General features: G+C 69.9%; 33 protein-coding genes. 24 read left to right on the forward strand and 9 right to left on the reverse strand.

The genetic code is table 11. From position 1 onward, the window contains the following. Nucleotides 1–169 precede the first annotated feature (169 nt). The 4 genes from Q664_RS49400 (at nucleotide 170) to Q664_RS49415 (ending at nucleotide 4228) form a co-directional block, all read left to right on the forward strand. Entirely contained in the window at nucleotides 170–1768 is a 1599-nt protein-coding gene (locus Q664_RS49400; protein WP_043413954.1) for a M28 family metallopeptidase, read from the forward strand. A 127-nt stretch (nucleotides 1769–1895) separates the two neighbouring features. Continuing rightward, nucleotides 1896–3053 carry a Kelch repeat-containing protein gene (locus tag Q664_RS49405; RefSeq protein WP_052519681.1) on the forward strand — a complete coding sequence of 386 codons (1158 nt, stop codon included), beginning with the start codon at nucleotides 1896–1898 and terminating at the stop codon, nucleotides 3051–3053. Nucleotides 3054–3140: 87 nt separating this feature from the next. Further along, complete coding sequence (rpiA, locus tag Q664_RS49410; RefSeq protein ID WP_043413960.1) at nucleotides 3141–3848, forward strand: ribose-5-phosphate isomerase RpiA; 708 nt, start codon at nucleotides 3141–3143, stop codon at nucleotides 3846–3848. A gap of 110 nt (nucleotides 3849–3958) precedes the next feature. Continuing rightward, a complete protein-coding gene (locus tag Q664_RS49415; RefSeq protein ID WP_043413900.1) occupies nucleotides 3959–4228 on the forward strand; it encodes a GlsB/YeaQ/YmgE family stress response membrane protein in 270 nt (89 codons plus the stop codon). 70 nt (nucleotides 4229–4298) lie between these two features. Here the strand turns inward: Q664_RS49415 and Q664_RS58700 are convergent, their stop codons facing one another. Further along, a complete protein-coding gene (locus Q664_RS58700; protein WP_052519682.1) occupies nucleotides 4299–5090 on the reverse strand; it encodes a pentapeptide repeat-containing protein in 792 nt (263 codons plus the stop codon). Nucleotides 5091–5199: 109 nt separating this feature from the next. Between Q664_RS58700 and Q664_RS49425 the strand changes: the two genes are divergently transcribed. Continuing rightward, complete coding sequence (locus tag Q664_RS49425) at nucleotides 5200–6249, forward strand: AraC family transcriptional regulator (RefSeq protein WP_043413902.1); 1050 nt, start codon at nucleotides 5200–5202, stop codon at nucleotides 6247–6249. Here the strand turns inward: Q664_RS49425 and Q664_RS53845 are convergent. Together Q664_RS53845 and Q664_RS49435 are read right to left on the reverse strand one after the other, a co-directional pair. Then, the gene (locus Q664_RS53845) at nucleotides 6239–9019 is read right to left on the reverse strand and encodes a hybrid sensor histidine kinase/response regulator (RefSeq protein ID WP_052519683.1); all 2781 of its coding nucleotides are present in this window, start codon (nucleotides 9017–9019) and stop codon (nucleotides 6239–6241) included. The two genes, Q664_RS49425 and Q664_RS53845, sit on opposite strands and share 11 nt — an antisense overlap. A gap of 189 nt (nucleotides 9020–9208) precedes the next feature. Then, nucleotides 9209–12082 carry a PAS domain S-box protein gene (locus Q664_RS49435; protein ID WP_052519684.1) on the reverse strand — a complete coding sequence of 958 codons (2874 nt, stop codon included), beginning with the start codon at nucleotides 12080–12082 and terminating at the stop codon, nucleotides 9209–9211. A gap of 240 nt (nucleotides 12083–12322) precedes the next feature. Here Q664_RS49435 and Q664_RS49440 point away from each other — a divergent pair, with 240 nt between their 5' ends. Continuing rightward, entirely contained in the window at nucleotides 12323–17224 is a 4902-nt protein-coding gene (locus Q664_RS49440; RefSeq protein WP_043413904.1) for a pilus assembly protein, read from the forward strand. Between the two features lie 18 nt (nucleotides 17225–17242). On the opposite strand, the gene Q664_RS49445 is transcribed toward Q664_RS49440, so the two are convergent. After that, a complete protein-coding gene (locus Q664_RS49445; RefSeq protein WP_043413907.1) occupies nucleotides 17243–18796 on the reverse strand; it encodes a sensor histidine kinase in 1554 nt (517 codons plus the stop codon). A 141-nt stretch (nucleotides 18797–18937) separates the two neighbouring features. On the opposite strand from Q664_RS49445, the gene Q664_RS49450 reads away from it, so the two are divergent. Then, nucleotides 18938–20464, forward strand: a complete 1527-nt coding sequence (locus Q664_RS49450; protein WP_043413908.1) for a sensor histidine kinase — start codon at nucleotides 18938–18940, stop codon at nucleotides 20462–20464. Between the two features lie 230 nt (nucleotides 20465–20694). Next, complete coding sequence (gene hpf / locus Q664_RS49455) at nucleotides 20695–21348, forward strand: ribosome hibernation-promoting factor, HPF/YfiA family (protein ID WP_043413912.1); 654 nt, start codon at nucleotides 20695–20697, stop codon at nucleotides 21346–21348. A 3-nt stretch (nucleotides 21349–21351) separates the two neighbouring features. Here the strand turns inward: hpf and Q664_RS49460 are convergent, their stop codons facing one another. Beyond that, complete coding sequence (locus tag Q664_RS49460) at nucleotides 21352–23130, reverse strand: glycoside hydrolase family 3 protein (RefSeq protein ID WP_052519685.1); 1779 nt, start codon at nucleotides 23128–23130, stop codon at nucleotides 21352–21354. 446 nt (nucleotides 23131–23576) lie between these two features. On the opposite strand from Q664_RS49460, the gene Q664_RS53850 reads away from it, so the two are divergent. Beyond that, nucleotides 23577–24956 (forward strand): Tox-REase-5 domain-containing protein, encoded by a 1380-nt coding sequence (locus Q664_RS53850; RefSeq protein ID WP_052519686.1) that lies wholly within the window; start codon nucleotides 23577–23579, stop codon nucleotides 24954–24956. Nucleotides 24957–24968: 12 nt separating this feature from the next. Further along, nucleotides 24969–25709, forward strand: a complete 741-nt coding sequence (locus Q664_RS54310) for an Imm52 family immunity protein (protein WP_043413914.1) — start codon at nucleotides 24969–24971, stop codon at nucleotides 25707–25709. Between the two features lie 50 nt (nucleotides 25710–25759). Here Q664_RS54310 and Q664_RS49475 read toward each other — a convergent pair whose 3' ends face one another. After that, a complete protein-coding gene (locus Q664_RS49475) occupies nucleotides 25760–26674 on the reverse strand; it encodes a DUF2381 family protein (protein WP_084610989.1) in 915 nt (304 codons plus the stop codon). 45 nt (nucleotides 26675–26719) lie between these two features. Next, entirely contained in the window at nucleotides 26720–28603 is a 1884-nt protein-coding gene (locus tag Q664_RS49480) for a serine/threonine protein kinase (protein ID WP_160174675.1), read from the reverse strand. Between the two features lie 217 nt (nucleotides 28604–28820). Here Q664_RS49480 and Q664_RS49485 point away from each other — a divergent pair, with 217 nt between their 5' ends. Continuing rightward, nucleotides 28821–29282 carry a PTS sugar transporter subunit IIA gene (locus Q664_RS49485; protein WP_043413920.1) on the forward strand — a complete coding sequence of 154 codons (462 nt, stop codon included), beginning with the start codon at nucleotides 28821–28823 and terminating at the stop codon, nucleotides 29280–29282. 19 nt (nucleotides 29283–29301) lie between these two features. Here Q664_RS49485 and dtd read toward each other — a convergent pair whose 3' ends face one another. Beyond that, entirely contained in the window at nucleotides 29302–29769 is a 468-nt protein-coding gene (gene dtd / locus Q664_RS49490) for a D-aminoacyl-tRNA deacylase (protein ID WP_043413923.1), read from the reverse strand. Nucleotides 29770–30025: 256 nt separating this feature from the next. On the opposite strand from dtd, the gene Q664_RS49495 reads away from it, so the two are divergent. From Q664_RS49495 to Q664_RS49530, 8 genes are all read left to right on the forward strand, one after another. Beyond that, nucleotides 30026–31927 carry a serine/threonine-protein kinase gene (locus Q664_RS49495; protein ID WP_052519688.1) on the forward strand — a complete coding sequence of 634 codons (1902 nt, stop codon included), beginning with the start codon at nucleotides 30026–30028 and terminating at the stop codon, nucleotides 31925–31927. Between the two features lie 41 nt (nucleotides 31928–31968). Continuing rightward, nucleotides 31969–32928 carry a tetratricopeptide repeat protein gene (locus Q664_RS59830; RefSeq protein WP_043413925.1) on the forward strand — a complete coding sequence of 320 codons (960 nt, stop codon included), beginning with the start codon at nucleotides 31969–31971 and terminating at the stop codon, nucleotides 32926–32928. Between the two features lie 135 nt (nucleotides 32929–33063). Continuing rightward, nucleotides 33064–35400, forward strand: coding sequence for a DUF7948 domain-containing protein (locus Q664_RS49505; protein WP_152622819.1), 2337 nt, complete (start codon nucleotides 33064–33066; stop codon nucleotides 35398–35400). Nucleotides 35401–35487: 87 nt separating this feature from the next. After that, nucleotides 35488–37863 carry a DUF7948 domain-containing protein gene (locus Q664_RS49510; RefSeq protein ID WP_152622820.1) on the forward strand — a complete coding sequence of 792 codons (2376 nt, stop codon included), beginning with the start codon at nucleotides 35488–35490 and terminating at the stop codon, nucleotides 37861–37863. Between the two features lie 71 nt (nucleotides 37864–37934). Further along, nucleotides 37935–40268 (forward strand): DUF7948 domain-containing protein, encoded by a 2334-nt coding sequence (locus tag Q664_RS49515; RefSeq protein WP_152622821.1) that lies wholly within the window; start codon nucleotides 37935–37937, stop codon nucleotides 40266–40268. A 129-nt stretch (nucleotides 40269–40397) separates the two neighbouring features. Further along, nucleotides 40398–41189, forward strand: coding sequence for an SDR family oxidoreductase (locus tag Q664_RS49520; RefSeq protein WP_043413934.1), 792 nt, complete (start codon nucleotides 40398–40400; stop codon nucleotides 41187–41189). 288 nt (nucleotides 41190–41477) lie between these two features. Continuing rightward, nucleotides 41478–43718, forward strand: a complete 2241-nt coding sequence (gene dacB / locus Q664_RS49525; RefSeq protein ID WP_043413936.1) for a D-alanyl-D-alanine carboxypeptidase/D-alanyl-D-alanine endopeptidase — start codon at nucleotides 41478–41480, stop codon at nucleotides 43716–43718. A gap of 185 nt (nucleotides 43719–43903) precedes the next feature. Beyond that, on the forward strand, nucleotides 43904–44422 hold the full coding sequence (locus tag Q664_RS49530) for a single-stranded DNA-binding protein (RefSeq protein ID WP_043413941.1): 519 nt from the start codon (nucleotides 43904–43906) through the stop codon (nucleotides 44420–44422). 118 nt (nucleotides 44423–44540) lie between these two features. Here Q664_RS49530 and Q664_RS49535 read toward each other — a convergent pair whose 3' ends face one another. Then, entirely contained in the window at nucleotides 44541–45260 is a 720-nt protein-coding gene (locus tag Q664_RS49535) for a succinate dehydrogenase/fumarate reductase transmembrane subunit (RefSeq protein WP_043413943.1), read from the reverse strand. 257 nt (nucleotides 45261–45517) lie between these two features. On the opposite strand from Q664_RS49535, the gene hslO reads away from it, so the two are divergent. From hslO to Q664_RS49560, 5 genes are all read left to right on the forward strand, one after another. Next, a complete protein-coding gene (gene hslO / locus Q664_RS49540) occupies nucleotides 45518–46417 on the forward strand; it encodes an Hsp33 family molecular chaperone HslO (protein ID WP_043413946.1) in 900 nt (299 codons plus the stop codon). A 97-nt stretch (nucleotides 46418–46514) separates the two neighbouring features. Next, complete coding sequence (locus Q664_RS49545; protein WP_043413983.1) at nucleotides 46515–47162, forward strand: phosphoribosyltransferase; 648 nt, start codon at nucleotides 46515–46517, stop codon at nucleotides 47160–47162. A gap of 24 nt (nucleotides 47163–47186) precedes the next feature. Next, nucleotides 47187–49103 (forward strand): selenocysteine-specific translation elongation factor, encoded by a 1917-nt coding sequence (selB, locus tag Q664_RS49550; RefSeq protein ID WP_043413949.1) that lies wholly within the window; start codon nucleotides 47187–47189, stop codon nucleotides 49101–49103. Further along, complete coding sequence (locus Q664_RS49555; RefSeq protein ID WP_043413951.1) at nucleotides 49100–51610, forward strand: ATP-binding protein; 2511 nt, start codon at nucleotides 49100–49102, stop codon at nucleotides 51608–51610. The genes selB and Q664_RS49555 overlap by 4 nt, the downstream gene beginning before the upstream one ends. A gap of 41 nt (nucleotides 51611–51651) precedes the next feature. Further along, nucleotides 51652–53040, forward strand: a complete 1389-nt coding sequence (locus Q664_RS49560) for a sigma-54-dependent transcriptional regulator (RefSeq protein ID WP_043413985.1) — start codon at nucleotides 51652–51654, stop codon at nucleotides 53038–53040. Nucleotides 53041–53645: the final 605 nt, after the last annotated feature.

Below are 53645 nucleotides of genomic sequence, written 5' to 3' on the forward strand. Positions count from 1 at the left end.
CGTCCCCAGTGCGTAGACCCTCACCCTGACCCTCTCCCAGAGGGAGAGGGGACGTCCACGGGACCTCGGACAACTTCACCCACTCGCCGGAAATGATCCTCGCCGCCGGGTGTTGGGGGCCGCGCTGTTTTTCCGCGCCCGGCTCCTCCGGGCCGAAAGCGAGCCCACCATGCGCCGTTCTCCTCGTACCCCGCTCCTCGCCGCGCTCGCCCTCCTGAGCGCCTCCGCCGCCCGTGCCGAAGCACCCGCTCCGAATGGGGCGAGCTGGTGGAAGCACGTGGAGTTCCTCGCCAGCGATGCGCTGCAAGGCCGGGACACGGGCAGCGAGGGCTACCGCAAGGCCGCGGCCTATGTCACCGAGCAGCTCTCGGCCGCCGGTGTGAAGCCCGGGGCCGGTGACAGCTACCTCCAGGAGGTGGAGCTGGTGTCGCGCCGGTTGGTGGAAGAGCGCTCGCGTCTGTCCCTGGTGCGCGAGGGCAAGGAGACGCGGCTGACGCTCGGCAAGGAGGCCATCATCTCCTCCCGCGCGGGGGAGGCGGGCTCCGTCGACGCCCCCCTGGTGTTCATCGGCTACGGCCTCTCCATCCCCGAGGCCGGCCACGACGACTTCGCGGGCGTGGACCTCCAGGGGAAGATCGCCGTCGTCCTCATGGGAGGCCCCGAGAAGGTCTCGGGCGCGCTGCGTGCCCACCACGGCTCCTCCAGCGAGCGCGCGAAGGCACTGAAGCAGGCGGGAGCGGTGGGGCTCGTCATGCTGCAGAACCCCAAGCTCGTGGAGGTCCCCTGGGAGCGGGCCGCGGGGGCGCGCAAGAAGCCCTCGATGATGTTCGCCGACGCGGCCCTCAATGATGACCAGGGGATGAAGCTGAGCGTCGTCTTCAACCACGCCCACGCGCGGAAGCTGTTCGCGGGCGCGCCGCACACCTTCGAGTCGCTGGTCGCGCTGGCCAACGCGGACAAGCCGATGCCGAAATTCGAATTGCCCTCGCGCCTGAAGGCCCAGGTCGCCTTCGAGACCGCTCCGCTCGAGGCGGCCAACGTGGTGGGCGTGCTGCCCGGGAGCGACCCGAAGCTCGCGGGAGAGTACGTGGTCATCTCCGCGCACCTGGACCACGTGGGCGTGGGCGAGCCGGTGAAGGGAGACCGCATCTACAATGGCGCCATGGACAACGCCTCGGGCGTGGCGGCGGTGCTCGAGGTGGCGCGGACGCTCCAGGCCTCGGCGGAGAAGCCCAAGCGCTCGGTGCTCTTCGCGCTGGTGATGGGCGAGGAGAAGGGCCTGCTGGGCGCGAAGTACTTCGCGGCCCGGCCCACCGTGCCGGCGGCGGGGCTGCTGGCGGACTTCAACATGGACATGTTCCTGCCGCTCGTCCCCTTCACCCACGTGGTGGCCTACGGCCAGGAGGAGTCCACGCTCGGCGCCTCACTCGAGCAGGTGGCGGCGGCCCACGGCGTGAAGGTGCAGCCGGATCCGCAGCCCAACCGCATGGGCTTCGTTCGCAGCGACCAGTACGCCTTCATCCGCCAGGGCGTGCCGGCGCTGGCCTTCAAGTTCGGCGCCGAGCCGGGCTCCAAGGAGGAGCAGACGCTGCGCGGCTGGTACCTCGAGCGCTACCACGCCCCGTCGGATGACCTGGCCCAGCCGGTGAACAAGGAGGGCGCGGCGAAGTTCGTCCGGATGCTCGCCGACCTCGCCCGCACCGTGGCGAACGCCCCCGAGCGCCCCCGCTGGAACGACACCAGCTTCTTTCGCCGTTTCGCGAAATAACCCACTACCCCGCCAAACCCCCCAAGAACGGATTTCCGAAATGCTTGGAACTATCCGTTGAGTGTGCAATATGCGCGCGCCTCCAGTCGGCCGGGCTGGAGCGGGGTTCATCTGGGGACGGGGTTCCATGTTCAAGACGATTCGGCTGTCGGTGGTGTTGGCGGGAGTGGCGGTGGGGGTGGTGGGGGGCTGCGGGAGCGCGGAGGCGCCGGAGGAGGGGGTGGCGCGCACCATCGACGGAAGGGCGCTCACCTCCTCGCGGTGGAGCACGAGCGCGTTCATGAAGACCGAGCGCGGCCTGCACACGGCGACGCTGCTGGACTCGGGGCTGGTGCTGGTGGCGGGTGGCACGACGGGCGGCGGAACGATTGGCCTCACGCGGAGCGCGGAGCTGTACAACCCGTACTCGGACACGTGGAGCAGCACGGGCTCGCTGAACGTGCCGCACCAGAACTTCGCGGGCGTCCGGCTCGAGTCGGGCAAGGTGCTGGTTGCGGGGGGACAGGACGGCAGTGGCTCGCCCTACTCCAGCATCGCGGAGCTGTATGACCCGGCCACGGGCGCGTGGAGCCTCACGGGGGCCATGGTGGTGCCGCGCGCCTTCTTCACCCTGACGCGGCTCGAGTCGGGCAAGGTGCTGGCCTCGGGCGGCATGACGCCCGCGGGCAGCCTGTCCACCAGCGCGGAGCTGTATGACCCGGCCACGGGCACGTGGAGCCTCGTGGGCTCCCTGTCCACCGCCCGCTTCTCCCATACCGCGACGCCGCTCTACTCGGGCGAGGTGCTGGTGCTGGGCGGGCTGAGCGCGGTGACGAACAAGGCGGAGCTGTTCAGCCCGGCCACGAACACGTGGCGGCAGGTGCGGCCCATGCCGGTGACGCGCGCGGGCCACACCGCGACGCGGCTCTACTCGGGCTACGTGTTGGTCGCGGGCGGCTTCGATCCGAGCACCAGCGGCAATCCCGTGCTGGGCTCGGTGGACGTGTATGACCCGTACAACGACCGGTGGTTCTCCGCGCCGCCGATGAACCGGCCGCGCCGGGACCACACCGCCGTCCTGCTCTACTCGGGCGCGCTGCTGGTGACGGGTGGCACCAACGGCACCTCGCTGGAGACCAGCACCGAGGTGTATGACCCGCAGTCCAACCGGTGGTTCACGATCGACTACATGCCCGTGCCGCGCACCGGCCACACCGCCACGCTGCTGGACACGGGCGCGGTGCAGGTCATCGGTGGCGCGTCGGGGAGCGTGACGCTGCCGTCCTCCGTGCGCTTCACTCCGTGAGCCGTCGAATGCTCGTGGAGGAGGAAGGCGGGCCCGGGACTGTGCACGAGGGCCCGGGTGTGCACCTTCCACGAGGGAGAGCCCGTCATGTCCACAACCGGTGAGGGGGACGTCGCCCGCTTCAAGCGCCAGGCCGCCGAGCGCGCGGTGGAGGCCATCCAACCGGGAATGGTGGTGGGGCTCGGCTCGGGCAGCACCGCGGCCTTCGTGGTGCACCGGCTGGCCGCCCTGCGCGCCGAGGGGAAGCTGACGGACGTGGTGGGCGTGCCCACGTCGGTAGGGACGGAGGCGCTGGCGCGCGCGTCGGGGGTGCCCCTCACCACGCTGGAGGAGCACCCGGTGGTGGACCTCACCCTCGACGGGGCGGACGAGGTGGACCCCGCGCTGCGGCTCATCAAGGGTGGGGGAGGGGCACTGCTGCGCGAGAAGATCGTCGCCCAGGCGAGCCGGCGGGTGCTCATCGTGGTGGACGAGGGCAAGCTGTCACCCCGGTTGGGGACGCGCTGGCCGGTGCCGGTGGAGGTGCTGCCCTTCGGCTGGCGCTCGCAGGCGCTCTTCCTGGTGGAGCTCGGCGCGCGCATCACCCCGCGACGGGGGCCCGACGGGGCGCTGTACCGGACGGACCAGGGCAACTTCATCCTCGACTGCGCGTTCGGTCCCATCGAGCGGCCGGAGCAACTGGCCACGCGGTTGGAGGCCCGGGCCGGCATCGTGGCGCATGGCCTGTTCATCGGCCTGACCTCCGAGCTGGTGGTGGCCGGCCCCTCGGGAGTGGAGCTCCGCCGCCCCTCATGACACGGCCGGGGGCTGGCGGGCGGCACGGCGCTCTCCTGCCTGCCTGTTCCCTCGGCTCCGCGTGCTCGGGTGCTTACCTGATGGGGGAATCACACTCGAGGGGACTTCTCATGACCATTGAAACACTCGTCATCTGGCTCGTCGTCGGCCTCATCGCGGGCTGGTTGGCCTCGGCGGTAGTGGGCGGCGGTTACGGCATCGTGGGAGACATCGTCGTCGGCATCGTCGGCGCGTTCATCGGCGGCTGGCTCTTCCGGGCACTTGGTATCGGCGCACCGGGAAGCGGCATCGTGTCCACCATCATCGTCGCCTTCGTGGGAGCGTGTGTCCTGCTCCTGCTGCTAAGGGCGCTCCACCGCACGCGATACCGCGCCACCTGATTCGCGTCCTTCAGGAGAAGGGGGCCCGCCGTGGGTGGGCTCCCTCTCTCGTTTCACGGTGGCACCGGGTTCAGGTGGGCTCGGGCTCGGGCGGGATGAAGCCCTTCACCCGCTCGAGGTTCGCGTCGTGGAAGGTGGCGCCGGTGAGGGTCGCGGCCGAGAAACTGGCGCGCTCCAGGTTGGAGCTGTCGAAGCAGGCATTCGTCAGGTTGGCCCGGTCGAACTGCACCCTCTCGAGGTTGGCCTCGCGGAAGTTGGCGCCCTCGAGGCGGCTGTCGCGCAGGTCGGCTCTCTCGAGGTTGACCGAGCGCAGGTCCGCGCGTGTCAGGTTCGCCCCATCGAGGTCCACGCCCTCCAGGTTGGAGCGCCGCAGGTTCACGCGGGTGAGGTTGGCCTCGCTCAACCGGGCATCCTCCAGGTTGCAGCCCTCCAGGTTGGAGCCCTCCAGGTTCGCCCGGGCCAGGTCCGCTCTCTCCAGGTTGGAGCCCTGCGCGTTGATGCCGACGAGGTTGGCGCCGGCGAGCCGCGCGCCCTCCAGGTTGCAGCCCTCCATGTTGCAGCCCGCGAGGACGACCTCCCGCATGTCGGCGCGCTCCAGGTCCGCCCCGCGCAGCCGGGCCTCGTGGAGGTTGGCACCGGCGAGGTTGACGTTCACCAGGCTGGAGCCCCGCAGGTTCGCCCCGCGCAGGCTCACCTGCCGCAGGTTCATGTCCTCCAGGTCCATCCCGGACAGGTCCGCTCCGTCGAGCACGGCCTTGGTCAGGTCGACGCGCGCCGCGGCCGCCGCTTCCAGGGCCTCGCGCAGATCTCCCTCGTGGCTGAAGAGCTCCGTCCCTTCCTTGTTCTTGAGCTGCGTCGGCATCGCTCGTCCTCGCGTGAAGTGATGCACGCCAATGTATGGGGCGGTCCCCGGCACCGGTATGACCCGGGATGCCGGAAAGCATGACCGGGCGTGCCATAATCCCCGGCCCGTGGCGCGCGCGCGAAAAGAGACTCCCTTCCGCTCCGGGCTGGTGCCGGCGCTCGTCCGCTTCGTGCGCGCGCATGGAGGGGACGCGGAACTGCTCGTGCGCCGCTTCCGCCTGCCCTCGGGGGTGGAGGCGCACACGGACGCGCCCATCACCGCCGAGGACTTCAGCCTGCTGCTGGAGGCGGCGGCGGGCGAGCTGGATGACCCGGCGCTCTGCTTGCGGCTCCCCGCGGAGCTGGAGCCGAGCGGCTACGGGCTGGGCGAGCTGGCGGTGCGCGCGAGCCCCACGGTGCGCGAGGCGCTGCGGCGGATGGTGCGGTATGCCCCGTTGGAGAACGACCGGCTCGTGCTCGGGCTGGAGGAGCGGGGGGACGCGGTGGCCTTCACCTGCCATGTGGCCGGACACCCCCGGGGCCTCGGCCGGCACATGCACGAGTACGTGCTCGCCTCGGTGCTCACGCACGTGCGCGGGCTGACGGGCCTGTCCGTGGTGCCGCGCTCGGTGTGGTTCCTCCACGCGCGGCCGAAGCGCCTGGACGCCGCGCACCGCTTCTTCGGGACGCGGGAGCTCGACTTCGGCCGTGCCGACAACGGCCTGCTGTTCGACGCGGCGTGCATGGAGGCCCGGTTGACCACCGCGGACCCGCGCCTGCTGGTGACGGCCGAACAGCTCGCGGACGCGGCGCTCCGGGCGCGAGGCCCCACGGAGGACTTCACCGCCACGGTGGCCGCGCGCATCGAGGAGGCCCTCGACGAGGCGCCTGGCACCGGTGTGGGCGCGGAGGACATCGCCGCGCGGTTGCACATGAGCAAGCGCACACTCCAGCGCCGGCTGGAGGAGGGGGGCCTGTCCTTCCAGGAGCTGGTGGACCGGGTTCGCGCGGAGAAGGCGCGGGCGCTCGTGTGTGAAGCGCACCTGGCGCTGGCGGAGGTGGCCTTCCGCCTGGGCTTCTCGGACGTGAGCAGCTTCAGCCGCTCGTTCCGGCGTTGGACGGGGGTGTCCCCCGGACGCTACCGGTTGTTGAAACATCCCCCCCAGCTCACGCCCTGATGCTCGGGCGGCGCGAGGCCGCGCCCGGCTCCGCTCCTCCGAGCTTCAGCGGGTTGACGTGGGCGAACACCGGCAGCTCGACGAAGAACGTCGCGCCCCGGCCCGGGCCCTCGCTCTCCACCCAGATGCGGCCGCCGTGGGCCTCCACGATCTGCCGGCTGATGAAGAGTCCCAGGCCCAGCCCCGAGATGTCGCTCGCGGAGATGGCCCGCTCGAAGCGGTTGAAGATGCGCTCCTGGCTCTCCTTCGCGATGCCGAGCCCGTGGTCCTCCACGCTCAGCAGGATGCGCCCTTCGTGTGACCGCAGCTTCACGGTCACCGGCTTGTGGTCGCCATAGCGCATGGCGTTGGTGAGCAGGTTGGTCACCACCTGCTCGATGCGGAAACGATCCCACTCGGCTTCGAGCCGCTCCGGGGCCTCCAGCGTGGTGGGAGTGCGTGCCTCGGCCAGATGGGAGCTCAAGCGCTCCAGCACCTCGCGGATGAGCTCGACGGCGTCCACCGGGCCCGGCTCGAGGCCGAGGCGTCCCGTCCGGATGCGCGAGATGTCGAGCATGTCACCGACCAGCCGCGAGAGCCGCGCGAGCTGCTGGTTCGACTGGGCCACGAGCCTGCCCACCCGCTCCGGCTCGAAGGCGGCGGGCTCTCCCCGCTCGAGGCGGCGCTGCATCATCTGCATCTGCAGCTTGAGCGACGTGAGGGGTGTTTTCAGCTCATGGCTCGCGATGGAGAGGAACTCGTCGCGTGAGCGCAGGGCCTCCTTGAGCTGCTCCTCGGCCTCGAGCTGCTCGGTGATGTCCGTGTTCGTGCCGAACCAGCGGCGCACCCGGCCCGAGCTGTCACGGATGGGATGGGCGCGCGAGAGGAACCAGCGGTACTCCCCCGTCCTGCCGCGCAACGGGAAGGTGTCTTCCCATACCTCTCCGGAGGCGATGTGCCGCGCGAAGCGCTCGGTGACGCGCTGCACGTGGTCCGGGTGGTGGACCTTCTGCCAGCCCCAGCCCTTCATCTCGTCGAGCGTCGTGCCCGTGTAGTCGAACCAGCGCTGGTTGTACCAGAAGATGAAGCCCGTCTCGTCCGTCATCCAGACGAACTGGGAGATGTTCTCGGCGAGCGCCTCGAAGCGCTCCTTGCTCTCACGCAGGGCGGCTTCGGCGCGGTGGCGCTCGGTCAGGTCCAGCATCGAGCCGATCATGCGGACGGCCTTGCCGGAGGCGTCGCGGCCGATGTGTCCGCGATCCAGGAAGGTGGCGTAGGAGCCGTCGCTCCTGCGGAAGCGGTACTCGTCGGTCCAGGACTCCTGGCCGCCGTCGATGGCCGCGTGGATGCCGGAGACCACCCGGTCGCGGTCCTCGGGATGGATGCGGCTGTACCAGCCCTCGGCGGTGGTGCCGAGCTCCTCCTGAGTGCAGCCGAAATGCTCCCGCACCGCCTCGTTCCACTCGACACTGCCCGTCGTGAGATCCCAGTCCCAGATGACGTCGTTGGTGGCGCGGCTGACGAGCCGGTGCCGCTCCGCGCTCCTCCGGACGGCCTGCTCGGCGAGCTTCCGCTCGGTGATGTTCTTGAAGACGACCGCCACCTGCCGGTCCTCCGGCTCGCCCGTGCGGGTGGCGAACACCTCGAACCAGCGGTTCATCGCCGGGGCGTGGTTCTCGAAGCGGACGGTCTCGCCGGTGAGCGCCACGTGGCCGTAGCGCCTGAACCAGAACTCGTCGAGCTCCGGAACGAGCTCACGGGCCGTCCTGCCGACGGCGTTCTCGAGGCCCGTCTGAAGCGCGAAGGCGGCGTTCGTCTCGAGGAACCGGTAGTCGATGGGCTGGTCGTGCTCGTCGAAGATCATCTGCACGATGCAGAACCCCTCGTCGATGGACTCGAAGAGCGTGTGGTAGCGCCGTTGCGAGGCACTCAGGGCGTGCTCGGCCCGGACGTGGTCCGTGAGGTCGCGGGTGACGACGATGGCGAACACCTGCCGCCCCGTCTCGTCTCGAACGGGGGTGCCGCTGAAGTGGATGTGCCACTCCCGGTCGATATCCCGTCTGCGGGTCCGGAGCTGCCAGTGGGGGATGCTCTCTCCTCGCAGCACCCGCGAGACCGGCCACTCCTCGATGGGGATGAGCCGTCCATCCTCGGAGCTGAGCTCGTAGAGTCGCGCGAAGAAGGGGAGGTCGTGCTTCATCTCCTCGGCATTCGCGAAGCCGTTGATGCGGGCCTGCGCGTCGTTGAGGAGGACCACGTTCCCGTCCATGTCGAAGACGGCGACTCCGTCGGCCATCGCGTTGAGCACGGCCTCGAGCTGCGCCGTGCTGTTCCCGGCGGTGCCCGTGCGTCCAGTGGTGCTCTGAACCGTCCGCCAGGGCGTGAAGCGATCGATCGCGTTCTCGATGGCTCGGGTCAGGGTTTGCGTGTTCAGCGCGCTCCGCTCGAGGAACTCCATGGCGCCGGACCGCAGCGCGGCGCGTCGCGTCTCGTCTTCATCCACCGGGCCGGCCGGGATGAGGACGACGGGGCAGGACGGAACAGGACGCTCCGCCCGGAGCGCGGTCAGCACCTCCAGCGCATCCAGCGCTGGTGGCTCATGCGCGAGGAGCAGGCAGTCGGGCGCCACCTCTCCCGTGCTCAGTGCGTGCACGGCGGCCGTGCCGCTCTCGAACTCGACGGCTTCGTACCGGCCAGCGGCGTCATGCCCCAGCATCTGCCGAAGCCCGGCGCGAAGCCCGGCGTGACGGGCGATGACCAGGAGCTTCCGGACCTGCCCGCTCATCTTCATCCCCACGTGTCTCCATCCGGCGGCCTGCCCGATAGCGCTCATGAAACCTGGAGGGCCCGCTTCGAGGCCCTGCATATGAAACCCCAGAGCGTGCGGTGAACAGTCGCCGTCCGGTCATGGATGCAACCGTTTCGTGCCTGACGCCGTTCGCTCCCCTGCCAGCCGCGGGAGGGGGCGCTACCCGTCCCTTCAGGAACGCTTCAGCAGCGTGGCCAGCACCCACAGCAGCTCCGCGGGCTCGAGCGGCTTGGCCACGTGCGAGTCGAAGCCCGCCCGCAGCGCGGCGGCCTGGTCCTCCTGACGGGCATACGCGGTGAGCGCCACGGCCGGCACCCGTCCACCCTGCTCGGGAGCCCGCGTGCGTATCTCCTGGATGAGCGCGTAGCCATCCATCCCCGGCATGCCGATGTCCGAGATGAGCAGCTCCGGCGGCTCCCGGTTCATCAGCTCGAGCGCCTGGGCCGCGCTCTCCGCGATGGAGACCCGGACCTTTCCTTCCTGGAGCAGCGTGGCCACCAGCTCGCGCGTGTCCTTCTCGTCATCGACCACCAGGATGTGGCGGCCGTGGAGCGCCTTCGGGTAGTCGGCGGGGAGCTGGGGCGGGTGCTGGGGAAGTGCACGGGCCGGCTCGGCCGCGTCCGCGCGGGGGGCCACCAGTGGCAGCAGGACGGTGAAGGTGGCGCCCTGTCCCTTGCCCGGGCTCTGCGCCTCGACCGTGCCGCCGTGCAGCTCCACCAGGTGGCGCACGATGGCCAGTCCCAGCCCCAGTCCGCCATGGCGGCGCGTGGAGGAGGCATCCGCCTGGGTGAAGCGCTCGAAGAGGTGGGGCAGGAAGCCCGGGGCGATTCCATCCCCGGTGTCGCGCACATGGATCTCCACGTGCGCGGGGCGCCACGAGAGCGACACCGTCACGCTTCCTTCCTGGGGCGTGAACTTCACCGCGTTGGACAGCAGGTTCCACACCACCTGCTGCAACCGGTCCGGGTCTCCCTGCACGGCAACCGTCTGCGGCTCCAGCGCCACCTGGAGCTGGATGCCTCGCGCCTCGGCGGCCGGGCGCACCACGTCCACCGCGCTCTCGATGACCTTCTCCAGGTTCGTGGGGCGCACGTCCAGCCGCAGCCGGCCGCTGACGATCCGGTTGACGTCCAGCAGATCCTCCACGAGCTGCGTCTGCGCCCGCGCGTTGCGCTCGATGGTCTCCAGGGCGCGCTCGCGCTTGTCCTGCGGCAGCTCCCGCGTGCGGAGGATCTGCACCCAGCCGAGGATGGCCGTCAGCGGCGTGCGCAGCTCGTGCGAGAGCACCCCGAGGAACTCGTCCTTGAGGCGGCTGGCCTGCTCGGCGCGCTGACGCTCCGACTCGGCCGCCTCGTACAGGCGCGCGCGCTCCAGGGCCTGGCCACACTGCTGCGCCAGCATCTGCAGGAACTGGAGCTCCTCGGGGACGCAGATGCGCGGGTCGGGGTAGCTCAACACGAGCGCGCCCACGGACTGTCCATGCACCCACATGGGGAACACCGCCACCGCGTGGTCCCGCTCCGAGGCACGCAGGGTGACGATCTCCGGGTACCTCGCCTGCATGTCCGAGGTGGAGCGCAGCCAGATCTCCCGGCCCGTGCGCACCGCGTCGACGACGGGGTTGTGAGCGAAGGGCGTCAGGTCCCGCACATGGCGGACGAAGCGCTCCGGGTACCCCACGTCATGGAGGCTCTCGAGCGAGCCGTCCGCGCGCTGGCGGTAGACGGCCCCCGCCTCGGCGCCCATGCCGCCCACCGCCACGGACAGCACCGTCCGGGCCACGTCGGCCTGGGTGAGGGCCTGGGACAGGGCGGAGGTGACCACCTGCAGGCGCGCGGCGTGCTCCTCGGCCTGCCGGGCCTCGGTGATGTTGTCGAAGACCATCACCGCGGCGATCGTCCGGCTGCGCTCGTCGCGGATGGGGGCGCAGTTGACCTTGATGAAGCGGTTGTCCTTGTCCGGCCGGCGCAGCCACAGCACCTCGCCGCGCACCACCTCGCCATGCAGCACGCTGCGCGCCAGCGGCAGCTCCTCGGCCGGGTACGGGGTGCCATCCAGGCGGTGCTGGTGATAGGCCGTGTAGCCATTCACGTCCGACGCCTGGATGAGCTCATGGCCCCAGATGGCCTCCGCCTGGGCGTTGGCGTACGTCAGCTCTCCCTGGGGCCCCGCCAGCAGGAAGCCCGAGGGCATCTGCTCGAGGATGGCCGACAACAGCCGCTCATTGGTCTCCAGCTCCGCCAGGAGCCGGTCGCGCTCGGCCTCGGCGTTCTTCCGCTCGGAGATGTCCGTGTTGGTGCCCACCCACTCGCGCACGCCGCCATCCAGGTTGAACACGGGCACGGCGCGCGACACGACCCAGCGCCAGCTCCCGTTGGCGTGCTTCAGGCGGTACTCGTGGGCGAACGGCGTCTTCGTGGTGACGGCGTTCTTCCAGGCCTCGCGGGCCGCCGGTGAATCCTCGGGGTGGATGGCCTCCAGCCAGGAGGTTCCATCCAGCCATTGCTCGAGCGTGAGGCCCGTGAAGGCCCGCCAGGTGGGGGCGTCCTCCACGGGCAGGCCCTGGGCGTTGGTGGTCCAGATGGCCGATGCCGAGGTCTGCACCAGCGAGCGGAACCGCTCCTCGCTCTCGTTCAGCGCCTCCGCGGTGTGTCCGGCACTGGCGCACCCGGTGACATCCTCGCCGAGGAAGAGCCACTCCACGAGCCGCCCCGTCTCGTCCTTCACCGGCATCGCCCGTGCCTGGATGTCGCGCCAGACGTCGTCCTCCCGGCGCACGCGGAAGGTGAGCTCCCCGCCGCCAGGCTGGCCGGCTCCGAGCAGCTCGCCCTCTGGATCCAACGGGCCGCGATCCTCGGGGTGGATGGCGTGCTGCCAGTGCCAGCCCATCATCTGTCCGGGGGCCTGGCCGGTGAAGGCCGCCCACGAGGGCGAGGGTTCCTGCATCCGTCCCGCCTCGTCCACCACCCAGACGAGCCGGTGCGTATCCGCCAGGAGTGCACGGACGCGCAGGGTGTCACGTGTGGGGAGCGCCAGAGCGAGCATGAACGAATCTCCTGAAGGGCCCGGTTGCCCACGTCAATCCCCCGGGTTGAGGAAAGTCCTCACCGAGCCGGGCTCATTATGACCTCAAGTCGTGGCGATTTGATGCCACGGCATATTTCCCCTGGGGGTGCGTGCGGGGTGTCAGGGCTCCGGACTCTGCTGGAGGGTGCGGTCCACTCTGTCCGGGTGCGAGGGCGAAGGGAGTCGGTGGGGGGTGGGCCGGCTTCAGGGAGCCTGGATATGCGCATCGATTTCGACGCAGTGGGACGTGCGGGAAAGCGGTGGTTCAACCGCCGCGTGGGACTGGCGGCGGGGCTGTTGGCCGCTGGAGCCGCGGGGCTGCTGGCCCTGCCGGGCCGCACGGGCAGTGTACCGGTGCCCGGGAAGGCCGCGTGCTGCACGGGCGCGGCCGCGCTGGGTGACACGATGATTCACGCCTCGGGTGGAGGCGACAAGGAGTTCTTCGAGGTGCCCTCGAGCCCGCCGGGAGCCATCTTCCTGCTGGGCAACAACGCGTCCATGCAGGAGTACGCGCAGTACCTGCCCGAGGTGGGTGACACCTCGAAGCCGGGCTGCTCGGACCCGGCGCTGGTGGACGCGATGAAGTGGTTCGACCGTGGGAGCGCGGATCCAGCGCTCAACGGCGCCATTCCGTTCGACGCGGACCCGGACTTCTCCACGACGGAGACGCACTTCTTCGAGCCGGACAAGTACTACCACTCGCGCGGGCGGCGCCTGGCGTGGCAGGTGGAGGAGGGCCCGTACTCCCTGCCGGTGGACATGCGGAGCACGCTGGGCTTCACGGACCTGATGCAGGTGTGCGGCAACGCCATGGACTGGAGCGAGCCGTGGGGCTCGCCCGTGTACACGGAGTGCCAGAAGTGCCTGACGGACAAGGGCTGGTGGAGGGGTCCGCTGGCGAGCACGCCCACGGCCCCCGCGGGCGAGACGCTGCCGGTGGAGGCGCGGCGCAAGTGGGTGCTGAGCGGCCGCGTGCTCAACGTGCGCCCGCCGAAGTTCGTGGTGGCGCGCAAGGTGCTCAAGGACGTGGTCTCCACGGCGGTGGATCTGCGCATGGGCGTGGCCACGTTCGGCCCGGATCATGGCTGGTTCGATCCGCCGGTGCTGCTGCGGCCGCTGAAGCCCTCGTGTGACAAGTCGCTTCCTGTGCTGGACGAGACGGCGCTCGGGCGGGCGGAGCTGCGCGAGGCCATCAACTCCATCTCCTTCCGCAACGACGAGCGCTCCATTGGCGAGGCGCTCTTCGGATTGGGTGGGTACTTCTCCTCGCAGAAGGTGGATGGGCGGTGGGCCAACTGGTTCACCAACCCCATCAGCCCGGGCTGGGGCTGGCCGGGGTGCTGCAACGGCGGCACGGTGGATGATGTGCTCACGGGCAAGGACGGCGAGCCGTGGGGCGCGCAGTCTCCGGACGAGTGGCTCAAGGACACGCAGCCGTGGGAGGGCATGGGCGCGGACCGCTCCGTGTGCTCGGCCTGCCAGGCCAGCTCCATCATCGTGCTGGCGGATGGCGCGCCCCGGTACGACAACACGGTGCCCATCACGAAGATGATGGAGGTGCTGAAGGCGCGGGGCGCGAAGCACGCGGACGGTACGCCGCTCACGTTCGACCCGAGCAGCCCGGAGACGAACCCGGCGCCGGGTGGGGTGAACTACTGCGACGAGTTCGGCGCGACGAAGGAGGACTGCGACTACGCCAACTGGCCCACGGGTCTGGCGAAGACGAACAAGAACTTCATGGACGACGTGGCCTTCTTCCTGGCCAACGCGGACCTGCGCGATGACCTCGCGGGGGACCAGTCCGTGCGCACGTACACCATCGGCTACGGCGACAACAGCCCGATGCTCCAGAGCATCGCGAAGGCGGGCAAGGGCCGGTTCTTCCGCGCCAACAACGCGGGAGAGCTGCGCGATGCGCTCATGGCCGCGCTCGGGGATGTGAAGGAGGTCTCCACGGCGTTCTCGTCCGCGAGTGTCGCGAGTGTGCAGTCGGGAGGCTCGCAGTCCTCCTACGTGCCGCGCTTCACGCCGCGCCGGGGCCGGCCCTACGAGGGCCACCTCTACCGCTTCTTCTTCTTCAGCGAGTTCTCGCAGGGCTGCCAGCTGGCCCGGGCCCGGAGCCCGCTGGGAGACCCGCGCGACCTCAATGGAGACAAGGACTGCGACGACTCCTTCTTCCTCGACAAGCCGGCGGGCTTCACGACGGCGCCGGGCGCGGTGCCGGACCCCTCCAGCTTCACGCGCGCCAACATCGTCCAGGAGAACACCGAGGGCGTCTGGGTGAAGGTGCAGACGGCCACCCTCTCCAGCGATGGCCGTCTGGTGGGCGGCACGCCGGCCCAGCCTTTCTGGGACCTGGCGGAGACGCTCGGCCAGCGCAGCGCGAGCGCGCCGTGCAACCCGGCGGATCCGCTCGACCCCACGGGAGGCCGCTGCCTCTTCACGCTCGTGGACCGTGACAAGGATGGCCGCTTCACGCAGGCGGACAACCCGCCCATGCCCTTCGACGTGGCCCACCGCGCCGAGCTGGAGGAGTACCTGCTGGCGGCCGGGGATGGCTTCTGCGCCGTGGCCTTCGCGAAGCTGAAGAAGGCCTGGACGGGCACGCCCGCGCAGCGGGCCGAGTGCGTGGACACGCTCATCCGCTTCGTGCGCGGCGTGGACGTGTTCGACTACGACGGAGACCTGCTCACGGACGAGGACCGGCCGTGCTCGGGCAATCCGTCGCGCTCGTGCAAGCTCGCGGACATCTTCCACTCCACGCCGGTGACGGTGGAGCCGCCCATCGAGCCCTTCCTGTGTACGTTGGGGCTGAGTGGCCAGTGCCTGTCCACGCTCTACGACGACTTCACCGCCTCGGTGTCGTCCGAGACGTCGTGCGCCACGCCGTCCGCGGGCAAGCCCTGCTACGCGGCCACGCCGATGGATCCGCCGCGCGGCTCCAGCGCGAACCGGTTCGGTTCCTATGACGTGTTCCGCGAGGCGAACGCGAAGCGCGAGCGCATCGTGCTGGTGGGCTCCAACGGCGGCATGCTGCACGCGGTGCACGCGGGCACGGCCCTCGCGCGGGACAAGACGAGCGCCGTCGACGACGTGCACGACCTGGGCACGGGCCAGGAGCTGTGGGGCTTCATCCCGCCGGACCTGCTGCCCAAGCTGGGCCTGATGCTGAACGGCCACGAGTACTTCGTGGACGGCACGGCCATGGTGCGTGACGTCTGGGCGGACGGCTCCGCGAGCGGCACGAGCACGGGCAACGGCGTGAAGGAGGCGGGCGAGTTCCACTCGCTGGCGATCCTCACCGAGCGCTCGGGTGGCCAGCGTTTCGCCGCGTTGGACGTGACGAACCCGCGCGAGATGTTGAAGCCGGACGGCAAGCCCTTCCGCTGGATGTTCCCCAACGCGTGTGAGCCGGAGTCGGCCATGGTGGGCCAGTCGTGGGCGAACTTCGCGCCCAAGCCGCCGCCCATCGGCCCGGTGCGGCTCGCGACGAGCAATGCGCGCGGTTGGGAGGAGCGCTGGGTGGCGGTGCTCAACGGCGGGTACAGCGCGGACCTGTCGCGTGGCCGCGGTGTGTACATGCTGGATGCGTGGACGGGTGACACGTTGTGGTCCGCGGAGGCGCGGCCCGGTGTGGCCTCGCCGGATGCGTACACGACGGTGCTCAACCGGATGCTGCCCATCGCGGCGGCGCCGGCGCTGGTGGACATTGGCGACGCGGAGAGCGTGCGGATGGACCTGGATGGCTTCTTCGACACGCTCGTCGTCGGTGACCTGGGCGGCCAGGTGTGGACGTTCCGCTTCCACACGCCGGGCGTGCTCGGGAGCGATGGCCGGGTGAACAACTGGTTCGGCGCGCGCTCGCTGGAGATGGCGCGTGGCAAGGACTTCGAGAAGCAGCCCTTCTTCCACCTCGCCTCCACCGTGCGTCAGCCGGAGACGGGCTGGCTGCGCGCCTTCCTGGGCACGGGAGACCGGCAGCATCTGCGCTCCAAGGAGGGAACGAACTGCGGCCCGGATGATCTGCTGGCGTGCGTGCGGATGAAGTGCGACGTGGAGGCGGAGCTCACCGCCGACATCAACGGTCTGCTGCGCACGTCCGTCATCGAGTACGACAACGGCGTGCTGGTGAAGAACACGGGCGCGCTCTCGGGCTCGGTGGCGCCGGTGTGCTCGTCCGCGCGCATGGAGCTCACGGGCCTGCGCATCCGGTGTGACAACAGCACGGCGCTGGGCAGTGGCTCCTACTACTTCCCCGCGGCGGGGGCGCCGGAGCCCGCCAGCTCGGATGCCGAGTGCGCCAAGGCGGGTGGTGAGTGGTCGTGCACGCTGGCCACGCTTCCCACGGACTCGCACGGGGACCTGAACCTGGGCGCGGACGCGGCCAGGGTGCCGCACAACCGCTACTTCGGCTTCCACGCGTATGGCGGTTGGCAGCGTCACTTCGAGAGCGCCACCGAGGCCCTCGCGTTCGACGACAAGCGTGTGACGGACACCGCCTTCGCTTGCGGCGCGGGAGTCGACTGCTCGCTGGTGGATGTCACGATTCCGGACAGCGCCTACGCGACGTACGTGCACCCGGAGTTGGGCCCTCGGCGCTACGTCCCCACCAGCACGCTCGTGTCGCTCCCGCGGGGCACGATGGAGGGGCCGGGCTGGTTCCTCCGGTATGGCGGCCTGCAGGAGAAGACGGCGGCGGGCTCGGCCGTGTTGGGCGGCATCGTGTTCTGGCCGAGCTTCTCGCCTCCCGCGGCGGCCACCGTCTCCGCCTGCAAGCTGTCGGGTGGAGGGGACCTCAGCCGCTCGTGGCAGGCGGACGTCATCACCGGCATGCCGGACCAGGCGGAGGGCTTCCGGGTGACGGACGCGGAGGGCAAGCTGCTCGGGTACATGCCCGCCAAGACGCTGGATGCGTGGGCGCCGCCTCCGGAGCCGGCGGCGGTCGTCTCCGTGTCCTCGACGGGCGGCATCCGCTACGAGGTGGTGATGCCGGGCGTGGGCCAGGCTCCCGTCAGCGAGACGCTGCGTGAGCGCAAGAACACCACGCCGGACATCTCCTGGCTGGAGGTGCCGCGCAACCTGCACGCGTGCCGGCACGCGGACACCCGCTTCTGTCCGTGAGGCGTGGGGACGGCCGGGTCACTCCCTCGAGGACCCGGCGTTCCGCGCGTCGCGAGGGAGGCGCACCCGGAAGGTGGTGCCTTCCTCGCGGTTGGAGCGCACCTGGATGTCGCCGTGATGGGCGCGCACCACGTGCTTCACGATGAACAGTCCCAGGCCGATGCTGCGCTGGGCGTTGTCCGTCCTGTTCGCCCCGCGCCGCATGGGCTCGAAGATGTGCCGCTGGTCCTCGGGCGAGATGGGCGTCCCCAGGTTGTGCACGCGCAATTGCAGCATGCCGTCCTCGCTCGTGCTGCTCACGGTCACGGGCGTATCGGGCGGGCTGTACTGGAGGGCGTTGGTCAGCAGGTTCGTCAGCACCTGCGCGATGCGGTCCGCGTCCAGTGTTCCCTCGCCAGCGCCCGTGCACTCCAGCCGGAGCGTGCGCCCGGGGTAGGCGAACTGCACTTCCTCCACCACCTGCCGCGCCAGCTCGTGCAGGTCCACCGGCTGCGGTTGGATGATGATGCCGCTGCCCATGCTGGCCTGGGTGAAGTCCAGCAGCTCCCTCACCATGCGCGTCATCCGCTCGGCGCTGCTGCGGATGCGGGTGAGCAGGCGCACCTGGGCGGCCTCGTCCCGGCCCTGCTTGCGCAGGCCCGACTCCGCCGCCAGGGTGATGGCGGTGAGCGGGTTGCGCAGATCATGGCTGACGATGCCCATGAGCTGTTGCGACAGCTCCGCCCGGCGCAGGGCCTCGGCGCGCAGCTCGCGCAGCTCGGTGACGTCCCGGCCCACCCCGATGAAGCCGGAGAGCTCTCCCCCGGCCGAGCGGATGGGAACGGTGCGGATGCCGACCCACACCTCGCTCCCGTCCTTGCGCCTTCCCAGCCACTCGCCCTTGCGCTCGCCGGTGGTGAGGATGCGGGCGAGGCCCGCCGCGAGCTCCTCGGCGGATTGGCTCGGGTAGAGCCTCGCCACCGACTGGCCCATCATCTCCCCGGCGCTGTAGCCGAAGAGCTGGGTGGCCCCCTCGTTCCAGTAGGTGATGAGGCCGGACAGGTCCGACACGATGATGCTGTCCTGCACGTTCGCGAGGATGTGCACCTGCGTGCGCAATTGGGCGTTGACGGCCTCCAGCTCGGTACGGGCGGCGCGCTCGGACTCCAGCAGCTGCGCGCGCTCCCGGGCCACCTCGTGGGTGCGCAGCACGGTGCGCAGCGTGGCCACCAGCTCCTCGGGCTCCACCGGGGCCACGAGGTAGCCGTCCGCGCCTCCGAGCAGCCCCTGGGTCTTGTCCTGGGTGGTGGTGAAGTTGGCGGACATCTGGATGATGGGGAGGGCGGCCGTGGCCGGGTCCGCCTTCAACCTGCGGCTCACCTCGAAACCCGTCAGGTCTGGCAGGCGCACGTCCAGCAGCAGGACATCCGGCCCCTCCCGGGCGAGCTGGAAGGCCTCACCCGCGGTGGCGGCCTGCCACGTCCTGAAGCCCGCCAGCTCCAGCGTCCGCGCGAGCAGGTACCGCCTGGCGTCATCGTCCTCGACGATGAGCACGACGGGCGAGGGTGGCTGGGAGGAGGGGGTCTTTTCCATTCGGCGGGCCAGTCCCGGGGGGGGCCGGGAGCCCTCATACAATAGCGTCATGCGGACGTCCCCTTCCTCCTGGCGTCCATTCCGCTTCACTCCGGGTGCTGTGTTCTTGACGGGGCGGCCCGTGCCAGCGACCGTGGCGGCGTGAGCGCGCCCTCCGTTCCGAGCGCGCCCGGTTCCGGCCAGGCGCCTTCTTCCAACTCCGACAGCTCCGGGTTGCCGGCCGATGATCGCCTGAGGCTGTTGCTCGAGCACATGTCCGAGGCCTTCCTGTCGTTGGATGGACGGGGGCGGGTGCTCGATTGCAACACGCGGGCGGTGGCCCTGTTCGGAGTGGCCGCCGAGCGGCTGCTCGGCCAGGAGCCGTGGGGGGCGGTGCCCGCGCTGGCGGGCAGGACGTTGCACGGGCGGTTGTTGACGGCGCTCGAGACGCGCCAGCCCGCGCGTTTCCTCGCCTCGCTGCCGCCGCGCTCCTGGGTGGAGGTGTCCGTCGTCCCCGTGCGCGACGAGCTGTGGGTGCTCGCCTCGGACATCACCCAGCGCGAGGAGGCCCAGGCCCTGGTGGAGGAGACGGAGAAGCGCTTCCGGCTGTTGGGCGAGCGTTTCCAGGTGGCGCTCGACTCCGCGCAGATGGCCGTCTGGGAGACGAACCTCGCCACCGGCCAGGTGTTCCGCTCGGAGGGGCATGACCGGCTCTACGGTTACCCCGAGCCGCTCAAGGAGTGGACCCACGAGAAGTTCCTCGCCTCGCTCCACCCGGAGGACCGGCCGGAGGTGGAGGCCCAGGTCACCGGCATCTTCCACAACGACGTGAAGTCCTATACGTCCACCTTCCGCACCCGCTGGCCGGATGGCACCTGGCACTGGCTCACCAGCCGCGCCACCGTGATGCGGGACACCCAGGGCCGGCCCATGGTGGTGCGCGGCGCCATGCTCGACATCACCACCCTGAAGCAGACGGAATTGGCGCTGCAGGAGGCGGTGCGCGTGCGCGAGGACTTCCTGTCGCTCGCCAGTCACGAGCTCAAGACGCCGCTCACCGGCCTGTTGCTGCAGATGCAGATGTTGCGGCGGCTGGAAACGGAGGCGGGCTCCACGCCGCTGGACTCCCAGAAGGTGCGGACGCGGCTGGAGGCCATCGACCGGCTGCTGCGGCGCTCGAGCCTGCTGGTGGACAACCTGCTGGACGTGGGACGCATGCGCCACGGCAAGCTGGACTTCCTCTTCTCCACGGGGGACCTGTCGGCGCTGGTGTCCGAGCTGGTGGAGCGCACCCGCGAGGAGGCCCGGCTGGCGGGCGTGTCCCTCACCGCGGACATCACCCCGGCGCTGGTGGGGCGCTTCGATCGGCTGCGGCTCGAGCAGGTGGTGCTCAACCTGCTGGCCAACGCCCTGCGCCACGGCGGGGGGCAGCCCATGGACGTGCGGCTGGAGCGGACCCCGGAGGGCGCGCGGCTGGTGGTGCGGGACGAGGGGCCCGGCATCCCCGAGGCCGATCGCGAGCGCATCTTCTCGCGCTTCGAGCAGGTGCGCGGCGTGGCGCGCGCCGGCGGCCTGGGACTCGGCCTCTTCATCGTGCGGCAGATCGTCGAGGGCCACCGCGGCCACGTGCACGTGGAGGCGGGGCCCGGCGGACGCGGCGCGGCCTTCGTGGTCGAACTCCCTCTGTAACAACTGCAACCCGGCTTCTCGTCCAGGGATTCCCCGTCGCTCCGCCGCTCGCACTGGGTGTGTCAGGAGTCCAGTCGAGCTGGAAAGTCAAGACGACACTGCCTGTTGAGTGGAGTGCGATCAGCCGTCCTTTCGAGTGGGCGGGTTGCTTTCGGCCCTTCAGAGCGTTTCTGATCTGTACCGGAGCTCCGGTCGTCTCACTCCAAGCCCCCAACGGAGGCAATCAACGCATGCAGCTCAACATCACCTTCCGCCAGTTCGGCTCGTCCGATGCCCTCAAGGAGTACGCGAAGGAGAAGGTCGAGCGGGTGAACAAGTACCTGGACAGGGCCGGTGAGGCCCACGTGGTGCTGTCGCTCGAGCGGCACCTGCACCACGCGGAGATCACCATCCACTCCGGCTCCTGGGTGCTGCGCGGCAGGGAGAAGAGCGAGGACATGTACGCGTCCATCGATCTCGCGATGGACAAGATCGAAGCGCAGCTGCGCAAGTACAAGGAGAAGATCAAGAACCACCACGGGCGCGAGCGCGTGCACCACCGCCAGGAGCTGGTGAACCAGCTCAAGGTGCGCCACAAGGTGTTCGAGCTGCCCGAGGAGTTCCAGGAGGAGGCCGTGCCGCCCGCTCCCGTGGCGCAGCCCGCTCCGAGCGCGCCGGCCACCGGGCAGCTCGCGCAGTCCACCACGCGCATCGTGCGCACCGCGGAGATCACCGTGAAGCCCATGGCGGTGGACGAGGCGGTGATGCAGATGAACCTGATGAACCAGGACTTCTACGTCTTCCAGCACGCCACCACGCACGAGGTCTGCGTGGTGTACCGGCGCAAGGAGGACGGGCAGTACGGCCTCATCGGCGTGCACGGCTCCGCGCCCACCGCGGGCTGAGTCCTAGCGTTTGCCGCGCTCCGAGCGGGCCGCCCGCCCGGGGCGCGGTGCGTCCAGTCCGTGACCGAAGGCGAGCCGGCTCAGTCCCACGGGGAGCCGGCCCGGTGTGCCGATCTCCCCGAAGAGGGCGGCGGCGGCGGCCTCGGTGGCGGCGGGCTGGTACGAGTAGATGGCCAGCACGGCCCGGGCCTCGTCGGCGTGCTCGGCGAGGTAGGGCAGGCCCATGGACACCACCAGCACCGGGCGACCCGTGGCGGCGGCCATGGTGACGAGCTCGAGCTGGCGGGAGTTGATGATTCCCACCACCACCACGTCCGAGCCGAGCGCCAGACGGCGGGCCTGCTGCCTCAGCACGGCCCGGCGTGCGGGAGAGGGCCACGTGGGGACGTGGAGCACCTGGGCGCCAGGGACGCGCTCGAGGATGGCCTCGCCCAGCGAGTGCTCCGGGGTGATGAGGCCCAGGCGCGTGCCGGGGGAGAGCGGGAAGTGCTTGCCGTCGGTGCGCAGCAGGGTGACGGCGGCGCGGGCGATGCGGTGGGCCACCTCGGCGTTCTCCGGAGCGGGTGGGGTGGCCAGGCGCTCCTCCAGCAGGGGCGGCGGCTCGAAGAGGCCGCGGCGCAGCTTGGAGGTGAGGATGCGGCGCACGGCGGCGTCCAGGCGGGCCCGGGGAAGCTCGCCGCTCCAGGCCGCCGTCATGAGGGCCTCGTACACCTCCGTCTTCTTCTCCGCGCGCCAGGGGACGAGCACCATGTCCGCGCCGGCCTTCACCGCCATCACCGCGGCGCGGCCCACGCCATAGCGCCGGGCGATGGCGTCCATCTCCAGCTCGTCGGTGAGCACCAGCCCGTCGAAGCCGAGCCGCTGGCGCAGCAGCCCGTCCAGCACCTGGGGGTGCACGGTGGCCGGCATGTCGTCGCCGGTGAGGCCGGGCACGGCCACGTGGGCCGTCATCAACCCGTCCAGCCCGTCCTGGATGACGGCGCGGAAGGGCTCCATCTGGGCGAGTACCTCCTCGCGGGTTTCGCGCATGATGGGCAGGGCGGTGTGGCTGTCCGCGTCGGTGGAGCCGTGGCCGGGGAAGTGCTTGGCCACGGTGACGAGTCCCGCGTCCTGCTGGCCGCGGACGAAGGCCCGCCCCAGCTCGGAGACGAGCGGCACCGAGTCGCCATAGGAGCGGATGCCGATGACGGGGTTGCGCGGGTTGAGGTTGACGTCCAGCACGGGCGCCAGGTTCATGTTGAAGCCCAGGCGCTTGAGGTCCTCGCCCTGGGCGAGCCCCGCGGCGTAGGCCAGCTCCGCCGAGCGGGTGGCTCCGAGCGCCATGTTGCCCGGCAGCACCACCACGTCGTCCTTCACCCGCACCACGTTGCCCCCCTCCTGGTCCAGCGCGAGGAAGGGGGGAATGCCGTCGGCCAGCAGCCGGAGTAGACCGTCGTTGAGGCGGGCCACCTGCTCGCCGCTGGCGATGTTGCGCCGGAAGAGGCACACCCCGCCCACCCGGCGGCCGCGCACCAGCGCCTCCACGGACTCGTCCACGGTGGTGCCACCAAAGCCCACCATCATCAACTGGCCCACCTTGTCCTCGAGGGACAGGCCCGCCAGGAGGTGCTCGGCGCGGGCCCGGCGCAGCTCGTCCGCCGAGGGTGGAGTGGGTGGAGGGGCCTGCTCGGCCTGGACGGGGGCCAGGGGCGCGGCGGCTTCGGGCAGGCTGGCGGTGGTGGCACAGGCCCCGAAGCAGAGGACGAGCGGGAGGAGGAGCGCGCGGAGGGGCCGGGGGAACACGGTGGGCCCGGAGCCTAGACGAGCCCTTCGCGCCCTCCATTTTCTGGCCAGAGAAGTCGCAGATACCCGTCGCGAGCGCTCCGTCCGGTGGGGCGGTGGTGCCCACGCGGTGGGTAGATGTCCATCAGTCGTGTGGGTGTGGGTGGGGTGTGACGGGGAGGCGTCGACCACTGCTCATCCAGCGAAGGGGGGCAAGATGGGTTCCCTGAAGTCCGGGAGGCCTGTTGTCCAGTCCATGCGGCGGAAGGCGGTGCGACTTGTCCACGCGTGTTGTCGGCGAGCTCTCCGCGGGGGCGCGGCTGCTTCTGGCCCTGGCGCTGGCCGTTCTCGTCGGCGGGTGCGCCACGGGCCCTCCTCGCGCGAGCCTGACGAGCGGCTTCGGTCTTCACTCGCGGCCCACTGCGTTCCGTGACGGTGCCGGATCCCGGTGGCCCGCTGTCCCTGGTGTGCCGGAAGAGACAGAGGGGTCCGCGGGCGGCTTTCCCGATCAGACGGAGGACTCCTTCCAGGTGGTGCAGGAGGCCAGTGGCCTCGGGGAGGAGGCCCGGCACCCTTCGGGCGCGGCGCTCTACGTGGAGCAGGCGCGCCAACTGCTGGGCCACCTGGCGAAGACGCCCGTGACGCAGCGGAGCCTTGCTCCGCGCCGGGCGCTGTCCTGGTTGCTGCGCGAGGTGCTCGCGGGCGGCGAGCGCGTGGACTACGCCGACTTGAAGTGGCGGGCCGAACGCTTCGGATTGCTGGTGCTGGTGCGTCCGGACGGCTACCTGGTGGCCGCGCTCGACGGCACGCCGCTTCAACGCCGGGGCCCTCTGAAGCTGGTGGAGGGGGAGTGGAGGGTGGGCCGCCTCGTGGTGGGCGCCTTCTACTTCTCGCACGGTGGTGTTTTCTATCCGGCCACCGAGGCCTTGCGGCGCGCGGACAGCTCACCCCTGGCGGAGCTGGGCCTGGGGAGGGACCCGCTCAACGCCGCGCTCGACGGAGCCCAGGACGCGCTGGCGGAGATGACGCTGGCGCTGGCGCACTCCGTGCTCCACCCCATCCGAACGCTGGAGGACCTGGGGCAACTGCCCGTCACGCTGGCGTACCTGATTGCCACCTCACCCGAGTACTTCGCGCGCTACGGGGCCATGTCGCGGGAGGACCAGATACGCGAGGCGGCGCGCTTGTCCACCCACCTGCTCATGTTGCTCGGAGGCGCGCGGGCCACGGTGGGACGCCTGGGCGGGCTGGGGGCGGAGCTGCCGGTGCTATCCGTCACAGCGGAGGGCGAGCTGGTGCTGGGCGGAGCCGTGGTGGCTGCGGGGACGACGGTCACGATGGGCCTGGACCTGAGCGCCTCCTCCATCCTCCACATGGCGGGCAGAAGCCGGGGAGCAAGCGGTGGCACGAGCGACAAAACGGAGAAGGACTCCAAGACAGCTCCGGAGCGGGAACCTGGTAGGTGGACGTACAAGAAGCCCACGACCGAGTCCAAGCGCTCCCTGGACTACCAGGAGCAGGTGACGGGGCGGCCCGCCTGGTGGGTGTACATGATGGGTGACCTGGAGTTCGACGGCATCAAGCTGGGGGAACTGCTGGAGGCCAAGGGTCCCGGCTACTGCTCCTTCTTCGAGACGGACGGCACACCCAAGCCCTGGTTCCATGCGTCTGGTGGGTTCACTCAGCTGATGGAGCAGGCCGAGAATCAGTCGAAGATGGCCCAAAGGTTGGGGAGGCCGCTGAGCTGGCATGTCGCCGATGCCAAGGTGGCGGAGTACCTCCGCGAACTCTTCAAGGGGAGAGGCTGGAAGAACATCAACGTCCAACATACGCGGCCCGTGCAGTAGAAAGGAGCACGCATGCAGGACAAGTACTACGTGGGTGCGTACTGGGGAGCGCGCCAGGAAACGGCGCTGGAGTGCGCGCGGCGCTTCGAGCTCCTCCTCCACATGTTGGCGCGGTGTGACCCGGCATTTGGCCAATGGTACCGGGCGGGTCGTGGCTTCCCCCGCGAGCTACCGGGCTGGCCCGTTCGCCCGGAGATGAAGGAGTTGGAGTCTCTCCTTCTCAAGGGCAAGCACCGCACGGACGCTGGCAGGAAGGTCATCGAGGAGATGGGCTTCAGCCAGATGGTGTGGAATGCCAAGAAGGAGGCCCTCATGATCCACTTCTCCTGTGGAGGATACTCGTGGGGAGGGCCCAATTCGTGCGTGCTCTCTCCTATCGGGAAGAGCGCGGTCTGGGAGCGATTGGTGCGCTCCCCCGTGCTGACCGAGGTGCTCACCAGCATGGCCACGGCGTGGGACCCCGACTTCGCCATGGCCAGTTCCTCGGACATGGTGGACCTCATGGAGAAGGGTGAGCTCGAGGTGCGGGTGGGCTGGCTGACGTATCTGTCGCGCCGTCTGGGCAGGCTGCCGCCGCTGCCCGCTCCGGTGCGCATCGAGCCGGTGGGGACGTTGGGCTGGCTCCTGGTCCTCTCCCCCGAGCCCATGACGGCGAGCAACCCCGAGCACGTGGCGCTCACCGCCCGAGTGCGCGAGCTGCTCGACCGGGCCGGTCTCATCCAGCGTCCCCAACCCAAGCCCGCTAGTGAGTGACACGGGCCCGGAGCCACACGGACGGTCATGCCTGTCGCTCCGGAGCGGCCCTACGGGAAGGTCACGTTGCCGAGCGTGATGAAACGCCCGTCGGTTCCCCAGAGTGTGAGCGTGCACGAGCCCTTGGCGCTCTCGGTCTTCGCATCCATCTCCACCATGATGCGGACGTTCATCTGCCCTGGGGAGATGGTGTCTGGCCGTAACATGGGAAGTGGTCTCAACTCTTCACCCTTCTCACACCTCAGCAATGCGTCCTTGAACGTCCAGGGCCTGGTGCCCTGATTGTGCAGCGCCATTTCCACGGCGATGCGGTGGTGGGCGCGGTAGGCCCAGATGCTCGAGGTGTGCAGCGCGTTACCAGGCTTTCGGTGGATGGCGGTGCTGATGTCATGAACCTTGACTCCCTGGTTCTGGTCCATCAGGCCCGAGAAGCGCAGTCCCCGGAGCCCTCCGGGCCCATCGAGCTCGGCCCGCAGTTGCGTTTTCTCCTCCTCGCACTGCTGAGCCGTGGCCTGTGCTTTTCGTTCCGCCAACTCGTAGAGCGCCACCGGGCGTGTGTGGCGGAGGACGTCTACCTGTCGTGCGGCGAGAGCCGGATGGACCATCACGAGGAAGCTGGCGCTCGCGGGGCCCGCTCCGTCAGCGAAGTAGACCGTCAAGCGCAGTGGCTTCTCGCCGAGCATGGCTTCGGAGGGCACGAAGGTGAGCCCTTGCGTGTCTTCCATGACGCGGTGGAATCGCTCACGTCCCTCCAGCTCCATCCGGAGCAATGTCGTATCGAACAGCAGCGTGGTGGTCAGCCCTGGAGTGGTGCACAAGACGGGAGTCTCGCTGGGCGGGGCCGCTGTCAATTCGATGCGCAGGTCTCCCATCTCGCAAGAGGCAGGCGGGGTGTTTTCAGCGGCACCGGCGTTTCCTGCGACGAGCGCCAGGAGCAGCAAGCCAGTACGGGACGTGGTTGGCACGGGAGTCGGGTTCCGGGGAGATGTGGGGGATGCGAACCGGAGGACTCAGTCGTCCTGCCTCACGCCGAATTCGATGAAGGTCCTCACCGTCGGGCGGGGCCCGACTTTGAATGTGTCGGTCCCGGCACCCGAGATGAGTTTCATTCCGGGGTTACCCTCCTGATAGAACTCGATGCAAACAGGAAAGCTCTCACCGTCCGCGCGATGGGCCTGGGTGAAGCGGCCGTAGAGCCGTTTCTCTCCGAAGAGCAGCCTTCCCGTCAGGATGGTGCCGACGGGCAGTTTCCCCAACGGCTCTTCCATTCGAACCTGGGTGGGACCCTCGTGCACGGTGACGGGCTCGTCGTATTCGTACCCGGGAAATTGGGTGACCACTCCATCCCCGACACTGATGCTCAGTGTCTTCCTCATGGTCTCGACGGAGCCGGGGGGGCACTTGTCGGGCTTGGGCGTGGGCCGCACCACCTGCTGTACGGGTGCTCCCGGGCACCCGGCGAGCATGACGGTACAGACACCGGCCAGGCACACCTCCTTGAGGTCGGGAACGCAGCGCCGCGTCTTGCGCTGCGGGCGGAGGGAGGAAGTGGCGTCGGGCTTCAGCTGGGACTGCTGCGTGGGGCTCATGGTGTTGGCGGATTCGGGCGCGGGGAGAGAGGACAAGGACGGGGCCGCGCCCACCACTGAAGATTCGGCAGACTTCCCGCCCGCCGCCACTGCCTGGAAAACACCGGCATGAGGGGTTGGGTCTCCTATCTCGGACCTGGAGGGTGGAGCGGACTCGGGGGTGTGCCTGCGTGTGGCGATGAGCCACGTCCCCACGGCGACCAACAGCATCAGCACCAGGACAGGCACCGCCCGCCGCAGCACCTCCAGCGCGAGGGTCCGCACGGGCACCACTCCCACCCCCGTGGGCAACAGGTGTGACAGCACACGCCGCCACACGTTCCGCTTCGCCATGGGGGCGGGCGGTGGCGTCGGGACGGCGGGGGGCGAGGGGGGCTCGGGCTGCGGCCGGGGTGCTGTCTTCACCAGGGGCACGTCCCAGCGCGAATCCCCCTCGGCTCCGGCGAGGACCGCCTCCAGCGCCGCGCCCACGGCCTCCATGTCCGCGAGGCGTGCTCCCGGGTCCTTCTCCAACAGGCGCATGCACACCCCGCTCAGCGCCGCCGGCACCTGGCCGTTGCGCTCGTGCGGCGCCACGGTCATCCCGTCGCGGATCTCCCTGATCATGTTCGGGTTGGTGAAGCGCGAGCCGAAGGGCAGCGCGCCCGTCAGCATCCAGTACAGCGAGACGCCCAGCGCCCACACCTCATCGGATACGTCTGCCCGGTAGAGCACTCCATCGCCGTAGTGCTCCCAGATGAACTCGCACGCCTCCGGGCTGAAGAACTCCCGTGTCCCCACCATCTGCCCTCGCCCTTCCACCGAGCTCAACCCCTCCAGGTGCGCCACGCCGAAGTCCACCAGGATGGGCTCTTCGTCCAACCCGCGCATGAGGATGTTGTCGGGCTTCACGTCCCGGTGTCTCACTCCGGCCGCGTGCACCGCCCCGAGCGCGCGTGCCACCTTCACGGTGTGCGTGGCGGCCCGCCGCGCCGACAGTCCATGCACCTGGGCATGGTCCTCCAGCGTCAGCCCTTCCACCCACTCCATGACGAGGTAGAGGAAGCCCTGCTCCGGGTCCGGCCAGCGGCCGTAACCCAGGATGCGCACCACGTTGGGGTGCTCCAGCCGCCGCAGGACATCGAGCTCGTGCTCGCCCCAGCAGGGGGCGGCCGGGCGGACCTGGAAGAACTTCAAGGCGAACCAACGTCCGGCGCATTCGGCCTTGAAGACATGGCCCTGGCCGCCCAGGCCCACCTGCTCCAGCACGAGGTAGGGGCCAACGCGATCACCGGGGACTGGGAGTCTGTTGAGGGGTGTTTGCACAGGGAGACTCGACCTCCGGGGTTCGGAGGCTAGCATGACCTGTCGCATCCCCTTCGCCATTCGGACGCGGGAGGACAGGGTCCCCGCCTGATTCGCCTACCGGGCAGATGGCGCGGGAATCCACCTGGATGAGGACAAGGCAGGCAGGCGACCCTTGCGCGAATCGAGGCTCAGGAGTAATTGCCCGCGTAGGCAGCGCCACCGCGGGAGCGCAAGCTTGCGAATCTCCGAGTTCCTCAGCCCAGAAGCCCTGATCGCGGACCTCCAGGCCCGCGACAAGCAGGCGGTGCTGCGCGAAATGAGCGCGGTGCTCTCCCGGGCCCATCCCTCCCTGAAGGAGGATCGCCTCGTGGAGGTGTTGCGCGAGCGCGAGAAGCTGGGCTCCACCGGCATCGGTGAGGGCGTGGCCATCCCCCACGGCAAGTTGCCCGGGCTCACCAACCTGGTGGCCGCCTTCGGGGTGTCGCGCCAGGGCGTGGACTTCGAGGCCATCGACGGCAAGCCCACCCACCTCTTCTTCGCCCTGGTGGCCCCGGAAAACAGTGCCGGTGTCCACCTCAAGGCACTGGCGCGCATCTCGCGCCTCTTCAAGAATCCCCGCTTCCGCGCCTCCATCCTCGACGCCACCTCGGCCGCGGACATCCACGCGTTGATCGTCCAGGAGGACGCCCGGCCCTGACGCCGGGTCTCCGGACCGCTCAGCGCGGGCCTGGCGCCGCCGCGCTCCCCGGGCTCTCCAGGAGGATGGTGACGGGGCCGTCGTTGACGAGCGCCACCTTCATGTCCGCCGCGAAGACGCCCGTGCCCACCGTGAGGCCGCGGGCGCGCAGCACCTCGCAGACGCGCTCGTAGAGGGCCTTGGCGCCCGCCGGCGCCATGGCGTCGATGAAGCTGGGCCGCCGGCCCTTGCGCGCATCCCCGTAGAGGGTGAACTGGCTGACGACGATGAGCTGCCGGGAGGTGTCCTCCAGGGACAGGTTCATCTTGCCCGCGGCGTCCTCGAAGATGCGCAGCGTGGCGAGCTTCTCCGCCATCCACGCCACGTCCGCCTCGGTGTCGCCCTTGCCCACCCCGAGCAGCACGAGCAGCCCGGGGCCCACCTGGCTGACGCGCTCGCCGTTGACGGTGACGGAGGCCTCGAGGACGCGCTGGACCACTGCCTTCATGTCGTGCTCACGGGAGGGGGGCGGGGCTGGCTGCCTGGCTGGCGGGGGAACGATCGGACCGCCGCGAACGTACCCACGGTGGACCCCCCAGGCAAATCCGCCTGCCCCCCGGTGCGGACATTCCATGCGCACCCTGATGACCTCACCGGAGGGGGTGACATAAGATGCACGGCCGATGACTGTTCAGCGACCCTGTCGCACCTGTGGGGGGGCCCTTCCGGATGGTGCGACGCAATGCCCTCGTGACGGAACACCCGTGGCGTCCCCTCTGGACGAGAAGTCCGTGAGGCGGGCAGCGCCCCTCGTGCCGCTGGACGAGCGTTTTCCCTCATCGGACGAGCCGGAGGCGGAGTGGGAATCCACCGTCCGCAGGGACGACGTCCTGGTGGGCCAGCAGATTGGCGAGTACCTGGTGCGCCGGCGCATTGGCAGCGGCGGCATGGGCGTCGTCTACGAGGGCGAGCACCCGGTCATCGGCCGCAAGGTCGCCATCAAGATCATCCGCCCGGACTCCTCCGAGGGCATTCGCTCGAGAGACCTGGTCAGCGAGGCCCGTGCGGTGAGCGCCATCCGCCACCGCGGCATCATCGACATCTTCGGTTTCGGCACGCTGCCGGGTATCGGCCAGTACCTGGTGATGGAGTTCCTCAACGGCCGGCCGCTGGATGAAGTCATCCTGGACCGGGCGCCGATGCCGCCCTCCGAGGCCATCCGGCTCATCATCGAGGTGCTCGGTGCGCTCTCGGCGGCGCACGCCGTGGGCGTCATCCACCGCGACCTCAAGCCGGGCAACATCTTCGTGGTGCTGGAGTCCAACGGCACGGAGTACGTGAAGGTGCTCGACTTCGGGCTCGCCAAGCAGGGCGCCACGCCCAACGGCCCCACGCCGCAGACGCGCGCGAGCATGATCGTCGGCACCCCGGAGTACATGGCGCCGGAGCAGGCGTGTGGCCAGCCGGTGAGCCCGCGCACGGACCTGTACGCGGTGGGCATCATCCTGTTCGAGATGCTCACCGGTCGGCTGCCCTTCCGGGGCGACTCGCCCATGCACGTGGCCATCCAGCAGGTGCAGGCCCAGCCGCCCGCGCCGGCCTCGCTGGTGGACGGGTTGCCTCCGGAACTGGATGCGCTCGTCCTGCGGTTGCTGGCCAAGGAGCCCGAACAGCGGCCCGCCTCGGCCGAGGCGGTGGCGCGCGAGCTGAAGACGATCGCCAAGGCGTTGGCCGTGGACATGACGCAACTGTCCGGCTTCGCCCGGGCGGTGCCCGAGCCGACTCCCGCCCCACGTCCCGCGCCCCGGCAGGAGGCCCCCGTGGTGCCTCCGCGAGCCGCGCGCACGCCGACCCCGCCGGCCGGCGAGACGGTGGAGGCTCCGAAGGTCATCACCCACTCCCGCCCGGCCGCGCCTCCGCCCGAGGCCGAGGCAACGGCGGTGGAACGGCCCGGTGCCCGCCCCGCCCCCATCGCTCGCCCGCAGGCGGCACGTCCCCAGGCGCGTCCGCAGGCCGCCGCTCCTCGTCCTCCTCCGCCCACCACCGATGTGATTCCGGTCCAGGCGGCCCCCGATACGGCGGAGATTGCTTCCGTTGGCTCCAGGTCCCTCCTGAAGCCGTTGCTGGGCGTGGGCCTGGCGGCGGTCCTCATTGGGGCGGGTGTGGGGGTGGTCATGCAGAAGGGCGACGGCGATCCGGTCGTCCCGGATGCGCCCGCGACGTCCGTCACGAAGGCGCCGGTGGCCGTGAAGGACCCGCCGCCCCCGCCCACTCAACCGGAGGCCCAGCCCCCACCCAAGGTCGAGCCGCCCGCTCAGCCCGAGACGCCGCCCACCGCGCAGGCCGTGGCTACGGCCTCGGAGCCGGGGTCCCAGAAGACGGAGCCGAATTCCGCGCAGGAAAATGCGACTTCTGTCGGGAAGCCCCGTTCTCTCTCGATGGAAGTGGGCACCCTGAAGATCGTCTCGCGGTGCTTCCACGAGGTGTACGTCGATTTAATGCCCTATGGAGACACCAGGTCCGTGAAGAAACCCATCCCCTTGCCTCCTGGCGTGCACGAGATCGATCTGATCAACAACTCCGCCCTCAAGGACCACTCCGAGAAGATCGTCATCAAAGCGGGCGAGTCGCTCACGATCACCGATCCGTGCACGCGCTCGAGGTAGGGAGTTTCAGACGCGCTTTGCTTCCTGGATCCACCATCACCATGTCCCTGCGCGCGCTCTTGCTGCTGCTGTGGCTCGTTCCCATGTCCGCGTGGGCGGCGAAGATACCGGGCATCCGGCTCTACGAGCGGGGCGAGTACGCCAAGGCGAGCCGCTCCCTGAAGGCGGAGCTCAAGAACCCTCGGCGCTCCGAGGAGGATCGCGCTCGTGCGCGCGTCTACCTCGCCGCCTCGCTGCTGGCGCTCAAGAAGACGAATGAGGCGCGCCAGCAGCTCGAGGCGTTGGCCCTGACCACCCCGGAGCCGCAGGTGGATCCCGCTCTCTTTCCTCCCGAACTGGTGGAGATGGAGAAGCAGGTGCGCGGCAGGTTGGGGGTCGAGCGGTTGCCGCCGGAGCCTGACCCCTCCGAGCGTGATCGGCTCGCCGCCCAGGAGGCCGATCGGCTCAGGCGGGAGCAGGAGGAGGCCGAGCGGCGCAGGCGGGAGCAGGAGGCGGCGGCCCGGAACCAGCAGGCGCAGGTGGGGCCTGTGGACGAGCCCCAGGTCCCGGCGCCTGCCGAGCCCGTGTCCACCTTCCGGTTGCGTCCGGAGCTCACCGGTTATGGCGATGTGGGGGCGGCCCTGTCCGGTGGCCAGCTCGCCATGGGGGGCGCGTTGGGCCTCACCATCGGAGGCGGGCCGCTGGAGGCCACGGTGCGGACGCTGGCGGGCGGGGAGCGTTGGGCCTGGGAGCTGGAGGCGGGCTATCTCTTCGGCACCGGAGCCTTCCAGCCGCGGGTGGCCCTGCGGGGAACCCTGTTCCCCAAGGTCGGAGCAACCGCCGAGAATCCCGATGGCGACGCCCGCTTTGGAATCGGCGCGGCGGTCGGTGGGCGGCTGGCGCTCTCCCGCCAGGTCTCCCTGCTGATGGACGTGGGGGGCGAGGTCCTCCTCGACGCGCCCAGTCCGTACAATGCCACCCTGATCGTGATCTCCGCTGGCGTGGGCTACAACCTGTTCTAGGCGTCTGCTGTTCGCCGCCGCCCGCTCCCTGGAAGCCGAAGGGTGGCCCTGGGCTGGTGGCGGGAGCATGTCGCACGCGGCCGTGAGAACAACGGGCCCGCACGGGCCTCCATGCACCTTTTCGGGAGGGCTTCGATGTCACGTCGTGTATCGGGGGCACTGGCCGCGGCTGGTGTCGTCCTCGTGTCCTGGGTGGCGTTGAGCCAGCCCGGTTTCTCCGGCTCTCCTGCCAGCTCCAGGCCGGCCGGCAGCGTCCTGTCGTCCTCCTCCTTCCGGTGGGGCATCACCCCGGTTCCGGCCGGCTCCAGAGGGCACTTCGTGCTGCGGCACCGGAGCGCCCATGCCCTCTTCACCGACACGGGCCTGACGCTGAGCCTGTCTTCGGGCGAGCAGCGGTTGCGCGAGCTGGGCTGGGGAGTGGCCGGCGCGCGTGCGGTGGCGCCCCAGGCCGAAAAGCCCTGGGAGGCGAAGCTCAACCGCTTCGAGGGGCCACGGGAGTCCTGGGTCCGGGACGTGCCCACCTATGGAGGCCTGCGCTACCCCGGCGTGCTGCCGGGGGTGGACCTGTGGGTGGAGGAGCACGCCAGAGGGCTGGAGTACGGCTTCCGCGCCGAGCGCGGAGAGCTGCTGCGCCGGGTGCGGCTGGAGTACGCCGGAGTGGAGGCGGTGCGGGTGGTGGAGGAGGGACGCGGGCTGGAGGTGGAGCTGGGCAGTGGGGTGCTGCGTGAGCGGGGCCTGAAGTGCGCACAGGAGGCCGCGGACGGCGTCCAGTACGAGGTGGGCTGCCGGTTCGCGGATGCGCGGCGGGTGGGAGGGGATCGCTGGGAGTACGCCATCGAGGTGGACGTGGCGGATCCCATGAGCCCCGTGGTGGTGGACCCGGTCATCCTCTGGAACGACTACTTCGGAGTCGAGGCGGACGACTCGTTCGGGGACATGGTCCGCGGTGACGGGGGAGTGCTCTTCGTCACCGGCACCCTCGCCCATGGAGTGGCCTCCGACGCTCCCCGAGCCCAGGGAGTGCCGGGCGGAATGAGCGTGGTCGTCGCCCGGCTCCATGCGGATGGTGGCCTGGACCACTGGACGGTCTTCGGGGGCGCGAATGACGACATGGGCAATGCCATCGCGCTCGGAGACAAGAAGCTGTACGTCGCGGGTGTGACCGGCTCGGCCGCCTTCGGTATTCCCGCCAACCATGGTGCGGAGGACACAGAGGATGGCTTCGTTGCCCAGCTCGATCCCTCGTCGCTGGACCTCGAGTGGATCTACCTGGTGGGGACGAATGCGGGAGATGAGCTCATTCACGATCTCGCCGTGGGACCCGATGGGGGCCTCTTCATCGTTGGAACCACCAACTCGTCCAATTTCCCCAAGGAGACGCCCCCGGCCACCGCCCGGGGTTGGGATGCCTTCATCACGCGGCTCACGCCCGGTACCGAGGCGGGCCCCAACGCCGCCCGCGAGGACTGGTCCACGGTGTTCCGGGGACGCAATCAGGACATCGCCTATGCGGTCACCGTGGATGAACGCGACCAGGTGTATGTGACGGGCAGGACGGAGTCGCCGGATCTGTTCTCGTCACCCTCGCTCCCCCACAGTGATGGCGGGGCGGACGCCTTCATCGTGAAGCTGAAACCGGACGGGAAGGGGGAGTTCTCCATGTTCATCGGTGGGCAGGGCAACGAGGAGGGGCGTGCACTCGTCTTCCAGCCGTCCTCCAACGCCCTGCTCGTCGCGGGGACGTACGGGTCGATGACGTTCCCGGGGGGCCCCATCTCCACTCCCAGCGCGACGACCAAGGCCTTCGTCATGGGCCTCGAGCGGGACACGTTTGTCCTGAAGAGCTCGAGCGTTCTGCGGAACACCAGCGGCGATGACGAGGCGCGGGCCATCACGCTCGTCAACAACGCCATCTATCTGGGCGGAGTGACGCGCTCGCGTGACTTCCCCGTGAATGGTGGTTTCGACACGGTCTTCGGCGACGGAGGGACGGAGGGGTTCGTGGCCAGGGTCGTCCTCGGGGAGGAGGTTCCGCAGTGGTCGTCGTGGGTGGGCGGCAACAAAGAGGATGCGGTCCTCGCGCTGCAGGGTGATCCTCAGGGGCGCCTCTTCATCGGAGGCACCACCAGCTCGAACGACCTCGTCCTCAATACCGAGGTGGCCCCGTTCAAGAGCCACAATGGGGGGAACGACCTGTTCGTGATGCAGGTGGACCCGGCTCTTCAGGATGGCGGAGTGCCGCAGGATGGCGGAGTGCCGGAGGACGGCGGAGTGCCGCAGGATGGCGGAATGCAGCCACCAGACAAGGAGCCGGAGCAGCCGGACACGGAGCCAGTGAAGTCCGCGCTGGGTTGGTCCTGTGGCTCCTCGAGCACGGGAGGGGCGCCGGTGACCTTCGCGCTCGGCACGCTCGCCGGGCTGTGGCTGTTCGCCTCGCGGCGCCGAACGCATGTCTGTCCGAAGCGCTCATAGCTGCGCCGTGGTGGGTTCCTGGCGCTGGACGGACGAGCGTTGAGGCGGTCCGTCAGCTGGTTCGTCGTTTTCTGGAGAGGGGGCCGTGTGTCTCGTCGATTGTTTGGTGCGGTGGCCATGGCCGGAGCCATCCTCGTGTCGTGGGTGGCGGTGAGCCAGCCCGCTTCCCATGCGGTTCCAGCCCCGGTGCCACTCGGGCCCGCCCGATTGCTGAGCAATGCCCTCCGGCCGGGCATCATCCCGGCGCCCGAGGGAGCCCCGGGGCCCTACCTGCTCCAGCGGGGGCGTGTCAGTGCCCTCTTTCGCGAAACGGGCATGGCGCTGCGTCTGCCCTCCCAGACCCGGCCGGTGCGGGAGCTGGAGTGGCGTGTGGCTGGCGCGCGTGCGGTGCGGCCCCAGGCGGAGAAGCCGCGTGAGGCGCCGTTCTTCCAGCGGGCTGCGCCCGAGGTGTCCTCCTATGGCGGCCTGCGCTACCCGGGGGTCCGGCCGGGTGTGGACCTGTGGTTCGAGGAGCGTGCCGAGGGTGTGGAGTACGGCTTCCGCGCCGAGCGCGGGGCGGACTTGCGGCGGGTGGAACTGGAGTACGAGGGCGCGCGCGCGGTGCGGGTGGTGGACGAAGGGCGGGCGCTGGAGGTGGATCTGGAGGAGGGGGTGCTGCGCGAGGAGGGCTTGTGGTGCGCTCAGGAGTCGCCGGGTGGCGTCTCGCGAGAGGTGGAGTGCCGCTTCACGGACGCGCGCCAGGTGGGGCGGGAGCGCTGGGCCTATGTCATCGAGGTGGACGTGGAGGAACCGGAGCGCCCGGTGGTGGTGGATCCGGTCATCCAATGGAACACCTATCTCGGTGGCTCCCTGGCCGATGACTTCGGTGGCATGGTCGTCACCGACGCGGGGATGGTTCTCGTCGCCGGTACGGTCGAGATCGATCCGAGCCTGCTGGCCTGCAATTGCATCGATGGGTTGGAGATCGAAGGCAAGGGCGTAATCGTCGCCGGGTTCCACGAGGGGGGTGGGTTCGCGGGCTGGCGCATCCTGAATGGCTCGGGGGTGGACGTCGGCCGGTCCATCACGCTTGGCAAGGACGGCATGGTGTACGTCGCGGGTGAGACCACGTCGAAGTCCTTCGGGACGTTCCCCAGCAACAAGGGCGCGGGACTGGGAGACGGGTTCGTTGCCCAGTTGGATGTGTCGAATCCGGCGGCCTGGCGGTTCCGGTGGATCTACCTCGTGGGCTCGCCGAGCGGGAATGAGGCCATCCACGCCATCTCCACCGGGGCCGATGGCGGCCTCTTCGTCGTGGGGGAGACCACCTCCCAGGACTTTCCCGGAGCGCCCGATGCCTCCACGGATGGGGGCAGGGACGCCTTCGTGACCAGGCTCCACCCCGCGACCGCCCCGGATGGCTCCGTCGCGACCACGCTGGAGTGGTCCACCCTGGGGCGAGGGACCCACGACGACGTCCTCTACGCGGTCACGGTGGATGAAGGGGGCAGGGTCTACGTCACGGGCAGGTCGGCCTCGCCCGGTCTGCTCCCGGGTGCCCTTCGGACCCATGCGGGGCCCGCGGGCACGGATGATGTCCTCGTCGCGAGGTTGAACCCGGCGACGGGCGGGGTCGACAGGAGTCTCTACCTGGGTGGGTTGGGCAACGACGAGGGACGCGCGCTCGCCCTCAAGGGGGCCGGCGATGCCAACCTCTTCGTGGCCGGTACGACCCGCTCGGCGGGCTTCCCGCTGCAGACGGGCTCCGCCGCCGTGTCCGATGCCTTCGTGGTGACGCTCGACAGGGACTCCTTCGCGCTGAAGGCGGTGCGTGTCGTCGGCGGCTCCATGGCCGATGACGAGGGCCTGGCCCTGGCTGTTGATCGAAGCCCCGCGGCCGCCGGAAGGGACATCGTCTACCTGGGAGGGAAGACCGCCTCGCCGGGTGATTTCCCGCTCGAGCAGCCCTTCGACAGGAATTACGGCGGGTCGACCGAGGGGTTCGTGGCCCGGTTGGAGGTCGATGCGGGCGCTCCGCTGTCGTGGTCCTCGTTGGTGGGAGGTGGGGGAGAGGACGTGGTGCTCGCCTTGAACAGTGAGCGCCCGGGGCGCCTCTTCCTGGGTGGCACCACCAGCTCCGATGACCTGGTTCCCCTGGGGACTCCTGGCTACTCCAAGACGCCGAAAGGAGGGACGGAGTTGTTCCTCATGTCCGTGGAGCAGGATGCCTCCACGCCGGAGCCGGGGACGGATGCGGGTGTGGACGCGGGGACGGATGCGGGCGTGGACGCGGGGGTGGACGCGGGAACGGATGTCGGTGTGGACGCGGGGACGGATGGAGGCATGTCCGTGCCCACATCTCCCCTGGGTTGGTCCTGTGGTGTCAGTGGACGCAGCGGTGGGCCGGGGGCACTCGCGTTCGGAACGCTCGCCGGTCTGGCGCTGCTTGCTCGTCGCCGGAAGCGGGAGGCCCATCATGGATGAGGGGTCCGGTTCAGGCGTGGGGTCTCGCTCGGTGGATGACCTGGTTCGCTTTTTCTGAAGAGGGGGCTGTCGTGTCTCGTCGTCTATTCGGTGCGGTGGCTGCTGCCGGAATCATCCTCGTGTCGTGGGGGGCGGTGAGCCAGCCCAGGTCTTCCAGTGCGCCGGCCGTGGACAAGCCGGCCAATCTGATGGCGCCCGTCTTCCGGCCGGGCATCGCTCCGGCGCCCAAGGGATCGGCGGGGAAGTTCGAGCTGCGGCACCTGCGCTCCCGGGCTCTTTTCACCGACAGGGGCGTGGAGCTGAGCCTACCGTCGCGGACCCAGCAGTCCCGTACCCTGGGCTGGAGTGTGGCGGGGGGACGCGCGGTGTCGCCCCAGGCGGAGAAGCCGCGGGAGGCGAAGCTCCATCGGCTGACGGGGCCGAGGAAATCCTGGGAGCGGGAGGTTCCCACCTACGAGGGGTTGCGCTACCCGGGTGTGCTGCCTGGAGTGGACCTGTGGTTCGAGGAGCGTGCCGAGGGCGTGGAGTACGGCTTTCGAGCCGAGCGCGGGGCGGACTTGCGGCGGGTGACGCTGGAATACGCCGGCGCGCGGGAGGTACGGGTGGTGGAGCAGGGACGCGCGCTGGAGGTGGACCTGGGCGAGGGCGTGCTGCGTGAGCAGGGGCTGCACTGCGCTCAGGAGTGGGCGGACGGGATGTTGAAGCCGGTGGGCTGCCGGTTCACGGATGCGCGCCCGGTGGGGCCGGAGCGGTGGGCCTACGCCATCGAGGTGGACGTGGAGGACCCGGAGCGCCCGGTGGTGGTGGATCCGCTCGTGCTCTGGAACACCTATTTCGGCGGTCCTGGTTACGCGGATGCGGTCGAGGCCATCCAGCAGAACAACGTGGGGCACACCTTCATCGTGGGCACTCTCGGCGGCAGCCCAGTGCTCCCGCCGCCAGGGGGGCAACCCATTGGTCATCTGGGCGGGCAGTCCGATGTGCTCATCGCCAGGTTCCAGGCGGATGGCGGGATTGTCTGGTGGACCCTGCTCGGCGACTCGGGCGAGGACCTCGCCAGCGAGTTGCTCATCGGTGAATCAGGTGAGTTGTACGTCGCGGGCTTGACCACGTCACCGGCCATCGAGTGGACGCTGTCCGACGGCGGTACAGCGGTCAGCCGTCATGATGGGGGAGGGGGGCCTGATGACTTCAGTGATGGCTTCGTGGCCCGGCTCGATTCCTCTGGAAAAAAGCTCGACTGGTTCAGACGGGTTGACTGGGGTGGTGATGACGACGAGATCTCCGACCTGATCCGGGGCCCGGACGGACGGTTGTTGGTCTCCGGGCAAACTGCCAACAGGGTGCCTCTCGAGGACGGCGGCTCGACCGTCGACCAGTACGACGCCCTGATTTCCCGAATCGATCCTCTCCAGGGCACGATGGACTGGACCCTGCGCCTCAAGGGCCCCAGGGATGGATCGGCGGATGAGACCATAACGCGCCTCGCTCCCAGGGACGACAGTTCCGTCTACGCCGTCGGCTCCTACAGCGATCTTCCTGGAGCCGTCACGAATGCCATTGTCACCCTGGTCTCCGGAGTCAACGGGAGCAGCCCCGAGGAAGGTCCGCGCGTCATCATGGCAGGGGACAGGAACGAGTATGGGATCGCGTTGACCCCGCTCGATGGCGGGGTTGCCGATGGCGGGGTTGGAACTCAGGTGCTGGTGTGGGGCTATACGACCTCGACCAACTTCCCGGAATTCGGCGCGGTCAAGGGGGAGAGCGACATCTTTGTCTCCGTGGTCCGGGATGACGGGAGCAGGCTGGAGTTGGGGAACACGACGCTTCTCGGAGGCTCGAAGAAAGATGAGCTCCGCACCGTGACGACCGACTCCGCTGGACGCGTCTATCTGGGCGGACTCACGGATTCGCCCGACCTGAACGCGGATGGAGGCTTCGACACCTCCCTGAACATGGACTCATTCAACCACGATGGTTTCGTGGCGAGGGTGCGGCTCGAGCCGAAGCCCGAGATCGAGTGGGCTTCCTATGTGGGCGGGAACGGAAAGGATGAGGTCTTCGCGCTGCAGGTGGACAACCAGAACCCGGACCGCCTCTTCATCGGAGGCTCCACGACCTCGTCCGATCTCCAGTACTCCGACGCTGGCTTCGACCCGACCGTGAATGGGGTCGGGGCGGACGCATACAGCATGTTCCTGTTTGCCGTGGATACGAGTGCTACACCGACAGGGCCAGGACCCGGGCCCGGATCGGGGGAGGACCCGGACGAGCAACAGGACCCCCTGTCCGCGCTGGGCTGGTCCTGTGGCGCCAGTGTCACCAGCGGGGGACCGGGAGCCCTCGCGCTGGGCGTACTCGCCGGGCTGGCGTTGCTCGTCTCGCGCCGGAGGCCGCGCGCCTGACGGATGCCGGGGGCGGCCTCCGGGCACGCTCTTCACGAAGTTGTCCAACAGTTGGACAAGTTCATACGGTTCGTCACCGGGCGGGTGGCCGTGGGCATTAACCTCCTCCAGCGCGGAGGAGGCAGGCACATGGAGAAGGTGACGGGCACGGCGTTGGTGACGGGGGGCAACCGGGGAATCGGACTCGAGGTCTGCCGGCAACTGGGGCGGCTCGGCATGCGGGTGCTGCTCACGGCCCGGGACATCGCCGAGGGCGCCAAGGCCACCGCGGCCCTGCACGCCGAGGGGCTCGATGTCGTCTTCGAGCCGCTCAACGTCACCTCCCCGGAGAGCCTCGACAAGCTGGTGGACCGGCTCGAGCGCCAGGGCACCCGGCTCGCGGCGCTCGTCAACAACGCGGGCATCGCCATGGAGGGCTTCGACGCGAACGTCGCCGAGCGGACCGTCGCCGTGAACTTCCTCGGCCCGCTGCACGTCACCGAGCGCCTCCTGCCCCTCCTGGAGGAGCACGCCCGCATCGTCATGGTGTCCAGCGGGGTGGGCGAGCTGGAGGGCCTGTCCCCCGCGCTCCGCCAGCGCTTCGACCCGCCCCCGCCGAAGGCGGACCTGGTCTCGCTGGTGCGGTCCTTCGTCGAGGACGTGCGCGGCGGCCAGTACGCGCAGAAGGGGTGGCCGGGCTCGGCCTACCGCGTCTCGAAGGTGGGGCTCAACGCGCTGACCCGCCTGCTCGCCGAGGAGCTGAAGCCGCGTCACCTCCTCGTGAACGCCGTCTGCCCGGGCTGGGTGAAGACGCGCATGGGGGGCGCGCACGCCCCCAAGGGGGTGGAGGAGGGCGCGGATTCAATCGTATGGGCCGCAACGCTTCCCCCGGACGGTCCCTCGGGCGGGTTCTTCCGCAACCGCCGATCCATCCCCTGGTAGTCAGAAGCCCTCGAGCGTCTCCGTCCCTGGACAGGCCTGTCGGAGGCCCTCTTACTCCCCCCGAACGCCGCCGCCATGTCGGCACGGGTGGGTAGGCTCCTCCCTCGGGGAACCCGCCTGGCCGCCTGCTCGTTTTCTCTCGTGAAGAGAACACTGGTCCACAGATGGGGCAACGCTTTGCCGCCTGGTGGAAGGCCGGGCGCCCACGAGGGCAGTTCCGGTGACGTGTCTCCCTTGCCGCCCCCCAGTCCGCCTCCCATAATGGCCCTCACTTTTCCCGGAGAGCACGTGCAGGTCCACCGAGCCAGAATCCTCTTGGCCGTGACGGTCGCCATTTTCGTCACGCTTCCGCGTGCGGGTGCCGCCGCGCCGGACGACAAGAAGCGCGCGGAGCGCGAGGCGCTCAAGGCCTCGTTGATGCAGGTGCTCCAGCGCGAGCCCCTCAACGCCAGCCGCGTGGCCGTCCACATGATGAGCCTCGATGACGGCAGCGTGGTGTTCAGCCACAACGCCGACGAGCTGCTCAACCCCGCCTCCAACGTGAAGCTGGTCACCTCGGCGGCGGCCCTCAGCACGCTGGGGCCCGAGTACCGCTACGAGACCGAGTTCCTCGTGGAGGCCGAGTCCGATGGCATCAAGGCCAAGACGCTCTACGTGCGCGGCAAGGGGGACCCCTCCGTCACCACCGAGCGCCTCTACGGCATCGTGGGCGAGCTCTTCCACACCGGCCTGCGCGAGGTGCAGGAAGTCATCGTGGATGACTCGTGGTTCGACGCCGAGCGCACGCCGCCGGGCTTCGATCAGGAGGACTCGGACCGGGCCTACATGGCGCCCACGGGGGCGCTGAGCCTCAACTGGAACGCGGTGGGCGTGTACCTGCGCCCCGGTGACGCCCTGGGCGCCAAGGGCGTGGTGGAGGTCGAGCCGCAGAGCGACTTCTTCGTGGTGGAGAACGCGCTGACCACCGGCAATGCCCGGGCGCGCCGCTTCTCGGTGGCCTCGGACGCCGCGGGGGCGCAGCAGAAGATTGTCGTGCGGGGCCAGGTGCCGCTCGGCGGCTCCTACATGAGCGTGTACAAGAAGATCGACAACCCGCCCATGTACTTCGGCCAGACGCTCAAGCAGATGCTGAACGCGCGGGGCGTGAAGGTGAAGGGCAAGGTGAAGCCGGGCCTCACGCCGTCCAAGGCGAAGCTGGTGTACGTGGCCCAGTCGGAGACGTTCGATCTCATCCTCAAGCGGCTCAACAAGCTCTCCAGCAACTTCGTGGCCGAGACGCTCCTCAAGACGATGGGGGCCGAGGCGCGGGGCGCGCCGGGCAGCTTCGCCAAGGGCATCGACGTGGTGGAGGACTTCCTCGCGCGCGAGGTGGGCATCCCCCGCGGCACCTACGTGATGAAGAACGGCAGCGGCCTCAACGACGCCAACCGCTTCTCCGCCGTGCAGTTGGATCGGATCCTCCGCCACATGTACGAGCGCTTCCCGCTGGCGCCCGAGTACCTGTCCTCGCTGGGCATCGCCGGCAAGGACGGCACGCTGAGGTACCGCTTCGACGGGACGGAGGCGGTGGGCCGGCTGCGCGCGAAGACGGGCACGCTGGAGAACGTGTCGGCGCTGAGCGGCTACGTGCAGGCGGCCGGTGGGGAGAAGTTCATCTTCTCCATGATGGTGAATGACTACCCGGGCCGCTCGGGCCCCGTGGTGCGCGGGCTGGACGCGCTGGGCGCGGGCCTGGCCTCGGTGGGCTCCACGCTGGGCCCCGGGCGCGCGGTGGCGGAGCTGGCCGGCGGCGAGCAGTCCAGCAGCCCCCAGGCGGAGGTGGTCAGCCGGGTGAAGACGTACCTGGCGCTGGGCAGCCAGCGGGACTCGCGCAACATCGGCTTCCTGCGCACGGCGTGGCGCAGCGAGAGAGACCCCGCGGTGCGGGCGGTGGTGGCCGAGAGCCTCTACCAGTCCAACCCGCAGGACTACCTCGGGGTGCGCACGCTGCTGGACAGCTACTCGGCGGGCTCGGACGTGTACGGCCGGCTGCGCTCGGTGGCGCGGGAGCTGTCGGTGGACGTGCCGGGCCTGGGCAGCATGGTGGAGCTGGCGGCCAACGGCAACGCGGAGGCGCTCTCGCGCGTCATCGAGCTGGCCTCGGCCGCGTCGGGTGACACCACCTCCGAGACGGAGATGGCCGAGGGCCTGGGCGCGGTGGCGCGCACGGCGCCCGAGGAGCTGGTGCTGGCGCTCAAGGGGGCCGCGGTGAAGGATCGCGAGCTGGCCACCACGCTGCTGGCGCGCGGGCTGGTGCTGGCCGGCGAGGCGGAGCACCCCTTCTGGAAGGCGCTGAAGAAGAGCCTGGGCTCCACGGACACGAAGCTGGCGGAGTTCGCCCGCGGATTGGACGGAGCGCTGTCGCGCAAGGTGGCCGAGGAGAAGGCCCCCAAGCCGTTGGTGCCCACGCAGGTGGTGGCTCCGGCCTCCGCCGTCCAGGTGGGCCCGGGGGCCGTCGAGCGCACCGCCGACACCCGTCCGGGCGGGTGAGTCCAGCCCCTGGACGCTCGGCCGCCCCTCGTCCCAGCAGCGGACAGATGACCGGGTGAATCCCTGTTCAGGTGGGGACTCGACCGGTATGCTATAGGGCGAGTCCGGTGGTGGGTGTTGGGCCCCCACCCGACGCAATGTGACCGGTCCGTGGTGGACCGGTCCTCGTGGAAAGGCAAGGCATCATGGCTGGAGGAGTCAACAAGGTCATCCTCATCGGCAACCTCGGCGCGGATCCGGAGGTGCGTTTCACCCCGGGCGGCCAGGCGGTCGCCAACTTCCGCATCGCCACCAGCGACACCTGGACGGACAAGAACGGCCAGAAGCAGGAGCGCACGGAGTGGCACCGCATCGTCGTGTGGGGGAAGCTCGCGGAGCTCTGCGGCGAGTACCTGAAGAAGGGCCGTCAGTGCTACGTCGAGGGCCGCCTGCAGACGCGGGAGTGGACCGACAAGGAGAATCGGAAGAACTACACCACCGAGGTGGTGGCCAACGCGGTGACGTTCCTCGGCGGCCGTGACGGCGCTGGAGCGGGCTCGGGCGGTGGTGGCGGGGGGGGGGGCCGCGGCGGGGGTTACTCGCAGCGTGGCGGTGGCCAGCAGCAGGGCGGTTACGACGACTACGGTGCGCCCCCCATGGGCATGGACGAGGGTGGCGGCGGCGGTGGCGGCGGCAACGGCGGGGACGACGACATCCCGTTCTAGGGCCGAGCGCCCCGGCGCATGGAAGTGAAACGGCCGCTCCCGGGAGACCGGGGCGGCCGTTCGTCTTACCGGAGCCCGGCGCGCGGGCTCCCGGGGGTGCCAGGCGTCGGGCGGGAGACTAGTGGTCCGACACCACGCCACGCTCCTGCATGATGCGCGCGCGCTCCTGCATGACCTGCTCGGTGCCACCGGCCTTGTAGAGCGCGAAGAGGGCGCCCCAGCCGATGCTGAGCAGCACGAGGAAGATGACGATGGACCAGGGCTCGAAGCGGCGCATGGAGCGCTCGGAGGCCAGCAGGCCCCAGCCCATGGCGAAGCCCTGGAGGCCATTGGCCAGGTGGTACGCCGTGCCCAGCACGCCCAGCACGTAGACGCCGATGGTGGGCGGGTGCCAGTGCATCTCGTAGGCGATGGCGGCGAAGGGCTCCGCGCCGCCGTAGATGAGGCGGGGCTGGAGGAAGGCCAGCCACACGTGGGCGCCGATGAAGAAGAGCACGCCCATGCCGGCCACGCGCTGAACGAGGTACTTGACGTTGCCGTAGTAGGGGTAGGCGAGGTTGTTCGGCTTGAAGCTGAACATGCGCACCAGGCCCCAGCCGGTGTGGAAGAGCAGCGGCAGCATCACGATGAGGAACGTGAAGGCCTGCGCGTACGGGTTCTTGTACTCCGTCACCGCGCTCTGCCAGGCCGCGCCCCCGTAGAAGGCGGCGAGGTTGTCCCACAGGTGGTTCACCACCCAGATGCTCAGCGGCACCACGGCGAGGAACGAGCCCAGGCGGGACTGGAGGAGCGGTGTCTTCTGGGAAAGGTCGGTAGCGGTGGCGGCGTGCGTGCTCATCGATACTCCGGACATCGCGCGGTTGGGGGCCGCAGGAGAGACAGTCGGACGGACAGGGGGTTATAGCCCGTCCCACGCGCGGGTAGGACTTTCTGCCATCAGATGGGCCAGCCGGGGCGCACGAAGGTATCAGCCGGGGTGATGCGTGCCAGGAGGCCCCGCTGGCCGGAGCCCGGCCGGGGGAGCTTGTAGGGTTCCATGTCGCTGAATGTCATTGGCGAGCGACCCGCGGGTGGGCACGCTACCTTCCAGACGCTATGGCTGATGAACTCGTCAGTGGATTGTTGAAGGAAACCGACCTGCGCGTGGTGCTCGTCACCGCCAGCGAGCTCGCCCGGAGGGCGCGCGAGCTGCACCGTTCCGCGCCGGCCTCGGCCTCGTTGATGGCGGAGGCGCTCACCGCCGGCGCCCTGCTGGGCTCGCTGCAGAAGAGCGACTCGCGCATCAACCTGCAGCTGGAGTGCGACGGTCCCCTGCGGGGCCTCTTCGTGGACGCGGACACCACGGGCGTGCTGCGCGGCTATGCCAAGAATCCCCTCGTGTCGCACCTGGGCGCCGAGGGGGAGTACCACTGGCGTCCCGCGCTGGGGAACAAGGGCTTCCTGTCGGTGCTGCGCGACCTGGGCGGGGGCGAGTACTACCGCTCGGCGGTGGAGCTCGAGGCCTTCGACCTGGCCAAGGATCTGCAGCACTACTTCACCACCTCGGATCAGCTGCCCACGCGCGTCTACCTCACCGTGCTGCCGGGCGTCGTCGACGGCGCCCCCGAGCCGCTGGGCACCGTGGCCGGCATGTTCCTCCAGCCGCTGCCGGATGGGGACCAGGAGGCCTTCCAGGAGCTGGGGGACCGGCTCGCCCGGGACTTCGAGTCCGCCGTGAAGGCGCACGCGGCCCAGGGGGCGGGGGCGCTCCTCAAGGCGTTGGTGCCCCAAGCGGATCTGGAGGTGATGTCCCGCTACCCCCTGTCCTTCACGTGCAGTTGCAGCAAGGAGCGGGTGAAGCGGGCCCTGGTGACCATGGGCCGGGCGGAGTTGGAGGACATCCTCGCCAACGAGGGCGAGGCCAAGGCGGACTGCCACTTCTGTACGACGCACTACGTCGTCACCGGGGAGGAGATTCGCGAGCTTCTGGCGGCGATGGCCCAGGCGACGAGCTGAGCCGGGCCCGGGGCAGGCAGGCGGGCTCCGGCGGGAGTGGCGGCACCGCGCGGCCCGGGGTATGACGCGGCCCGCACCCCAGACCGGAGTCCTCCCCGTGGCCACCAAGCGGGTAACGCCCACCAAGGGTACGAAGGGCAAGCCTTCCCAGAAGCAGCAGGTGGAGAAGCTCGTCTCCATCCCGTCGGACATGGTTCTCGCGCCTCAGGTGGAGGCGCCGCGCCAGCTCACGGGGAGGGACCAGTCCCGCTCCAACCGGAGCGTCCAGGAGTTGTCCTGGGCGGAGTTCGACCGCGCGGTGCAGTCGCTCGCGCGCACCATCAGCCAGTCCTTCAAGCCCCAGGCGGTGGTGGGCGTGGCGCACGGCGGGGTGTTCGTGGGCGGGGCGCTGTCGAGCGCGCTCGGCTGTGACTTCTACCCGGTGCGCATCAGCCGCCGCAGCCGGGACAAGGGCGCGGCCAAGCCGAAGCTGAGCGGGGAGATGCCGCGCGAGCTCAAGGGCAAGCGCGTGCTCATCGTGGACGATGTCGTCTCCAGTGGCGACACGCTGGAGCTGGCCACGGCGCTGGCCCAGAAGGTGGGGGCCAAGGAGGTGAACACCGCCTCGCTGGTGGCCCGGCCCGGGGGCTTCACCCCGAACTTCTGCGCGTTGCCCACCGAGGCGCTCGTCGTGTTCCCGTGGGACTACGAGTCCGTCACCGAGGACGAGCGCTTCGACGTGGACCCGGACAAGGCGGGCGCCTAGCCGGGAGGGAGAACCAGGGGCGAGATGATCATCGGCACCGCGGGGCACATCGATCACGGCAAGACGTCACTGGTCAAGGCGCTCACCGGTATCGATACCGACAGGCTCAAGGAGGAGAAGCGCCGGGGGATCACCCTCGAGCTGGGCTTCGCGCACCTGAAGCTCGACGATGGCACGGTGGCGGGCGTGGTGGACGTGCCCGGGCACGAGCGCTTCGTCAAGGCGATGGCGGCGGGCGCCGGCGGGGTGGACCTGGCGGTGCTGGTGGTGGCGGCGGACGAGGGGGTGATGCCCCAGACGCGCGAGCACCTGGACATCTGCCGGCTGCTCGGCGTGAAGGCCGGGGCCATCGCGCTCACCAAGTCGGACCTGCTGGTGGAGCTGGGCGCCGAGTGGCGTGCGCTGGTGGAGGCGGACCTGGCCACGCTGGTGGCGGGCACCTTCCTGGAGGGCGCGCCGGTGGTGCCCGTGTCCTCGAGGACGGGGGAGGGGCTGGACGCGTTGCGGGCCGCGCTCACCCGGGTGGCGAGGGGACTGTCCTCGCGACCCTCGGAGGGCCCCGCCTTCCTGCCGGTGGACCGGGCCTTCACCATCAAGGGTTTTGGCACGGTGGTGACGGGCACGCTGCTGTCGGGCACCTTCGCGGTGGAGGACGCCGTGTCCCTGCTGCCGGGCCTGCCGGGCCCGTTGCGCGTGCGCGGGCTGCAGATGCACGGCGAGGCGGTGCGGAAGGTGGCGGCGGGCCAGCGCACCGCGGTGAACCTGACGGGCGTGGAGCCCGAGGCGATTGCTCGTGGCATGGTGCTGGTGAAGGCCGGCGAGGTGCCCGAGACGCGCATGCTGGACGTGGAGCTGAGCCTGCTGCCCGCGGCGGAGGAGGGGCTTCCCAAGCGCCGCAAGCTGTTGCTGCACCTGGGCACCGCGCAGGTGGAGGCCACGGTGGCACTGTTGGACCTGGAGAAGCTGGAGCCGGGAGAGACGGCGCTCGCGCAGCTGCGGCTGTCCGAGCCGTTGGCGGCGTTGCCGGGCCAGCGCTTCATCCTCCGGGGCTCGCGCGCGTTGCCGGGCCGGGGCGCCACGCTGGCGGGTGGACGCGTGCTGTCCATCATGCCGCCGCGCCGCCGCAAGGGGGGCGCCGAGGTGGTGGCGCCGCTGCTGGAGGCGGACGCGGGAGGCCAGGTGGCGTGGTTGCTGCGCCAGTCGGGCTACCGGGGCCTCACGCAGCAGGAGCTCTTCGCCCGCTCGGCGCTCGCGCCCAAGGTGCTCTCGAGGACGCTGGAGCTGGTGGGCGCGCGGGGCACGGCGTTGCTGGTGGACCGGGAGAAGCGGCTGTACGTCTCGGGCGAGGTGTTCGAGGGCCTGCGGGCGCGTGCCCTGGCGCTGCTGGCGGCCTTCCACGAGCGTGAGCCGCTGCGCGAGGGCCTGTCGCGCGAGGAGCTGCGCCAGCGGCTGTCGGGCGAGCTGGACGCGCGGCTCTTCACGCGGGTGGTGCAGGCGCTGACGGACGCGGGGAAGGTGGAGGTGGACAAGGAGGTGGTGCGCCTCAAGGGGCGTGGCCGCACGCTGTCGCTGGACGAGGACGCGGCGCGCACGCGGCTGGTGGCGGACCTCTCCGCGGCGGGCCTGGCGCCCCCCACGCTCAACGAGCTGGCCGAGCGGCTGCGGCTGCCGGCGGCCCGGGTGCAGGAGCTGCTCAAGGTGGCGATGGCCGAGGGCCGGGTGGTGCGGGTCAGCGAGGAGCTATTCTTCGACACGGGAGCGCTGGCGGAGCTGAAGGAGCGGCTGGTTGCCCACCTGCGCGAGAAGAAGGAGATTTCCACCCAGGCCTTCAAGGAACTGGTGGGGCAGAGCCGGAAGTTCGTGATTCCCCTCTCGGAGTACTTCGACCGCGAGAAGGTAACGCTGCGGGTCGGAGAGAAACGGGTGCTGCGGCGCGCATGAGGACGAAGCGTTACAGCGAGACGGGACTGCGAGAGCTCATCGAGTCCTTTGGCAACCCCATGTACGTGGCGCACGGGGGCCGGGTGTTGGTGGCCAACGAGGCCTACCTGGAGATGCTGGGGCGGAGCCGGGAGCAGGTGGAGGGCCAGCTCTTCCTGGAGTTCGTGCGTCCGGAGGACCGGGCGCGGCTGGAGGTGCGCCAGCGGCAGCGGGAGGAGGGGACGCTGACGGAACGGGAGCCCCCGCGCTACCTGATGCCGAGGCCGGACGGTGGGGTGCTGGAGGTGGCGTCCCACGTGCGGTTGGTGGAGGTGGAGGAGGTGGGCCCGGCGATGCTCATCAACTGCCTGGTGCTGGGGCAGCGGCCGGCGGAGCTGGTGGTGGCCGAGCGCCTGGTGGAGACGAGCGCGGAGCTCGTCGCGGCACGTTCGGAGGATGCGGTGCGGCGGGTGGCCCTGGCGGGCCTCACCCACGCGGGCTTCACCGCGAGCTTCCTGGTGCGCGATGGGGAGCGTTTCCTCGCCCGGGACGGAGCCCTGCCTCCGGAGGATGGGGCGCTGGGACTGCGGGCCTTGTCCGAAGGGCGGCCCGTGTTCGGCCCCTCGCGGGATGAAGCCACTCCCGTCTACCTTCCGCTGGGCACCACGCTGTCGGAGGTGTTGTGGGTGGCCAAGGTGGGGTTGTCCCCGTCCTACGGCTCGGTGCTGGCGCTCTTCGCCAAGGTGGTGGGCGCGGCCCTCACCGACGCGCGGCTGCTGACGGACGTGGAGCGGGGCCGGTGGGAGATGGTGGCGGTGGCCGAGGCGGCGCGCTTCGTCGCCCAGCCCGAGCCGCCCTCGCCCGAGGACTTCCTCTCGCGCCTGGCCTCGCTGCTCGGCGCGGAGGCCGTGCTGCTGTACTCGCCTCGGATGCCCGAGGGCGAGCTCGTCCTCGCGGCGCAGGTGGGGCTGGATGGGGAGCTGCAGGTGAGGTTCGCCGTGCCGCTGGGCGGCCTGTCGCCGTCCACGGTGGTGGCCCGGGGCGCCGTGCTCTCCAACGAGGCCGAGGAGCGCGTGTTGCTGGAGGCCACGGGCGGCCGTCTGGGCTGTGGCGCGGTGGTGCGTCTGGCGCATGGCGGCCACGCGCGGGGGCTCCTCCAGGTGCTGCGTCCGCCCGGCCGCCCCTTCGTCGGCGCGGACCTGCGGCTGCTGGGCACGTTGTCCGAGCTGTTGATGACGCTGTTGGATCAGCGCCGCCTGCGCACCGAGTCCGCCCGGCAGCTCGCGGACACGCGCCTGCTGCTGGACCTGGCGCGGACCACCACCGCCACCCTGGAGGTGGCCAGCATCCTGGACGTGGCGTCGGACTCCCTCGTGAAGCTGCTGGACGTCTCCAACTGCTTCATCCTCCTGCATGACGAGCAGGCCGGGGTGCTGCGGGGCGCCGCCGCCTCCGCCACCCACCGCGACTTCTTCCGCACCGTGGTGATTTCGCTGGATGACCCTGGCAGCGTCGCCGCGCGCGCGGCCCGCGAGCGCCGGCCGATCTCCATTCCGGACCTGTCGAAGGTCGAGGGCATGGAGAAGCGCGCGCTCGTCCGCCGCTTCGAGGAGAAGGCCCTGCTGGCCCTGCCACTCACCTCGCGCGAGGAGCTCATCGGCGTGGTGCTGGTGGACGACACCCGCCAGCCGCGCACCTTCGATACCGCCTTCATCGAGCTGGCCGAGGCCACGTGTGGGCAGATCTCCCTGGCCATCGCCAATGCCCGGCTCTACGAGTCGCTCTGGGCCTCGTACGCGGAGCTGGCCGCCGCGCGCGCGGAGATGGTGCAGCGCGAGCGCTTCTCCGCGCTCGGCGATCTGTCCGCCATCGTGGCCCACGAGGTGCGCAATCCGCTGGGCGTCATCTTCAACGCCGTGGCCTCGCTGCGCCGCCTGCTCAAGGCAGAGGGCGACGCGGCCATGCTGCTGGACATCCTCTCGGAGGAGAGCGACCGGCTCAACCGCATGGTGGGGGACCTGTTGGATTACACCCGCCCGCGCGAGACCATTTTACAGCCCGAGGACGTGCCCCAGGTGCTCCAGGACGCGCTGGACTTCGCGAGTACCCAGCAACAGGGCTCCTCCCACCACGTCACCCTCGCGGTGGACGTGGCGGAGGACGTGCCCCGCGTGCCGATGGATCGGCGGCTCATCCGCCAGGCGCTCGTCAACGTGCTGGTCAACGCCATCCAGGCCATGCCGCAGGGCGGGGTGGTGCAGGTGCGCGCCCGCCGCGAGGCCCATGGCAACAAGGACGTGCTGCGCATCGACGTGGCGGACCAGGGCTGTGGCATCCCCACCGAGTTGGCTCACCGCGTCTTCGAGCCCTTCTTCACCACCAAGGCCCAGGGCACGGGCCTGGGGCTCGCCGTGGTCAAGCGCAACGTCGAGGTGCACCACGGCGAGCTGGCCCTGGAGAGCAAGCCGGGCCGTGGCACCACCTTCACCTTCCGTCTTCCCCTCTCCCAGCCGACGAGCCCGCCGTGAACGACGCATCCAAGCCCCTGACTCGTGATTGCATCCTGGTCGTGGACGACCAGCGGAACATGCGCGCCACCACCGCGCTGCTCCTGCGTACCGATGGCTACACCGTCCTCGAGGCCGCCACGGGGGATGAGGCGCTCGCCACCCTGTCGAACACACGGGTGGACGTGATGCTGACGGACCTGAAGATGGAGCCCATGGACGGGCTCACCCTGCTGAAGAAGGCGCTGGAGGTGGCCCCGCACCTGCAGGTCATCATGATGACGGCCTTCGGCTCCATCGAGACCGCGGTGCAGGCCATGCGCGAGGGGGCGTTCGACTACGTCACCAAGCCCTTCAAGGAGGCGGAGCTGCGCTACCGGGTGGAGCGCGCCCTGGAGCGGGCCCAGATGCAGACGACGGTGGACCTGCTCACCGGCGAGTTCAACGAGCGTCACGGCCTGAGCGCGCTGGTGGGCCGGAGCCCGGCGATGCGCGAGCTGACGTCGCGCCTGACGCGCGTGGCGCAGAGCGACGCCACGGTGCTGGTGCAGGGCGAGAGCGGCACGGGCAAGGAGCTGGTCGCCCGCGCGGTGCATGCGCACAGCCGGCGCAAGGACAAGCCCTTCGTCCCCGTCAACTGCGCCGCCATCTCCGAGACGCTGTTGGAGAGCGAGCTGTTCGGCCACGCCAAGGGGGCCTTCACCGGGGCGGTGCGGGCCCGGCGGGGCCTCGTGGAGGAGGCGGACGGCGGCACCCTCTTCATCGACGAGGTGACGGAGACGACGCCCGCCTTCCAGTCCAAGTTGCTGCGCACGCTGCAGGAGGGCGAGGTGCGGCGCGTGGGCGAGTCCACCTCCACGAAGGTGGACGTGCGGATTGTCGCCGCCACCAACCGGGACATCGAGCTGGAGGTGCGCGAGAAGCGCTTCCGGCAGGACCTCTACTACCGGCTCAACGTGGTGACGCTGCGGGTGCCGCCCCTGCGCGAGCGCCTGGAGGACGTGCCCGAGCTGGTCGAGCACTTCCTCAAGCGGGCCAATGCGCGCAGCCCCAACCCGAAGCGGCTGTCGGAGGCCGTGGTGGGGCACCTGACGGGCTACAGCTTCCCGGGCAACGTGCGCGAGCTGGAGAACCTGGTGGAGCAGGCGGCGGCGCTGGCGGAGGGCGTGGAGTTGCTGCCCGAGGACTTTCCGCTGCCCCCCAACGCTCGCGTGGAGGCCAGTGGACCGGTGGGGAGCCCACAGGTGTCCTCCCCGGACACCGGCATGCGGATGCCCACGCTGGCCGAGGCGGTGGAGGAGGCCGAGCGGCGGGCCATTGCCCAGGCCCTGGAAAGGCACGGGGTGGACCTGGGCCGCGTGGCCGAGGAGCTTTCCGTCTCCTCCACCACCCTGTGGCGGAAGATGAAGCGCCTCAACCTGCGTCCGTCCGGGGCGGATCATCGCGACTGAATCCGCACGGGGGATGTCCGGAAGGGGACACCCCGCCAGGAATGAAATGCCCCTTCAATCCTGAAAAACAGAAGTGCTTGAGATGATTGCGGATTTTCACTTCTGCAAACGGATTGCAGGGATGCAATGGGCAGCGCGGGGCCTCGGAAGCCACTTGGATTGCTAAGTGCTTGAAGTTACTGGACTCTGAGATTCCAGAAGCGCTGGCACGGTGAGTGCTAAGGAATATAACCGGAGCACGTCGATGTAGCGCTGAAGAGGTTCCCCCCCACCACTTCAGTGTCTCCGATGAGCTTAATTTAGAAGAACCCGCGGCCCGGCCCCCTTCTTGAGGGTGCCGGGCCGCCTTCTTTTCGGGCCTCGAGTTCCAGCTCCGGAGCCTTTTCAGATCTGCAAGGGCATTTCAGGGCTGCAATGCAGGGCTGCAAGCCGCTCCGGCGCCGAGGACTGGCTCGAAACGCCAGACACCTGGAATCACTGGGGATTCGAGCGCTGGAAGGGCTGGCACGGCGGCTGCTATAGGGTAGACACAGAGCACGTCGAAGTGAGGCTGAAGAGGTTCCCCCCCACCGCTTCAGCACCTTCAGGTGAGCTTCCGAGAAGAA

The sequence above is a fragment of the Archangium violaceum Cb vi76 genome, from assembly GCF_000733295.1.
GTDB lineage: Bacteria > Myxococcota > Myxococcia > Myxococcales > Myxococcaceae > Archangium > Archangium violaceum.

Coding starts and splice junctions, on each gene's coding strand:
- Q664_RS49400 (WP_043413954.1), top strand. CDS start 170: ATGCGCCGTTCTCCTCGTACCCCGCTCCTCGCCGCGCTCGCCCTCCTG.
- Q664_RS49405 (WP_052519681.1), top strand. CDS start 1,896: ATGTTCAAGACGATTCGGCTGTCGGTGGTGTTGGCGGGAGTGGCGGTG.
- rpiA (WP_043413960.1), top strand. CDS start 3,141: ATGTCCACAACCGGTGAGGGGGACGTCGCCCGCTTCAAGCGCCAGGCC.
- Q664_RS49415 (WP_043413900.1), top strand. CDS start 3,959: ATGACCATTGAAACACTCGTCATCTGGCTCGTCGTCGGCCTCATCGCG.
- Q664_RS58700 (WP_052519682.1), bottom strand. CDS start 5,090: ATGCCGACGCAGCTCAAGAACAAGGAAGGGACGGAGCTCTTCAGCCAC.
- Q664_RS53845 (WP_052519683.1), bottom strand. CDS start 9,019: ATGAAGATGAGCGGGCAGGTCCGGAAGCTCCTGGTCATCGCCCGTCAC.
- Q664_RS49435 (WP_052519684.1), bottom strand. CDS start 12,082: ATGCTCGCTCTGGCGCTCCCCACACGTGACACCCTGCGCGTCCGTGCA.
- Q664_RS49440 (WP_043413904.1), top strand. CDS start 12,323: ATGCGCATCGATTTCGACGCAGTGGGACGTGCGGGAAAGCGGTGGTTC.
- Q664_RS49445 (WP_043413907.1), bottom strand. CDS start 18,796: ATGGAAAAGACCCCCTCCTCCCAGCCACCCTCGCCCGTCGTGCTCATC.
- hpf (WP_043413912.1), top strand. CDS start 20,695: ATGCAGCTCAACATCACCTTCCGCCAGTTCGGCTCGTCCGATGCCCTC.
- Q664_RS54310 (WP_043413914.1), top strand. CDS start 24,969: ATGCAGGACAAGTACTACGTGGGTGCGTACTGGGGAGCGCGCCAGGAA.
- dtd (WP_043413923.1), bottom strand. CDS start 29,769: ATGAAGGCAGTGGTCCAGCGCGTCCTCGAGGCCTCCGTCACCGTCAAC.
- Q664_RS59830 (WP_043413925.1), top strand. CDS start 31,969: ATGTCCCTGCGCGCGCTCTTGCTGCTGCTGTGGCTCGTTCCCATGTCC.
- Q664_RS49505 (WP_152622819.1), top strand. CDS start 33,064: ATGTCACGTCGTGTATCGGGGGCACTGGCCGCGGCTGGTGTCGTCCTC.
- Q664_RS49520 (WP_043413934.1), top strand. CDS start 40,398: ATGGAGAAGGTGACGGGCACGGCGTTGGTGACGGGGGGCAACCGGGGA.
- Q664_RS49530 (WP_043413941.1), top strand. CDS start 43,904: ATGGCTGGAGGAGTCAACAAGGTCATCCTCATCGGCAACCTCGGCGCG.
- Q664_RS49535 (WP_043413943.1), bottom strand. CDS start 45,260: ATGAGCACGCACGCCGCCACCGCTACCGACCTTTCCCAGAAGACACCG.
- hslO (WP_043413946.1), top strand. CDS start 45,518: ATGGCTGATGAACTCGTCAGTGGATTGTTGAAGGAAACCGACCTGCGC.
- selB (WP_043413949.1), top strand. CDS start 47,187: ATGATCATCGGCACCGCGGGGCACATCGATCACGGCAAGACGTCACTG.
- Q664_RS49555 (WP_043413951.1), top strand. CDS start 49,100: ATGAGGACGAAGCGTTACAGCGAGACGGGACTGCGAGAGCTCATCGAG.